The organism is Sediminispirochaeta bajacaliforniensis DSM 16054 (genome assembly GCF_000378205.1).
Classification (GTDB): domain Bacteria; phylum Spirochaetota; class Spirochaetia; order DSM-16054; family Sediminispirochaetaceae; genus Sediminispirochaeta; species Sediminispirochaeta bajacaliforniensis.
Genome location: NZ_KB899407.1, coordinates 115,344 through 172,278, shown reverse-complemented (window position 1 = coordinate 172,278; position 56,935 = coordinate 115,344). Strand labels below are relative to the sequence as shown.

Genomic DNA, 56,935 nt, shown 5'->3' with positions numbered 1-56,935 from the left:
CACATCACTCTTGTGGCCAAAGGTTCTGTGCCCATAGTGATCCTCCAAAACAACTGCACCCTTGTCATCCACATAACCAATGTACATATCGGCTCCCTTCATCTTGTTCTCCGGTTCTATGCCGACGGCTATCCAGCCGGTGGTCTTTGCGGACATGGTTATAAGGACATACTCGCCTTCCGCTTTCCAGGTCACGGTTACTCCGGCAATTTCTCTCGTGCTTTCGGTTGCTGCAGCTAAGGGGGTAAGTATCAGAAAAGCCAGGAACAAAATAAACAATACTCTTTTCATGACAAACTCCTTGCAGCAATCATAGTAAAACGGTAAACAATCGGCAAATTTTCTTTACTGAGATGGGGTACGAATTTCTGCGGCATGGAAAGTGGTTTGGATTTGGAATTTGAGGGATACTTCAGAACCTAACGTGCCGCGCTACATTGCGGCACGTTAGGTAGTCATTTATTTGTCGGCCATGTTGAACTTCATTCTGGCAATAACATCGTTCTGGAGCTCTTTATTCAAGGGAGTGAAGAAAGCGCTATAGCCGGAAATCCTTACCATGAGATCTCGATATTCTTCGGGCTTTTTCTGGGCCTCTTCCAGGGTTGCATCATCGAGCACGTTGAATTGGATATGGTATTGGTAATTCTTGAAATGGGTTTTTACCAGCGCCAGGGTTCGCTTTCGACCTTCTGCGGTGGAGAGCGTTTGCGGTGTAAGTCGCATATTGAAGATCGATCCCTTCTGAAACCAGATACTCGGAAGTTTTGCCTCGGAGTTGATGACTGCGGTAGGGCCGTTTCGTTCCGATCCGTTTGCCGGGGATACCCCGTTGTTGACCGGTTCTCCCGCTTTTCTTCCGCAGGGAAGGGCACCCACGGATTTCCCGAAGGCTACGTTACCGGTTACGGAGCTTTGGCTCAGTGCAAAGGTTGCAGGGATTGGGCCTTTACCGTAGCGGCTGCTTTTGAAGGCCTTTTGGTAGGTCGATCCCAGAAACTCGTTGATCTCCACCGTCCATTTGTCCGCATCATCATCATCGTTACCGAATTTGGGAGCCTTGTTTATCATCAGCTGCCGAATTTCCTCCCCGCTTGGGCTGGTGGTCTGATCTTCGAAATTGGTTGATAGGGCGTGTTGCAACTGCGACAGCGAAAGGATTCCTTTTTCAAAGACGGCATATTCAATTGCGGCAAGGGAATCTCCGACCGAGATATGGCCGGCAGCGGGACCGCCGTCGGCGGTATACACTGCCCCCCCCTCTATGAGCGATTTACCTCGTTCGATGCAGTCATGTACCAGTGAGGAGCGGAAAGCGTTCTGGTCGTGTAGAATATGCATTTCATCACTTATATGCTCGACAATGACCTGAAGGCGCATGTAGTAAAAAAGTTGCTTTTTACATGCCTCCATGATGGCATGAGTGTCGGAAAAAGCGGTAAGATCCCCCTCTCCTTTCATGAGGGTGATACCCGTTGCAGGATCTTTTCCGTTATTCAGTGTCATCTCAAAAATTTTCCCGACGTTCAGCCAGGACCCCTTTGCAGCAAAATCCCATTTTCCCGGTACCGTTGCCTCAATGCAGCCTACCGGAGCCCAACCATACTGATCCTCCTTTTTGACACCCATGTTATCCAGGATCCTCATGACCGCAAGATCATTGTAGAGGGCTGGCTGTCCTCCCTTGTGGGCTTCGACGACACTGAGTGCTTTATCCATGAATTCGTCGGAAGTCCCTTCGAACCATTTTAGTGAGACCGAAGGCTTCGTAAGTTTTAGATCGGCGGTTGCGTCGAGAATGGTGTAGGTAAGCTGGTTTACCGCATCCTTGCCGTCCGCTGTTTGCCCGCCGATGGCGAGATTTTCCGCAAGATGGTAGCCGGGAAAGTATTCGCTATCCGCCCACGAGCGCAACTTATTGATTTCATTTGCCTTGATGAAGAATGATTCCACCAGCTCTAGGGCCTTCTCTCGCGTCAGTACGCCACGTTCGATATCTCGCTGAAAATATGGCCACAGATATTGATCAAAGCGTCCCAGGGAGATTGCATGGCCGTTGGTTTCAATCTGAAGGATAAGCTGAATGAACCAAACCGCCTGGATTGCTTGCCAAAAGCTTTGTGCCGGCTTTGCCGGTACCTGCCGACAATTTTCCGACATGGTGAGTAACTCTTTTTTGCGGACTGGATCAGGCTCTTTTTCCGCAAGATCGAGAAGTAAATTGGCGAAACGACCGGCAAAATTGATCACTGCCTTATTTGCCGTTACGACGGCCTGAAGGAACCAGTACTGCGAAATGGTTCCCGGTTCGGTGAGATCGAGGTCTGCAAGCCCTTTCTCTGCCCGCTCGATGATCCCTTCCAATCCTTGTTCCAAAACCATCTGATGATCGGGAAGTACGTTCCCCAAACCTGCTGCCGCACACCATGTATCGTCGATGGCGTTGATCTCCCAGGCTACACGTGCCTCTTCGGGAAGCTGACTCCAGACGTTTTCGAAAAGGGTTTTTCCTTTCCAGTAATCAATGGTGGCAAGGAGTTGTTCCTTGGTCCTCTCCGAATAGGTAAACTTATCACAGGGGCGTTCGGCAAAATGGTAGGGATCGCCGTTAAACTCCTTTATGATCCAGTCGACCGAATATTCGGGAAAAGCCGGAGCCCCTCTCGTGGTGCTGGCCTGATTTCCTACAATCAGTTCGCCATCTCTGACAAAGATCGTCATCTTATCCAGAACCTCATACAGGGCCTGGGCTCTTCGTTTTACAATGGGTTGACCTTCCGATTGTTTCATCGATTCGGTAAAGAGAACGGCTCTTTCCGGACAAATTTCCGGGATCTTCTCAAAAAGCCTTTCCCGTAAAGCTGCTATTCGCTTATTCAAATGAGTCCTCCTTATGAAAACGATTTCATTCGTTTATGTAGCATAACACACAAGCGAGGACTCCGCAACGAAAAACTACTTTACGTAGTCTACTGTTATTCCTTTTTCTTTCAGGAGGCGATGATATTCATTTGGGATTGATTCATTGGTAAAGATTCTGGAAAATTGTTCAATATCGGCAAAATGGCAGGAATGCACGACATCGAATTTGGAGGAATCCATAAGGAGAAAGGCTTCGGCTGTATTGTTCATTGCGGCCTTTTTTGTTATGCACTCGCTTTGGTGGGCACAGGTAACACCCAGTCTCTGGTGATAGCCGCTTGCAGATATGAATGCTTTTCGGGTTCTGTTGTGTTGCAGTACCGGTGAGGTCTGGCTCAGCTCCAGAATAGTGGTTTTTCGGCTATAATGCCCTCCCGTTAGAAGCACCTCGATATTTTTGTGGCTGGCAACGGCAAGGAAGATATTGATGGAATAACAAACGACGGTTAATCGAATATCAGGCGGCAACATTGAGGCAAATGTTTCGGTAGTAGAGCCGGCGTCGATGAATATGATATCGTCTTCTTCGACAAAGTTAAGAGCATGGCGTGCAATTGCCTTTTTTTCTTCGATGTTGCGAGTTTCGGCAACGGCAAGCATATAATCCGACAGTCCTCCCGCCATACCGCCGGAATTGGAAACGACGACGCCGTGAAGTACCTTTACGGTTCCGTCCTGGGCGAGAATTTCGATATCGCGGCGCGTTGTCATGGGAGAAACATGCAAGCGATCGGAAATTTCCGATATCTTCATGGAACGTTCGAGTTGTATCATTTTTTTTAACGCGTCCAGACGTTTTTCTTTGTTGCCCATTGCGTCATTATATCGATTTATAAATGAAAAGTAAATTATTAGTTTGTGTTTGTTAATTGACATAATTGGGTTTTTGTGTAATATTATTACCATAAAATGGTTTAAACATACCATTCGGAGGCTATATGAAGGGTAAAGTAAAGCAGGAGTTAAAAGAGCTTATCGTTTCGACCGGTGTTGAAATGATTAAGACGGGTATTACCGTAGGAACATGGGGGAACATCAGCTATCGGGACCCCGAGACCGATTATATGTACATCAGCCCCAGCGGTATGGATTATATGAAGGTGAAAACAGACCATGTCGTTGTCATGGATCTTGATCTGAATATTATTGAGGGTGAGGCAGAGCCGTCCATTGAAAAGCATATGCACGTTGCGGTGTACAAGGCTCGTCCGGATGCCCATGCTGTTATTCATACCCATCCGACGTTTTCCACTGTTTTTGGTGTTGCGGGTTTACCCCTGCCTGCGGTAAGCGAAGATTTTGTTCAGATTGTGGGCGAAGAGATTGCTATTGCTTCTCCCTATGCCCTGCCCGGTACTCCGGAGCTGGGAGAGGTTGCCGTGAAAGGTCTTGGGAAAAATGGTGCCGTTCTGCTTCCCGGTCATGGTGCTCTCATTGCCGCTGCGAATATGCCTATGGCACTTAAGATCAGTACAGTTCTTGAGAAAAATGCACAGATATATCTCTATGCGAAGTTGTTGGGTAATGGCATCCGCCTCTTCTCCAGAGAAGAGATTGACGCAATGCAGAATTTTGCAAAAAATCATTACGGCAAAAAAAATCAAGAACTTGTATAAAGACCCCACTCTGCGTTCAGATAGTCAGATCAGAAAGCCTTGGCCCTGTTTTCGGGGCCAAGGCTTTCTGATCTGACCTTGACAGAAAAGGAGTTCATCCCTTAGAATGATTTGAAAACGTTTTCACTTCTAGAGGGTTATGATGAGCAGGTATACTATTACTGAATTTGCGAAAATCTGCGGTACCTCGCCGGCAACCGTTTCTCGTGTGCTGAATAACCCTGAATTGGTTGCGGCTCCTTTACGTAAGCATGTCGAGGAAAAAATGAAGGAATTGGGCTATAAACCCAATCCCTTTGCCTCAAAACTCAGTTCAAAATCAAGCTGGGGGCTTGCCCTTTTTGTCTTCGATATTTTAAATCCGTTTTTTGCCTTAATTGTCAGAAAGATTAGTCATCTTGCCATGGAGCGGGGGATCCCTCTTACGATTTGTGATACCGAGAATAATGCGGACAAGGAACGAATTTATCTTGACTACCTATTGGACAATAAAATTGCAGGTGTGATTTTTGCCGAAGGTATATCCCTTCCAACCATTGAGCGGGCTCAGCACTATACCGAGACGGTCCTGATTGATCGTCATTCTCAGGAAGGCTTTGTCTCCGAGGTTAGTAGCGACAACTATGCCGGAGGACGACAGGCCACGGAATATCTTTTGCAGTTGAATCATCAACGGATCGCTTTTATCAGTGGACCGGAAAACTGGCCTTCGGTGGAAGATCGCTTTCACGGATATCGCGATGCACTCGATGCATATGGAGTTCCCTTTCATCCGGAATTGGTCTATCAGGGGGATTTGCGATATGAATCGGGAATTTCCGCCATTGAGTATTTCCTGACGCTGCCCGAATGGCCCACCGCTATTTTCAGTGCGAATGATCAAATGGCCTACGGAGCCATGAGCAAGGCCCGGCACTTAAATATCTCCATTCCCGAAGATATTTCCCTTGTCGGCTTTGACGACATTCCCTTTCACAATTTTTTTCAGGCCAACTTAACAACGGTGAAACAAGATATTCCCGCATTATGCGAAAATGCTTTCGCTATTCTTATCGGCAAGGTAAATAATGGTTCCCAAGGCGGGGTTGAAAAACGGGTTGTTGTACCGACGACCTTAAAAATAGGCGATACCTGTAGAAAGCTGGTCGGGTCCGTCAAAAGGCCGGCAATTCGATAAGAGGGAAGGTTGTATCGTGGCCGAGAATCTGACGATATTCGAACTTGAGCGTTATGCCCTGGAGGATGGTCCCGGCATCAGGACGGTCGTCTTTTTTAAGGGATGCAATCTGCATTGCCTCTGGTGTCAGAACCCTGAGTCTCAGCAACGTCGGCCTCAGGTTCTTTACTACCGAAAACAGTGTGTCGGTTGTGGAAAGTGTGTTGAGGCCTGCCCTGCCGGGGCAATAGATACTGCTTCTGACCTTGGTTTTGTGACGATTCACGACCGCTGCACGCTTTGTGCCAGCTGTGTGGATGCCTGCTTTTATAATGCAAGGCGAATTGCCGGCGAAGTTCGAAGCTCCGAGGATATTATGCGGGAGATCATGAAAGACCAAAGCTTTTATGAGAATTCCGGTGGTGGAGTCACCTTTTCCGGTGGAGAGCCCTTATTGCAAATCGAAGGTCTTGTCGATCTTGCCTCCCGTTGCCGCTCCGAGGAAATCCATACGGCGTTGGAAACGGCTGGTAGCGTCCCTTGGGACCGCTTCGAGCGTATTCTTCCCTATATGAATCTGATCTATTTTGATGTGAAGCATATCGATCCTCTGGTTCATGAACGTGTTGTCGGTGCGCCGAACGGTGTTATTCTGAATAATCTGCTCCGGCTGAGTCGTGAATTTGAGCCTGTCATTGTCCGAATCCCTGTCATTCCGGGGATAAATGATTCGCCTGAGGTAATAGGAGATATCTGCTCCTTTCTTTCCACCCGAACGAGGGTGCGGAAGGTGGAACTTCTGCCTTTTCACCGATTGGGATCGGGAAAATATGCGGCCCTCGGCCGTGAGGATTCCATGGAGGGCGTTCCGAGTTTGGATAAGGCTGCCTGCCTTCCTCTTGCCGGACTTGGTAAGAGGTTTGGTCTTGATATCACCGTAGGTGCGGGGCATTGATGAAGGGGCTTGCCCTTTCAAAACTTTTTTATCACGATCGGGTTTTGCCCTCATTCCGGGAACATTTCCCCGATGATGTTTCCTCCATGGCCTTTGGATTGGTTGGGCATGGATCCGAATGTTACGGTTTTGACGACGAGTTCTCCCGCGATCACGATTGGGGTGCGCGTCTCTGCCTTTGGCTTCCCGCACGAACTCCAGAGGAGAAAATCCATGCTATGGAAAAGCTCTATCGCAGTCTTGAGGGGCCTTTCGGTGGTTTTGGGGCGGTGCAGCGTTTTGATCCCGCTGTGGGCAGGGATGGTGTCATGACTGTGCCCTTCTTTTTTGAACACCTGATAGGCAGGGTGTCCCCTCCGGAAACGATCAAGGAGTGGATGGCAATGCGGGAAGAAGGGCTCTCTCTTGCCACCAATGGTGATGTTTTCTTCGATGGTGCAGGAGAAATAGGTGCTCTTCGGGAGAGTCTGAACCATTATTATCCCAGGGATCTATGGTTGAAAAAGATCGCTTCCCGCTGTTTTGCCTTTAGCCAGTACGGGCAATACAATCTGCCAAGGGCACTCCTTCGGTCCGATATGCCATTGCTCCAATATACACGGGCCTCTGCGCTTGAGGAGGCCGCCGCCCTCTATTTTTTACTTCGTCGTCGTTACCGGCCCTACTATAAATGGCTCTTCCATGCACTTTCCCAGGAAGGGACGGAAGGGAAGCTTCTTGCACGGTATATTAACATGGCCGCCGCGCTTTCCGATCCGGGAACGCTCAAGGAGTCTATCGAGGCCATCGCCCGATTCATGGTTGCCCAATTGGAGGAGCGGGGATTTTCTTTTGCCTGCGGAGCCTTTTTACAGGAGTACGGTTTTCGCATAACCGAAATGATTGAAACCCCCTGGTTACGGAGCGGGGCGCAGATCATTGAGTAAGGAGTTGCTTATGGATCAAGCCCGAAAACGTATTATTGCAGAAATTCTTGATCGGGAAGTTGACATGTTTTTACGAGTTCCCGCACGGCAAGAGCCTTCTTGCAGGGCCCATCTTGATGACATGCAGTTGCATAGGCGGGGACAATTTTCTGTCTGGTCGCTTTCCTGTTGTGAGAGCTATCTTCAGGACCTTCGGCAGGCGGAGGAGGAGGGAAGAAATCTTATGACGATAAAGTATGCTAGAATGGAAGGCCTCATCCCTCCGGTAAGCCAGAGCAAGCGGATCCCCGAGATTGTTTCCAGATTTGTAGGTTGGCAACGCGAGATGCTCTCCCGTTATCCGAATATCATGCGAGGCAGCCGCGATATCGATGATTTTGCAAATTACCTTAGATGCGAATTGGAGACCTATTCCGATGCCACTCTTGAACTACTTTGGAAGGATGTCGACTCTTCTTCACGGGAAAAGCAAAATATGTCAAAGGCGATCTATGAATTCCTGGCCCTCCAGTCGGGCTACACAAATATCGACGAGATGGAAAAACGGCTTGGAAAATCGTAGTACTGCAATCGATTTCATATTTTTTTGTCGTTATCTTGAAAGAAAATGTAAACTTTCTACCATAAAATGATAATAAATGAGAATTTTGTCGGCAAAATTGTAGTTTTTTCTTGACATGTGTCTATGCTATGATAGACTTTTATCAGAAATGAAATCGATTTCAGTATTTTCATGCGTCGTTGACGCATCAGGAAAATGTCAAGGAGGAGTTATGTCTAAAAAACTACTGGTTCTGGTATTGACCGCCATGCTTATCCCTGCAGGTTTTCTCTTCAGTGCGGGTCAGCAGGATGGAGGCAAGGCTTCCAATTTAATGGTGATTATTACCCCCGACAAAGACAACACCTTTTTCACTGCTGAGGCCGATGCTGCAAAGGCGAAGGCCGAGTCTCTCGGTTACACAACACTTTTGGCCGTCCATGGTGATGATCCCAAGAAGGAAGGCGATATTATCGATACGGCAATTGCAAGAAAGGCCGTCGCGATCATCATTGATGTCGCAAATGCCGATGCTTCCCCGAACAATTTGAAGCGGGCTACGGATGCGGGAATTCCCGTTTTCTGCATGGACCGGGAGATTAATGCCACCGGGATTGCCAAGGCTCAATTGATTTCCAACAACTTCCAGGGAGCAAAACTTGGCGGCGAATATTTCGTCCAGGTTATGGGGGAAAAAGGAAATTATGTCGAACTGGTCGGTAAGGAATCAGACACCAATGCCGGTGTTCGTTCAAAAGGCTTTCACAATATTATTGATCAATATCCCGACATGAAAATGGTTGCCAGGCAGACAGCAAACTGGAGTCAGACCGAAGGTTATTCGGTCATAGAATCGGTTCTTCAGGCAAATCCCGAGGTTAACGGCATTATCTGTGGAAACGACACTATGGCCCTCGGCGCGCAAGCTGCCATTGATGCCGCCGGTAGAAGCGACATCATCGTTATTGGATTCGACGGAAACGATAACGTACTCGATTCCATTATGGAAGGAAAAATCGAAGGGACAGTCATGCAGCCGAATGCCAAGAATGCGGAAATGGCGGTGGAACTTGCCGACACCTACATTAAAACCGGGTCGACAGGCCTTGATGAAGAGAAAATACTGAACGACTGTTTCTTGATTACCAAGGAAAATGCCAGTCAGTGGCGCGGTTTCCGCAAAAAATAGCGAAATCGTCTTTCCGATCTTGATTTTGGGGCCCGGACCTATTCCTTTCCGGGCCCTTCCATACACAACTGTTTTACGAATCTGGAGTGGACATGATGATGAGAGAAAGGACATTGTGCTCTTTCGTAATGCTGCTTATTGGAATAGCCGTTCTGTTGAGTGGGTGTACGATAAAAAGAATCAGTGAGCTCAATGAGCAGCAAGGCGATGAATACTCGACATGGACGAAAAGTGGAAAAGCCTTTGATCCTGTTGCGTATGTTGATTCAATATGGGATACAAAGCTGATTCCCGCCTTTAAAGAAGAATCTTGTGATTTTGAAACACTGCTTGCCGCACTTAAGAAGGACCCTGATACGGCCACCCAAGAATACGGGCTCATGAGCAAGGCCGGCGGCATGGGGGTTACCTTTAAGATAAAAGGCAGTGCCAGGGTTGTTTCCTATGATGATTCGTCCCGGAACGGATTGCTGTTGCTCGATACCCCGCCTTACGAGGGAACGGTCGATGCCAAAATGCAGGTGGGCCCTGTGATTAGAAATACGGCTATTCGTGATTCTGTTTCTTTTATTCGCTTTACCGAGGTAGGGAATCAGCTTCAGTTTGCCAGTCTGGCCGACGAATTGAATGCACGAATGAAAAAAGAAGCGATAGAACCGCTTGATCTTTCTTCAATAGCGGGTAAAGAGATCAACTACTATGGCGCCTTCAAGTTGGAGGATGGTGATTCTTTGGATGATGTTGTCATAACACCGGTAATCATCGAGCCGACTGTTGCGGGTGGAGAGTAGTATGGCAGAAGAACAAAGCGAAGTGGTGTTGGAGGCTCGTAACATTACGAAGGTGTTCCCCGGGACCCGGGCCCTGCAGGGCGTTGATTTTAAGGTCTATAAGGGGAAAATCAATGTTCTTGTCGGGGAAAACGGTGCCGGGAAATCGACGCTGATGAAGATTCTTGCGGGAATCGAAGAGGCGACAAGTGGGACGATCTGTCTTTTCGACAACGAGGGAACGCCCCATGAGGTGACTCTTTCATCGGCACGGGATGCTGCGGGGAAAGGGATCGGTATTGTTCATCAGGAATTGAACCTTTTTACCAATCTCAACGTTGCCGAGAACATCTTTATGAACAAGGAACTGAGTAGGCACCGCAACCTATACATCGATCACCAGGAACAGGTCGAACGTTCCCGGACGATTCTCAAACGGCTTGGGCAGGATATCAATCCTGAAACTTTGGTAAGAGATTTGCGGCTTGGACAGCAGCAGATTGTCGAGATTGCCAAGACCATGATAGATGAGCCCAAGATCCTGATCATGGACGAACCTACTTCTTCCCTGAGCATCCAGGAGGTCCAGGTCCTTTTCAATGTCATAGCGGACCTGAAGGCTCAGGGAGTGGGTATTATCTATATCAGCCATCGATTGGAAGAAATTCGGGAAATCGGCGATTACATCACTATTCTGCGGGATTCCAGACTTGTTGATTGCGGCCTCGTTGCCGAGATGGAGATGGCCGATATCATTCGGAAGATGGTCGGCCGTGATCCGAAGAAATTTTTCAGCGGACAAGCACACGAAGCAGGAAAAGAGCTTTTGTCGGTGAAGCATATGACCCTACCCCGGTTCGGGGGAGGGTATACATTTCAAGATGTTTCCCTCTCTGTACGCGAAGGTGAAATCCTCGGCATATACGGTCTCATGGGGGCTGGGAGAACCGAGCTATTGGAAACCATGATGGGCCTTTACGATAAGGCCTCCGGTGAAATTACCTTGGAAGGACAACGGCTCGATACCATGGACACGAAGGAAAGGATTGAGCACGGGCTTGTCCTGATTCCGGAGGAGCGACAGAGGGAAGGACTCTTTTTAAATCTTTCGGTGGAGAAAAACCTCACGATGGCAAGTATTGCCCGGTATCTGAAGCTTTGGCAGATCAATGTGAAGGTGGAAATGAAACGTGTTGCCGAGATGATTAAAGAGATGGTCATCAAGGTCTCGTCTCCGTCGATTTCAATAAATGCTCTAAGCGGAGGAAACCAGCAGAAGGTGGTCATCGGAAAGGCTCTTTTGACAAAGCCGAAGGTTCTTCTGATGGATGAACCGACGCGAGGAATAGATGTCGGCGCAAAGTCCGACGTCTTCGAGATCATGAATAAAATGGCAAAGGGCAAATTCGGTATTGTATTTGTATCATCGGAACTCGAAGAAATTTTTTCCATGTCGGATCGCATTATTGTGCTTTCAAAAGGAAAGATAACCGGCGAGTTCGACCGCTCCGAAGCGACGGAAGAAAAGATTAGAAAGGCTTCGGAGATTGGTCATGGAATCACCGCGTCAGCGTAGCACAGGGAGGTTGAAAAAGCGTTTTATGACAGCTTTAGCTAATAAAAAACCGGGGACCGGTTTTTCCATTGGGATGTTGGTATTGAAACTGAGGACTTTAATCGCTTTTCTTGCGGTACTGATAGTCTTCTCTTTTATTGCTCCGAATTTTCTTTCGATTACCAATTTGATTGCCATGGCGAAACATTCCGCCATATGGGCGATCCTTGCGGTGGGAATGACCTACGTTATCATCGGCGGGGGAATCGACCTTTCGATAGGCTCCATCGTGGGGCTTTGTGGAATGATCGCCGGCGGTTTGATTGCCGAAGGTCTCCGGCTTCCGCTATTCGGGATCGTGATCTATTTCAACGTTCCCATGATTATTCTGATTGTTCTGCTTATTGGTGTATTGCTTGGCGCTATTAATGGTTTGATCATCACTAAGCTTGGAGTTGCGCCATTTATCGCTACCTTGGGAATGCTTTACATGGGAAGAGGTTTCGCCATGCTTCGCTCCGGCGGAAAGACCTTTCCCAATCTTATCGGGAATCCCGCTCTCGGTAATACAGGCTTTCCTATTCTCGGGGCGGGAACCATTTTAGGTATTCCTCTTGTCGTTTGGATCGCTGCCGTCATAGCCATCGTCGCTGCTTATGTATCCCAGAAAACCCCATTCGGGCGTCATATCTATGCTGTCGGCGGAAATGAAGATGCCGCAGTCCTGTCGGGAATTCGAGTCAAACGGCTGAAAATGGCCATTTTCATGTTTTCCGGTTTTACCGCGGCCCTTACGGGACTTGTCCTTGCATCTCAGCTTGTGGCCTCCCACCCGGCGACCGGCGAGGCTTACGAGATGACAGCTATAGCGGCAGTTGTCTTGGGCGGAGCTTCTTTAAATGGGGGGCGAGGATCCATCGGCGGTACCATTATCGGTGCCCTTATCCTCGGAGTATTGAACGACGGATTGGTCATGATCGGTGTCTCTTCCTTCTGGCAAACCGCCATCAAGGGAATGGTCTTGGTCCTTGCCGTAGTTATTGATCAGTATCAATTGAGAAAACAGAATGAGGCCGCATTACATCAACAGCAGGCGGACGAAAAGGGTCCTGAGAAAGTAAGTGCCTAGAACATCTTTCCTGTTCGGTTGATGCTGTTTGACCGAACAGGAACTTACTTGAATTCTTCTGCCAAGACTGAAAAAGAAATTAGAAGATGCCTTGGAAAGCGAATAAAAAACTCTAAAAAGGGATCCTTCGGGTGAGGTGACTTTTCATCGCCTTTCGCGTTATGTTTTGTATACGTCCGACAAGCCGAAGGAGTGCCCTACCATGCAACAGTATCTCTCGCAGCAGAAACAAAACCTTACCGAAGAAATTCGGCGTGCCTGCCGCCGGGAAGCTGCGGCTATGGAACAGAAAAATCCTCAGGCCTCCGATCTTTTTACCCTACTTGCCGATTTCTCTACCCGAGGGAAAATGATTCGGGGTTCTCTTGTCTCCTTAGGGGCAGGGCTGGTCGCCGGTGATGCCCCTCCTGCCGCACTTCCCCTCGGGGCGGCCATGGAACTTTTTCAGTCGGCGCTCCTTATCCACGACGATATCATGGACAGAGATACGATGAGACGTGGTCAATCAACCGTACATCATTATTATGCCCTTGAGGCTGCAAAATATGGAACAGATGATGCCGCCCGCCTCGGTGAGAGTCTTGGTATCTGTGCCGGAGACGTTGCGATTTTCCTAGCCTTTTCTCTTGTCAACGAAGCAGGCCGTATTGCCGGCAACCGCCATGAACTTGTGGGACTCTTCAGCCGTGAGATGAGCATCGTGGGAACGGCTCAGATGAGCGACGTTGCATGGAGCGACGGATGGGGGGATCCGAACCTTGCGGAGGTCATCAGCCTGTATCGCTATAAAACAGGTCGCTATACCTTCTCCCTTCCCCTTTCCGCAGGGGCCCTTATCGCCGGTGCCGATAGGCGTTTTCGAGATCTATTGGAGGCGTACGGGGAACTTTTGGGAATCTTGTTTCAGATTCGTGATGATGAATTGGGGCTCTTCGGCGAGAGCGAAGAGGTCGGTAAACCAATCGGATCTGATATAGCGGAAGGGAAAAAGACGTTATTTTACCTTATGCTAAAAAAGGCGGCTGAAGGAGAGGCCTTATCGGTGCTGGAACGTATCTACGGCAAGGGAACGGCCGGTATTGATGAAGTGCGGCAAATTCGAAAGATAGCCGTGAGCACCGGAGTCCTCTCTTCTGTGGAAACAATGATGGATGATTACAAGCGGAAGGCTGAAGCCGTTCTTGATCAGATACTCTCTCTCGGCATAGGCCGTGAGCCGTGGAGCGGCTATCTCCGACAGCTCCTCGACTACGTCTGCCGAAGGAACAGTTGAGTGAAAACTATTCTTCCTGCCGTTCGGCAGGGTAGGGATTGATCTTATCGTACCTTGCATCACCGCTGCGATAGCTTCCGTTTTTGTGATAGATCCGGACCTCGAAGTGGAGATGAGGACCGGTCGACCTCCCCGTATTTCCGATATGCGCGATTAATGTATCGGCTTCAACCTTGGTACCGAGGGCCATGGTTGGTTTTTCATCGAGATGGGCATAGTAGCTGCACCAGCGTTCGGCATCCGGATACAGCGCCTTTACTTCATCCGAAATCCCATGATTGATCTCAATGTACCAGCCGTAACCGTCATCCCAGCCTGTATCACATATCGCCCCGGGGGCGACGGCGACGACGTCACCGGGAGGGTTGCCTTCCCGTATGATCTCTCCTGCATGGCTGACATAAGCAATGTTGCTCACATTTATGATGTCGACGGCGAAATGAGGACTCGAACCTCCCGTTCCCAGAGGGTTTTCCCTGCGGTCCATGTAGCCGTCGGTTATTCGAAAGCCTCTGCCGTCGTTGTTTTCTCCATCCACACGAACAGGGTAAAGCATTCCGGGAATTGCCGGGGTAAAAGAGGCCAGGGGGATGACGGATTGCCGGTTTGTGGCAAGGAATATCCGCGCCTGGTACTCTTCGGTCGGCAGTCTGCTCATTTCGTACATAATTTCGCTGTAGGTAGTGCTTTGAAGAATATTGTCGGCAATGAGTCTGTATGCACGCTTTCTTGCCGGTGTGTAACGGGTAAGCTCTTCTGCCAATCTTTGAACATTAAGGTAAGCGTTCCGTTTATCGAATTCAAAATTTTTCCGGTTCTTTTCCACATCGTTGATCAAACCGAGGATTTCATCTTCGGTATCATCAAGGAAACTCTTTACCTGATCATCGATATTTGCCGTATATGCCTTTACCGATTTGTTCATTTCGCTTTCTATCGAGCCGATCTTCAGGGCATAGAGCCCCAGTATGGTACCTATACCGACGGCTATCAGGAGCACCGCCACCAGGGCGGAATGCTTTGTGAGAAAGCGGATGGACTTCGGATAGAGTCCGTTTCTCTTTAGTTCATAGTCGGAAGGAAGTTCGACTCCGAGGTTTCTGGCGGCCCGTTCGGCGGTTTCGACAAGATACATTCCCTCGCTGGCTTCCACTGCCGAAACCGTATCGTTTCGTCGTACAAGATCGGCGAGGTCCTGGCCTATGCTTCGATAGAATACCGGTTTTCCGAGTTTCTCCATGCCCGCAACATACCATTTTTCTTCTTTACGAAAGGTCCATGAGCGGAAAATGACATTTCCCCTGGTTTTTGTGGACACAAGTTCCTGGAGTAAAAGCTCCTTTGGATTGATCCTCACCATGCTGAGGGTATAGGTACCTGGTATAAGGCCGTTGACTTGGCATTTTACGGGCTTTGAGGAGGAAGCCCGGTCGGTGCCAAGCCGTGCAAGAAGAGTATGAATGATCTGTTCGGTCAAGAGTTCCAGTCGTTCTTCCATTTACCGCTTCGAATAACGCCCTTTCATAGGTTAACAGTAGTCGGATTAATATAAAGTGGCGGGTGTTTATAATCAAACCATAATACGAAAAAAGGCCTTTCTTCAAGGCGTCGATGGGGCCATACTTAGAATCATGATACAAAATGAACGCTTATTTGTTCTAAAGAAGGGCGAATGCAACGAGAAAGGAGCCTATGTCCTCTACTGGATGCAGCAGAGTCAGCGTTCCGGCTATAACCATGCCCTTGAATATGCTCTCGGAGAGGCAAACAGACGTTCTCTGCCGCTTCTTGTGCTTTTTGTCGTGAGCCGGGACTATCTTGGTGCCGGTAGGAGGCATTATCGTTTTCTCTTGGAGGGAATCGAGCAGCTTGAAGTGGATTTGGCCGATCGGGGAATCGGTTTTCTTCTTAGAATAGGGGATCCTCCGGTAATTGTTGCCGAATTCGCGGCCGATGCGGCACTCGTTGTATTCGACACTGGTTATACGCGCCTTCAACGTAGCTGGCGAAAGGCTGCTGCGGCAGCTTCCTTTTGCGCCCCGGTGATGGAGGTCGAGAGTGATCTGGTCGTTCCCGTGCGGACTGCAAGTGGCAAAGAGGAGTATTCTGCTGCCACGATACGAAGAAAGATAACACCTCTCCTTTTTCGCTTCATGCAGCCCCTTAAACGGCAGTCGGCAAAGATCGATTCGACTGCTCTTGCCGGAATGGCAGATGGTCTGGATAGTAAGGCGGTCGAAGGGCTCCTGAGGTTTTCGCAACCCGAGGTTTCGCCCGTCTCCTGGATTCACGGCGGCAGCGTTGAGGCGCATCGACGTTTGGATGCGTTTATCACTTCGGGTACGTTGGAACGCTTTCACGAAGAACGGAACGATCCCTCAAAAGAAGGGCTTTCCTGCATGAGTCCTTATCTTCATTACGGGCAGATTTCCGCCCTGGAGATCGCCCTGCGTGCCTCGGAGCATCCGGGGCCGGGATGTGAAGCATTCTTAGAAGAGCTGATTATCCGCCGGGAGCTTGCCTTTAATTTTGTCTTCTATAACCGATTCTATGATAGCTTTGAGGCCCTTCCCCGATGGGCGCGGGAGGATCTTGAGGCCCACGAAGAGGACCAGAGGGAAGTTCTCTACGACGACGCCCAGCTTGAAGTGGCAAAGACGCACGATCCCTATTGGAATGCGGCCCAACGTGAGTTGGTGCATAAAGGGAAGATGCACGGCTATATGCGGATGTATTGGGGAAAGAAGATACTTGAATGGTCTGCCTCTCCCAAAGAGGCCTTTGAGCGGGCCCTGCGTCTCAACGACCGCTATTCTCTCGATGGCCGCGACCCTAACGGCTACACCGGGATCGCATGGTGCTTCGGAAAGCATGATCGTCCCTGGGCCTCGCGGCCGATATTCGGAAAGATTCGGTACATGAATGATCGCGGCCTTGAGCGCAAATTCGATATTGCTTCCTATGTAAAACAGGTGCAAAAATCGTGTGAGTAGTTGTTGTTCATGCTCAGGCCCGGCTATAATTGCATGTAGTTTGCATTGAATGAAGGAGCGCTCTATGGTCGTTTTACCCGTCAGGGGCCGGGATGAATCCTATCAGGTTCGTCCTTCGAAGATTGTGGCCCTTGGCCTTAACTATCACGAACACGTAAAAGAAAGCGTCTTTTTGACGACGAGAAAAATTCCTTTGGACATTCCCTCTGAACCGGTGCTTTTCCCAAAGACTCCCAATGTTCTGATTGCTGACGGGGAGGCCATCGTTATTCCGGCATATCTCCAGGGGTACGATTTTGAGGAGGTTCGAGTCGATTACGAGGCAGAATTAGGTTTTTTTGTCGGAAAACGATGTAAGGATGTTCCTGAAGAGAGGGCGATGGACTACATCCTTGGATATACTTGTTTCAACGATGTAAGTCAGCGTAATTTTCAGACCGAGGATAAATCGGGATGGTTCCGGGGAAAAAGTTTGGATACCTTCGGTCCTGTCGGTCCCGTAGTGGTACCCGCCTCGGATATCCCTGATCCCCAAAACCTTCATATTGAATGCAGGCTCAACGGGAAAGTGGTTCAGAGTGGAAACACATCCCAGATGATTTTTCCGATCCCGACCATCGTTGCCTTCATCAGCAGGCACTTTACCCTCGAAGAAGGTGATCTGATTATAACCGGAACCCCAAAAGGGGTCGGCAGAATCCATCATGGCGATGTGGTCGAGGTTGAGATCGAAGGAATCGGTACCCTTCGTAATCCGGTACAGGAAGAGGGGCGCTGAAAAGGGTTCTCCCCGATCGATACATCTCTGAGCATACGTTCGAACAGATTTGAAATGAAAATTCCATTACCGCGCAGTAATAATTGGACATTTTCCTTTTTTTCTGTAAAACTGTCGAATATGGAAAATAGTAAGGATGCTCTGGAAAAACTTGGTTCCGTTGTTTCGGGGAAAAAAGAGCTCCTTATTCTGACTCATACCCATCCCGATCCCGATGCCATTGCTGCTGCGGTTGCCTTGCGTCTCCTCCTTCGGGAATTATTTCATGTCGATGCAAGCATTGCCTACAGCGGAATTATCGCCAGGGCCGAAAACCGGACCATGGTGAAAAAACTCAATCTTCCCCTCAAGCAGTATAGTCGAATCAAGGCTTCACGGTATGATGGCCTTGCTCTTGTCGATTCTCAACCCGGAGCAGGGAACAATGTTCTTGATGCCTCGTCGTTTTGCGATATCGTTATCGACCACCATCCCCGTCGGGATGATACCAAAGGTGCCTTTGTTGTGATCGAACCGGAACTTGGGGCTTCTGCCACGATTCTTATCGAATGGCTTGATGCCGCCGGAGTAGATCTGTCGGCCGATATCGCCACAGCGCTTGCCTATGCCATCAGTTCTGAGACCCAGAATATGTACCGGGAGGCCGCCCGTAGAGATATTCGGGCCTACCTATCGGTCTATGTACGGGCCAGCATCAGAAAGTTGGCCGGAATTATCAATGCCAACTTGCCCCATTACTATTTTCTTCAGCTTGGGGATGCAATCAATAACGCCCTTATGTTCGGCACCATGATTACAACGCACCTGGATGAAATTCGCCACCCCGAGATTGTTGCCGAGATGGCTGATTTCCTTCTTAAGCATGAGCGGATAGGGACGGTTCTTGTTTCGGGGCGTTTTCGGAACCATCTGATCATCTCGATTCGTACCCGTAGTGAGGGGATTAATGCCGGCAGACTGATCAAGCAATTACCGCTTGACCCTGATAATGTTGGAGGGCATGATCGAACCGCCGGAGGCTTTTTCGACCTTCACGGCAAGGATCGAAAAGAGGTTGAGGAGATTAATATCACCATACGCAACGCCTTTGCCGCTCTTCTCGGTTATGAGAACCCCTCATGGCGGAAGCTCCTTGATCAGGTTCCACGTAAAAGCTGATGAGAGGCTTATCTGTCTTCCTCTGGAACAGCCCCGCTCAACTGCTTTGCAAGATCTGCAAGGCGTTTTTCATAACCTTTCGATAAGGGGCCTTGCTGTCCCTCTACCTGCAGGAAGAGAGGCTCGGTAATTCGAACCATTTCCTTGCGTTCCAAGGACCGTTCCAGTTTCTTTGTCGCTGGAACCGGGGAGAAAAAGTGGTCGAGAGCCGCACCGTGACTTACGACCAGGGCATAACGGAGATCTTTTTCTCCGATCTTTCGGAGAAATTTCTTGCTTGGCCCGACAATCTTCCGTACCCTGACAGGCGTTACAAGGACGAGGATATCTGGTTTTTCCGGAAGGGTTTCCGATTCAAGAATGGAATAAAGGCTTGTTTTAATGCCTTCCTCGTCACAACTTGCGGCAAGGGTGGACGCCGCTTTCTTACAGTTCCCAAAATAGGAACTATATGCAATTAAAATTTTCTTCGTCATGATGATACAATAGCACGTAATACCTATAGGTCTGTGAAAAAATCTTGTGAATCTGTATAATTATCGATATGGCAGGATCAATGGTACGCTATCCGGTTTCGCTTAAGGCGATCGATAAATGGAATATGGTGCTATCTACCATCCATTTTCGGGATAGCGAAAAAGGATCATGAATGCGGGGATCATGGTTCCATGGCATTTGTGTTGTGTTTATCTTCCCTAAGCTGTTTTAGCTCTTTTTCCATCCCTCTGACCATCTTATGCATATTATTGATACGAAATTCGATCGAGTTGAGAACCCAAAACTGGAAGTGATTGAATCGATGCTGGCTGTGGATCATCCAGACAATCTTAATCGAAACCAGAAGAACACTAACTTCCAGGGATATGAAAGCCGGTAGAAAGTGTGTCGTTAGTTCGAGAATAAAGAGCAATAAAATAATGGTTAGAAAGACAATATTGATAATCATGTCGGTCTTTGAGTAACTTTTTCCACCGATCTTTCCCAACATTGCGCGAATTTGGTCTCGTTCCCGGTTGTATTCGTTAATCTCACGCATAATCTCTTCACGTTTTTCTTCAAGACCTTCCAAAACATTACTGTCATCAACTTTCTTCATGACGTAAGCCTCCTTGGTATGTAATCAAGCTATACTATAAACGGAATGATATAGGAGATCAGTAAACTGCCGGCCATAACAAGGATTGCCGGTGGAATTACTGCGCCGATACTTGGGCCGAGGTTTGTTCCGTAGTGTTCATTTGTGACAATGAGACAGACGTGGACCGGGCTCATCATGGTTCCCATGAAACCAAAGGGGTAGGCCAGGGCCAGGGTTGAGAGGGTCGAAGCAAGCGTGGGGGATGGACCGAGAAGGCTGAAAACGATGGGAAAGCATGCGCCGACAAATCCCACGGAGACCCCCGTCGTCATGCCGCTGATAAAGGGTATGAGAAGGACAAGCAGACGAAGGGGCACCCCTGCAGCGGTCAGCTCCAGCCGAAGTTGCTCCATCAGCAAGGTCCCGTTAGGCAGCGGTGCCTCGATGAATGCCCCGTAGACTCGTACCACCAATACGATGAGAACCATTTGGAAGGTTCTGTGACTTAATGCGATCTTTTTCCACTCTTTGCCCGGCAGAGGAGAGATGATCTGTAGGTAGAGTATTGAGGAGAGTAACCCGATAATCATGGGCGCATACTTCGAAACGTTTCCTACTGCCGGGATAAAAACCATTATCAGGAAATAGATTACAACTACAATGATAATGGGTGCGAGTAGAGACAAGAGCGATGGGCCGTTGCTTTTCCTGCTGCTGTCTCTTTTTTCTGCCGTGAGCTCGAGGGGGCGCAGATAGAAAAAATAACCTGCCGTGATCGATATCAGAGAGAGTGGTAAACCGACAAGGAAAATTTGCCATACCTCAACATGTGCTATATCGGAGGCTAGGATAACTCCGGGATAGAGGGGCCAGGTGAACTCCCATATATGACGAAACCAATAGTTGATCTTTGTTTTTTGCATCGGGCTCAGTTCACCCGTTTCGTCGCAGTCGTCGATAAGCGGTGCGGAAAAGAGGGCACCCCCTGGCATGGGGAGAAGGCCTATCACCGCAGGTAAAGCAGCCAAGGCACCTTTCTGGCTTACCCGGGTCTTAAGACCTCCTACCAACTGCTTCATCATTCCGGTTTGGTTCATCTGATTCGAAAGGGTGATGACCAATGCAATAAGAAGCAAAAGAGCGAAATTGTCGAAACTGAGCATTCGTTTGCTTGCAATGACTCCGGCTGTTACGATGGTCTGGCCGCTCCAGAAAGCGATGAGGAGGGCACCGGCGGCAACCGATATGGCAAGGTTCCGAACGATCTTATTGAGGACAAGAATCAAGGCAAGCGAAAGAATAATCTTAAGCATAAGTGGTATGGTCATGATCAAAGAGTATAGAGGCTTACGGGCCCGAAAGAAAAGGGAATAATTCGTATGAAAATCTTATTGACGCCGGATTCCCATTGTTGTATATTCTTAATTGATAATCATTATCAATGAGGTGGAGATGGATTATTCCAGTCGTGGATATGGAAGAGGGTTCGGCAGGGGCTGTTCCCGTGCCGAGGGGCCGTTTCAACGGAAAGGGGTACGAATGACATTGACACGTCGGGTCATCATTGATGCCCTTGATCGTGCCGATGGTTACCTTTCCGCCGAAGAGCTCTTTCTCATTGTACGCGAGGAATACCCGGGAATCGGGGTTGCCACCATCTACCGAACCCTGCAGCTCCTTGAAGAGCTTTCTCTTGTCCAGCGGGTGGAGACGGGGGAGGGGCGCGCACGATACGCCATGAGCCGTGATAAAGATGCGGGGGAGGCTGGTGTCGGCAACGAGGTGGTATTGATTTGCGACCGATGCGGAAAGGTCATCCGACAGCCGAAAGCGGCCGCTCGTTGCTCCGAACTTTTCGATTCTTTGAGTCGGGAAGCGGAAGAGAACTATCGCTTTCGCACCGAACGACAGGTTTTGCAAATCCACGGGCTTTGTGCGGGATGCGCGGGTACGCCTTCGGAGAAAGGCCGATGAGTGCTCTTTTTTTTGCCAAAATTGATAATGATTATCAAGAGATATTATATGCCGGTATTACCGGAAAGGAGAAAGACAATGCCAGGAAGGGACGGACGAGGACCTATTGGTTATGGTCCACAAACAGGACGCGGATTGGGAATGTGCGGAGGAGGCTACGGCCTAGGCAGTGGTTTTGGTCGTGGAGGCTACGGTCGAAGAGGATGCGGTTACGGTCCTCATGACCGCGGAGGATATGGCTACCCGCATCCTGTTTCGAAAGAGGAACGAGAGGCTGGCCTTGCGGCCAGGGAATTGGCCTTGGAAGAGGAACTGAAATGGATTCGCAGTATGCGAAACGAAGAAGGTGAAGGGGCGAATAAGGGGGCCGAAGCATGAAAGTTGCTGTTGCCGCTGATGGAAACATGGTCTCCGGCCATTTTGGTCACTGTGAACAATTTGTAGTGGCCGATATTGCAAACGGGAGGGTGGAATCGACCACACCGGTTGCAAATCCCGGACATACTCCCGGAGCTCTTCCTCCCTTTGTCGCTTCACTTGGAGCTTCCAAGATTGTTGCCGGCGGTATGGGACCTCGGGCCATCGAGCTTTTTGAGGCAAACGGGGTTGGTTGTATCCTCGGTATTTCGGGCCCTATTTCCGATGCACTGGAAAAACTTGCAAAGGATGAACTTGAAGGCGGAGAGAGTAGCTGTACCGGTAGCCATGATCACGATTGCGATCATGAAGAGGGGAGGAGTTGAGCCTTGATTATCTGTATCACAGCATCAGGACGGGAAGAGTCGTCGCAACAGGATCCCCGCTTCGGCCGATGCGAGGCGTTTTATCTCTTTGATGATACGAAGAAAGAGGGGCGTTTTATCGATAACCCCTTTAAGAGCGCAGTCGGGGGAGCCGGTGTACGAGCCGCCGAGCTCATCGTAAAAGAGGGGGCCAGTCGCCTTGTTTCAGGACAGATCGGGCCCAATGCCTGGGATGTCCTGAAAGAGGCCGGTATTCGTGTCTTCAGTTCCAAGGAGGCGAGTGTCCGTGCCGCTCTTGATGCCTTCCTTGCGGGAAATCTTTCTGAGGTCGAGGCTCCGGGGCCGGCGGGACATAAATGACCATAGCGGTTGCCAGCGGAAAGGGAGGAACGGGAAAAACCACGATTGCAACGGCCCTGGCCATGCTTTGGCCGGAGCCTGTTGCATTGCTTGATGCCGATGTAGAGGAACCCAATTGCCGTTTTTTTCTGGATACAATGGAGGGAAAGCAGCGGGAGGTTTTCCTCCCCGTCCCTCAAATTGATGAGGCGATCTGTACCGGCTGCGGTGCCTGCAGTAGTTTTTGCCGCTATGGCGCTTTGGTACGAATAGGCAGAAAGGTCATGGCCTTTCCGAATCTTTGCCACAGCTGCGGAGCCTGTATGATGGTCTGTCCCAAAGGGGCCATCAGCGAAAAACCCTCTTTCATCGGCACCATAGATTCGGCCCAGTTCCGAGCTTTAGACGGCGGCCTTCGGACCCATCGTTGGGGGACCTTGAAGCTGGGCGCTGCTATGGCCCCTCCACTCATCAGGGAGCTGCGCAGGGAAAAAAACAAAGAGCCTCTTCAGCTGATCGATTCGCCGCCGGGGGCCAGTTGTCCGATGGCAAATGCTGTTAAAAATGCGGATCTCGTACTTATGGTTGCGGAAAATACCCCCTTTGGTGCACATGATTTGGAGAAGGCCATTTCGACTCTCGAAGAGATGGACCTCCCGGTCCTGGCTCTTATCAACCGGGCCGATCTGGGCGGAGGAGAGGCCGAAGCGGTATGCCGGCGAAAAGGTATTGATATCATTGGCCGTGTTCCCTTTGACCGAAAGGTTGCCGAATCCTATGCCCGTGGAGTACATCCGATCCTTGAGGTGCCTGCTTTTCGTCAGGCGGTAGAACAGGTTGTCGGCCATCTTATCGCTTTTTTACAAACCCGTATCGAGCAAAAAACATGAAACATGAAAAAGCAAAACGCATAGTTGTCATCAGTGGGAAGGGAGGAACCGGAAAGACCTTCTTTACTTCGGCTATCGCTTCTCTCGTTTCCGGAAGAAGTGTTTTTGCCGACTGCGACGTGGACGCGGCGAATCTTGCTCTTGCCCTTGGAGGAGCTGTTCCAGCAGCCTCAAGGAGGCAGGAAAGCTTCTTCGGTGGAGAGCGTGCAGTGGTTGATGCCGGGCTCTGTACCGGTTGCGGCAAGTGCATTTCATCTTGCAGATTTGATGCCATACACATGGAGAATTCTGTAGCGCAGGTGGATCCCGTCGGCTGCGAAGGTTGCGGAGTGTGCACCCTCGTCTGTCCCAGTTCGGCTTTTACTCTGGAGGAGGAGATAGCCGGGCAGTGGTTTGTCACAGATACTCAGGAGGGCCCTCTTATCCACGCTGAATTACAAGCCGGTGGCGAGAATTCAGGTAAATTGGTCCATCAGGTAAGAAGTGTCGCAGAGCAGGAAGCTGAACGGATCGGCGCTTCGCTTATTCTGATCGACGGTCCTCCGGGGACCGGCTGTCCTGTACTTGCCGCCGCCTCGGATACGGATGCGATACTACTTGTTACCGAGGCGACTACCACGGCTCTTCACGACCTTCAGCGGGCAGCTGAGGTTGCAAGCACTTTCGGAACCCCCATAGGTGTTCTTGTAAACAAAAGCGACCTTAATCCCGAGATTGTAAAGAAAGCCCGGATTCTGTGTGATGAAAAAGGGTATCGCTGGATTGGTGATTTCCCCTACGACCGCATGGCAGCGGAGGCTTCGGCTCGTCTTGTCGATCCCTTTTCGCTTTTGGAGGATGCGACGGCCGATAAACTTCGTGCACTGGTTGCAAATGCGCTCAACATGGTCGGTCTTGATGTGGTATCATCAGCGGTCGGTTGATAAATAAAACAAACGAAACAACAGAGTAAAGGAGACGATATGGCATTCCCTCCGTCCGAAGAACAAAAAGCGCAAAATGAGCGCTTAAAAAAACGTATGAGCGGGATCAAACATAAGGTCCTGGTTATGAGCGGCAAGGGAGGTGTCGGCAAAAGCTCGGTTTCTGCCAACCTTGCCCTTGAAATGGCATCCAGAGGTGTGAAGGTTGGGATTCTCGACACCGATCTTCACGGTCCAAATATACCGAAGATGCTTGGTGTTGATGATGCAAAACTGATTGCCTACGACGAAGGTATCGAACCCTTTGCGGTAACGAAAAATCTTGTAGCCGTCAGTCTCGCCATGGCCGGCCATGATGTCGATGCTCCCATCATCTGGCGCGGCCCGGTAAAGATAGGAGTCATTCGGCAGTTCCTTGCCGATGTCGAATGGGGAGATCTCGATCTTCTGGTCATCGACACCCCGCCTGGAACCGGAGATGAGCCTCTTACGGTTGCCCAGATGATCCCTGAACTTGACGGTGCAATCGTTGTTACGACGCCTCAAGAGGTGGCGATTTTAGACAGCCGAAAAAGTGTGAATTTCGCCAAACAGCTTAACCTTCCTCTTATCGGCATCGTTGAAAACATGAGTGGTTTTATCTGCCCGAATTGTGGTACCGAACACCAGCTTTTCGGAAGTGGGGGAGGAGAGAGGGCAGCTAAAGAGATGGGGGTGCCTTTTCTTGGAAAAATTCCCATCGATCCTCTTTTGATGAATGCGGAAGATAGTGGCCGTTCATACCTCTCTCTTCCCGATACCGGACCTGCAGCAGCAGCTCTCCGTTCCCTCGTAGACAAGACCGCCACTTTTATCGGGCTTTAGAAAAACAATACAGCCGAATCACGTTTTTTTCCTTCCGTGATTCGGCTTTTCCTGTTTGCTATTCCCCTCTGCTTTCCTTTATACTTTACCTCAACAGTTTAGATTAAAAACGCTTTGGGGGTTATCTCGATGCTGAAAAATATCAGAATGGGAGTGAAGCTCGTAGGAGCCTTTTTCATTGTTGCGCTCCTTGTGCTGGTGGTCGGGCTAGTCGGAATGATCGGTCTGCGGCGGCTGAATGTTTTTATAAGTGATATAGGCCAGGGGCGGCTTCCTGCGGTGGAGTCGCTTCTCAGGATGGAGAATGAAGTTCGGAACATTCGAGGCTCCGTTCGTACCCTTCTCAGCTCTCGATTGACGCTCGATGATCGTCAGCGACAGTACGACAATATCGATTCGGCAAGAGCCAATTACGGAGAGTATCGTGCCGTATACGAAAAATTTCCAAAAGCCAGTGAAGAGAGCCGTAAATGGACGGAAGCTACAAGGCTGCTTGGCGAACTGACCGATCTCAATGACTCCATAGTCGATTTTTCAGGAAAGGTGGAAGAATCAGGAATCATAAATCCCGATTCCTTCAAGAGTACCGTTCTGGAATTAATAAACGATCATCATGTGCTGATGGAACAGGCGATTGCCGCCATCGGTTCCAATACGGTTTTTACCGGCGGAAATGATGCGGAAAGTTGTGATTTGGGTCAGTTCTTTTTAACCTTCAAAACCGATAATCCTGTTTTGCTGCGGGTTCTAAAGGAGGCCCCCAAATACCACGATGCCTTTCATGAGGGGATTAGCGAGGTTCAGGACGCTCTGAGCCGGGGAGATCGGGATACGGCTTTTGCCCTTTATCAGGATAAAGTGGTTCGAAATGCAACAAAGCTATTTGAGTTGCTTAATCAGATGCTCGGCGAGGCAGATCGAATTGTCCATCTTTACGATGAGATGAATCTCATCGCAATGGGGGATGCTGCAAACGTTCAACGTTCTTTTGTTGATGCCCTCGGCTGGGTCGTTTCGTATAACAGCGACCTTGCTGCGAATACGGTCGATCAAGCCATATTGAACAGCGGTCAGGCAATTCGTTTTACCATCATCGGCATGGTGGTTGCCACCCTTCTTGCTCTCATTCTCGGCCTCGGCCTTACTCAGGCGATTACCGTCCCCATGCGGCTTGGAGTAAATTTTGCCAAGGCCATCAGCCTTGGAGACCTCAGCATCGAGCTGTCGATACGCCAGAAAGATGAGGTCGGCCAGTTGGCTGAGGCCATGCGGGAGATGCAGATGGCCCTTCAGGATAAGGCGAGGGTGCTTGAACGCATTGCGGATGGGGACCTGTCGGTAGATGTTAAAAAGGCTTCGGAAAAGGATGGCTTGGGAGAATCAATGCTCCGCATGAAAAAGAGCCTGAACGATTTGCTTGGCCAGGTTCATATGGCCGTTGAGCAGGTAACTGCGGGAGCGGACCAGGTAAGTCAGGCAAGTCAAAGTCTTAGCCAGGGAGCAACCGAACAGGCCAGCAGTCTTGAAGAGGTCTCGTCAAGTGCTACCGAGATCAATAGCCAAGCTCGTCAGAATGCGGAGAATGCTACCGAAGCGAACGCTTTGGCAAAGAAAGCCGCGTCTGATGCAAAGAACGGTAACAGCCAGATGATGGACTTGAAGGAAGCGATGGCCAAGATCAACGTCTCCAGCGATCAGATCAAAAAGGTTGTGAAGGTAATAGACGATATCGCATTCCAGATCAATTTGCTTGCTCTTAATGCCAATGTCGAGGCTGCCCGTGCCGGTAAGTACGGCAAGGGGTTTGCCGTTGTTGCAGAAGAGGTTCGAAATCTTGCGGTCCGCAGTGCAAGTGCGGTTCAGGAAACTACTTCCATGGTTGAGGAATCGATACGGAATATCGAACTTGGTAATGCGGCAGTCGGGACAACAGCCGGCCAGCTTGAATCTATTGTCGACGGGGCTGGGAAGGTTGCCGATTTTCTCGAAGAGATTGCGACCGCAAGTCGTGAGCAGGCTCAGGCGATTGATCAAATTTCAGAAGGATTGGATCAGATTGATCAGGTTACCCAGAGTAATACGGCTAGTGCCGAGGAGAGTGCCTCGGCTTCCGAGGAACTTGCCGGACAGGCTCAGCAGCTGCAGGGTCTTATTCGTCAGTTCATTCTCGACGACCGGTATGTCTCGGGTTTGCGTTCTTCCGGAAGCCGTTCCCTCCCCGCTCCCGGAGGACGTCGTGTCCCTCGTCCCTTAAAGGAGCGGACTGTAAAAGAGCATCCACGGGAAGAGTTTGAAACAGGTATCGCACCGGTAAGTCCCGAGGATGTCATCAAACTGGACGATGATGATTTCGATCGGTTTTGAAGGAGAAGAGGATGAGCGATCAAGTTTCTGGATCCGGAGATGTCATGATTGATGAAGAAGACGATATTGTTGCGAATAAGTATCTTCTCTCCAAGATAGGGAACGAACTCTACGGAATAGATATTCGCTTTGTCACCGACATCATTGAGATGCAAAAAATCACCGAAGTACCTGATATGGAAGAGTATGTCCGGGGAGTGATCAACCTTCGCGGCCAGGTCATTCCTGTTATCGATCTTCGCTTGCGTTTTGGTATGACTTTCCGGGAATATGATGATCGTACCTGTGTTATTATTGTTAACGTCGGGGAGAGTTCCATCGGTTTTATCGTCGACACGGTTTCCGAGGTAATCGATATTCCCGATGGGAGCATCGATCCTCCGCCTGACTATAAGAGTGAGGGTGGTACTTCCCGCCGTTTTGTTTCCGGACTTGGGAAGGTCGGAGACTCGGTAAAACTTCTTCTTGATGTGGAGGCCATTGTTTCTCATACGACATCGACATAATCGTAGCTTTTTTACTACGGAAGAGTGTATGAAAAAGTAGACACTCTTCCGTTTTAGAATTCTGTCGAACTGTTGCGGCAAGCTTACTATTTGTGTGATAAATAGTTATATAAAAAGATATTTGACTTGTCTTTTTGGCATGAAACGTGCAAAATAAAGAAAGAAGTGAAAACTATGCGTACAACATTCCAAGGCGATACCGAAAAGATACGAACGGAAATTATCCGAAAAAGTATTCATATGATGGTTGCTTTTGTCCCGGCCTTTGCAAGGATTAATATTGGTTTAACCATGGCCCTTCTGGCTGCTTCCGTTGTCGCATATTCTGTTGCCGAAATCTTGCGAGTCAATGGAAAAAAGATATTTCTGATCTCCACCATTACCGAAGCCGCCAATCGAAATCGCAACGACAGTGCCTTTGTTTTCGGGCCGGTAACCCTTGCCTTGGGGGCAATGATGACGCTTTTGCTGTATCCCTCGCAGGTTGCCGCCATTGCTGTCTATGCCCTTGCTTTTGGGGATGGTTTTAGTAGCCTTTTTGGAAGACTTTACGGACGGGTGAGGGTTCCCTTTACCGAGGGGAAGACCTTTGCCGGTAGTTTTGCTTGCCTTCTCGCGGTTTTCTTTTCATCGCTTTCGGTAAGCGGTAATATCGAACAATCCGTCTTCATCGCCATCGCCGCCACACTCCTTGAAATGTCTATTTCCGGGGATCTCGACAATCTCATACTTCCAATCGGAACCGGCTTTATTGCCTGGCTTGTCGGTGTGGGGATATAGCGCTTCTTCTTTAAAGCCAGAGATATATGGTATGCGTTCTGCTGCCGAATAGATAAGCACCTGCGATCATGCAGAGAAGACCTATTCCCGCTATTCCCGGAGCGACGGATCGATAGACAAGTTCCTTCCCTATGATCATGAACAACACCCCGCAGGCAACCAGGTAATAGTTTCGATTCCCCTGATGTAAGGCTGCTATGAGATAGTTTGCCGTCGAGAGCACGGCGATGGCCCCGTAGCCAAGAAGCATGCTGCTGCGTGCTCCGATGGAAAAAAGCAGTTGCGGGGTGTATTCCGATATATCCACAGGCAAAACCGCTGCAAGAATAAGGGCGATGAAGAAGGCCGAGCCGAACATGATGGCCCGTCGCTGGAGTGCAAGGCCTGCCGCGAAAAGGCCGGAGATAAAGAGGGCAAGAATCGAAAGAAAGCGTCCGAAGTAAAAGGCACGTGTTATTGCGGCAGGTATCTGATATGAATAATTGAGCGAGAAAAGTGCGGCGGATAGGGGCCTGAGCGCGCCGAAGGCGGTTGCTTGTACGGCAAGAATGAAAAAAAGAACGCCGGGGCTTGGTGTATTCCTAAAAAAAAGCATCAAAAAGAGCGAGCCGATAATGGCGAAAACTCCTTCTCCCAGCAGAAGAATTTGTCGGACCAGCTCATCCCCTACTGTCGTTCCCGTGCGAAACTGAAGAAGTATTCCATATACCCCCACACCTGTGAGTAGTATCGAAATGAGCAGACCGAAAATTTGTAAACTATTTCGCCTCGAGATCATCGCTCATACCATATTGCGTCGGCGTTGATCTGTCAATTTTCAGACCGTGCAAAGAGGTAGAAAAGAGCAGAAAGAGGAGGCAGCAAGAGCTCTTTTGTCACTTGTTCATTCTTCTTTCCACTGATTTTGTATTTTTTCATCACCTTTTGGGTTCCCCAGTAAAAGACCAAATCATCTTCCACAGGAACTCCGTTTACAAGCATGCTTTTTGAAGTGAAGCCTCCATCTGCCTGCAAAAGAATTGTGTGGCCTACGGAAAAGGATGCATTGGTTGCGGTTATTTCGACATGTGCCGATGCCTTCCTGTTGAGGTTGATAAGGAGCAGAACCTCGGCAGCGCTTCCTGCGAAATAAGCCCCCGTGGTGTGACGGTAATAACGTAATTTCTTATTGGTGCCAATGGTCGTACCCGTTTCGAGAACGAGGTTTCCCATGAGCTTTTTCCAGAGAAAGGAGGCGTAATAGTCGGGCTTCGGTTTCATACTCTCCTGATCCAGGAGCCCGTATCGTGCTCCGATGAGCGATTGGCGGAAGACCTTGTCCACTCCGTTTCGCGCTAAAAGTCCCAGCTCATCAAGCCACCAAAGGGTGGAAACAAAGCTGTCTGAAAGGCCCGGTTCCCCTCCGTAGAGAGCATGGGCGGTCTCTGTCAGCCAGTTCTCCGTGTTTGTAGAGCGCTCTCTGCTTTTTGTTAGGTATTTTTGTATATTTCGGTTCCAGCGTACTATGTCGTTAAGGTTTCCGGGAGAAAGCATCCGGTAAGTTCCGGCTCTCCTGACGGCTATCGGTCCGTGGTGGGACTGTTGGGGATAATAGTGCCAGGAAACCGCATATAGGTGTCGCGCCGCAGGAGATGCACAGAGTTTTTTTATGATGGGGTTGGGTTCCCCGATGATCGGCCATATTGCCGAAGCGGGTCCGATGATCTTGGCCTGCGGATCAATATGCTTCACACTTTCCGAAAAATATTCAAAGTCACGAGAATACTGGGATGCCGAAACCCGCTTTCTCGGCCCGTAAAGAAACGGAAAGCCGTTTACCTCATTGCCGAATTCCCAAGCCGCAACGCGGAATCCTTTTCGCACCGAATAGGCCACCAGTCGCATGGCGTTATCAGACCTCCAGGCTCCACTTGCATCCCTATCGGCGGGCCCGGCACTTAACGTAAAGAGGAGATCAAAACCCGATTCCTTGATAAAACGGTTTAATCGCTTCCATACTCCCTTTTTGAGTACCAATTCATAAGCGGGCCGCTCGTTGCTATTTCCTTCCCGGCGGCTGGCCGTCTTGGTTCCCCTTAGCTTCCGAAGTGCCTTTTTTCCCATCTTATATCTGACCCAATCCGCTTCGGTTCCTCCGATCCGTAACATGGCAGGGGCGAGCTGTGCTGCGTAGGCAATAAGTTGTGAATGTTCAAGGTCAAGGGGCTCCACCTGCTCACCGGAGACTCCTTTTGCGAATGATCGGCTTTTTCCCCACCAATGGCCGCCCAGCAGAAGGGAGCTGTCGATGGTAAGAGAAAGGAAATCTGCGGGTAAACTTCGTATCGGCTTTCTGCTGCCGATACATATTGTATAATGGCGAGGTGAGCTCATAGCTACAGAATAATAATTCCCATCCACAGATACCAGTTAGATTTCGATTTGCAGAGAAAAAGCTTCAGTCGTCAAGATTCTCAGACGATACTAATAGTAATAACGGGAGGATGTGTACAATGCATAAACGAGCACTGTTGGCAGCGTTTCTGCTTACCCTTGCCTGTAGCGGGGCTTTCGCCGGAGATGTTGCAGTCTTTGAAAACCTAGGCTTTTCTGATGACTCCCGATATCTGCTTTTCGGGCAGTACGGTATTCTTTCTGATGAAACCAGGGCCTATGCGGAGCTCTATGCAGTCGATGTGGCAAAAAACAGTTATCTTTCTGGTGGTGTTCTCAAAAAGGTCTATTCTGACGAAATCTTTCCGGGCCAGGATGGTTCCGGAGCCCTTTATATGGTACTTCGGGAGTTTGCTCCCATCGTTTCCAAATACAAATTCAATCATCTGGCCACCGGACGGATGGTCTATCTTTTGCTCAATGGAGCAGAGCCGCAGGACCGACTTGAGTTTCGTGACTTTCAGCGAGGCGACAGCTTTTCTGTCGATCTTATCCAGCATCGCTATGGTGAGGGGACGAATGTATCCTCATCGTTCCATATATCGGTAATGATTACCGATGCCGCGGGGAAAAGCAGGACGTATCAGGTTGGGCATCCCGATTTCAAACGGAAGGACGTGTTGGAATACCGGATTAAAGAGGTCTTTTTCTCTCCCGACGAGAAGGGACTCGTCTTTGTCGTGGAACGGGACGAGGTCGACGGTAGTGGAAACAATATTCGTTATATGGTGGAGACCCTGCGCTGGTAGAAGGAGTGCGGTTCCTGTTATTGTGTTCATGGAGCGGGTCTTCTTGACCCGCTCTTTTTCTGTCTGTACAATATCTTTCGCAAGTCAATTTTGATCTGATCATAGGAAAAGAGGTTTCAATGGCCGAGAAAATCACCCCAAGAAGCGAAAACTATTCACAGTGGTATGTGGACATCATTCTCAATGCAAAACTTGCCGACTACTCCCCGGTAAAGGGCTCCATGGTCATCCGGCCGCATGGCTATGCCTTATGGGAAGCTATCCAGCGAAACCTTGATGATATGTTTAAGGCAACGGGGCATACGAATGCCTATTTCCCGTTGCTTATTCCCGAAAGCTTCATTAAAAAGGAAGCGGAACACGTCGAAGGTTTCAGTCCTGAGCTGGCGGTAGTGACCCATGCCGGGGGAGAGGAGCTTGAAGAGCCGCTGGTCATTCGTCCTACTTCCGAGACGATTATCTGGAGTATGTATAAAAAGTGGATCCAGTCCTACAGGGATCTTCCGCTTTTGATTAATCAATGGGCTAATGTCCTGCGATGGGAAAAGCGAACACGGCTTTTTCTCAGGACCTCCGAATTCCTCTGGCAGGAGGGGCATACTGCTCATGCTACCGAGAAGGAAGCACGGGAAGAGACGGTCAGGATGCTGAACGTCTACAAGGAGTTTGCCGAAAAGTGGATGGCCATCCCGGTCCTGACCGGTGTGAAAAGCCCCAGTGAGAAGTTTGCCGGAGCCATCGACACCTATGCCATCGAGGCGATGATGCAGGACCACAAGGCCTTGCAGGCAGGGACCAGCCACTTCCTCGGGCAGAATTTTGCAAAGGCCTTCGACGTTACCTTTCAGAACGATGCTGGTAGTCTTGAGTATGTGTGGGCAACCAGTTGGGGAGTTTCCACACGTTTGGTCGGTGCCTTGATTATGACCCATTCCGATGACAAGGGTCTTGTCGTTCCTCCTAAGTTGGCTCCCATCGAAACGGTCATAATACCGATTTTTCGCAACAAAAATAAAGAAGAGGTTGTGGGGTATGCCCGTAAGCTCTACGATCGCATGAAGGATGAGTTCCGGGTCAAGCTTGATGCCGATGATTCCAACAGTCCCGGATGGAAATTCGCCGAATGGGAGATGTTGGGTTGTCCCGTCCGGATAGAGCTTGGTCCCAGGGATATGGAAAACGGTAAAGCTGTGCTTGTTCGCCGCGATAACGGTGAGAAAGAGATCGTCGATATCGAAACCGTACCCGCGAGAGTGAAAGAATTACTTGAATCAATGCAGGTGGATCTTTTTCAGAGGGCCCTTGAAAATAGAGAGACACATACCTACGATGTCGATAGCTACGATCGCTTTAAGGAGATCTTCGACGGTGAGGGCGGTTTTATCCGAATGCCCTGGTGTGGAGATGCCGGGTGCGAAGCTGCGATCAAAGAGGAAACAAAGGCTACCATTAGACTTATCCCCTTTGAACAGCCGGAACTAAAAGGGGCGGTCTGCCCCCGCTGTGGAAAGCCTGCCGATAAAATTGCAGTCTATGCCCGCTCTTATTGATCTTATTGAGCAAATCAGAGGGCCTCGTGTTATACTTTTGATATCATGAGGTCTACGTTTCATTTTTTTGCGCTTTTTTCTATTCTTTGTACAGTTGCCGTGTCGTCGATTTCGGCTTCTCCTCATATGGAAGGGATCGAATTTTTTGGCGGAGGTATTTGGACCGGAAATAGTCGAAGCGATGCAGGAGCTCCCTCCCCGATCTATCCAAGCCTGACGATCGGAGTTCCTCTGCGACTGGGAGATGGGCCCTTCTCATTTGTCCCTGCCCTGACCCTTTACAAGGCGTGGTACCTCTACGATGAATCCGAGGAATCGGCGATCCCGGCAGAGCTTGAACAGCGTGATATCACCGCTGTCGAGATCATTATCGATTCATCGTTTCGATTCGATATGATAAAGCGCAAAAGCTTCGTGACCGGACCTGAACTTTCTCTTTCTTTTGATCTTCCCGTCCCTATTGTGGTCTGGGAGAATGAGGACGAGAGCTCTTCTCTCGTTTCCGACTTGTACGACAGCGGAAAATTCTTTCTCCCCGGAGTTGGCTGGCACTGGACTGTCATACTCCACGATACTCATCCCCTGCTTTTCAATCTGAAAAGTTACCTCCCCCTTCATCGTTTCTGGGATGGTGAGGACCTCCCTTTTTACGATCGCCTGAAAATTGCTTTTAGGGTTGGCTACCGTTTCTGATCACCGAGCCGAGATTACCGTGCTTAAATAAAATCTTTCAGCTGCACTTCTTTCGTTCCGGATTCCCCTTTGGCGACGACGACGGTTCCAAGCCCTGCCGTGACGGTATCGATAAGAGCGGAAAAGCTCATGAGTATGGGGAGTGCCGGAAGTAGGATAAGATATGCCTCTTCTATCCCCTTCCCGTAATGGGTGCACATCATGGCAATGACGGTTAATACCCCGGCCTGGGGGGCCGATGCAGCCAGAAAAGATGCCCCGAAGCTGAAGAGGATGATCCAAACGACTTCTGAAAACTTTATGCCGAGGCTCGAATAGGAGCTGAGGAGCACGATAAAGCCGACAGAGGAAACCATCGCGGTTCCGGCTTTCCCCAAAAGCGTAAAGAGGGGAAGGGTGACAGCCCCTACCGGACGGGGAATGCCCAGATTGGCCTTTACATGGTTTGCCAGATTGATATAGGAAAAACGATCGCTGCCGGATAGGAAGGCGGCCAGCATCGGTGCGGTCAATCCGTAGAGAAAGCGATAGGGATTACGTTCTCTGGTCAGCAGGAAGATTAGCAAGGGGTAAATTCCCAAAAGAACGATGATGGTGTCGACGGTCAGAAGCAGGAACAGTTGAGAGAAGAGGGCCAACTCAGGGGTTGAAACCATGGTGATGGTATACCCGGCTGCAAAGAAAAGCATACCGATGCTGAGAAGCTCAACAAAAAGCCGCGCAAGGTGAAAGAAAATACGGGAAAGGCTGTCGAATAACTGTACTGCCGGTCGTGTCAGAACCCGGTCAAAGGTAAAACCGAAGCCGAGCAGCAGACCCAATACGATGAAAGAGAGCAAATAAGGGCTTTCTCCGCCGAAAATCGAAAAAAGATTGGGAGGAAAGGCCGCTTCCAGGAGATCCATGGCGCCGGGAAGGGAGAAGGCTTTTTCGCTTTCGATGATAACCGGGATACGGTCGGGACTGAAAAGGAGTACCGTAGCCACTCCGACAAGGGTGAGCAGCAAACCGGAGGCGACAATTACCAAGAGGGTCTTCAGTAAAACAGGAAAAAACCTTCGTTCGTACTGAAGTTTGTATACAGCATAAGCCAACCCGAAAAAAAGTAGGGGTAAAAAAAGATAGATACCTATTCTTGTAATGATCCCTATGGCCTTCGGCAGAAAAGAACTCAGAACGGCGAGAAACGATTCCGGAAGAAAAAGAGCAGCCACCGTACCGAGAATGATCGCAAATAAATATTTTAACCAGATCTTCATGCGAAGAGATTACCTCAAGCGCTGCTTATAGGTCAATCATGGAACTATTTCCGTAAATTTCTGCCGAGAGCTCCCAAAACACCCTTGTCATGGAATCTATACATTTTCCCATGCTGATCTCTTGCCTTCTCGTCCAGGGTCTTTATGAAAAAATCGACAAACCCCTTTGTATCTCCTGTCGATGACTCAAAGCTATTTATGCGCACCTCTTCGTTTTGATAAAAGGTAAAAAGACTTCTTGAAAGAGCCTGGAAGCTGCCTGAGCAAACGGCATCCAAAGGCGGCAAGACCTCTGCTCCTTCGTTATGCCTGACAAGGGAAAGTTGACCACTTTTTTCCTTTTGAAAGTAGGCGAGCACCTCCTTCACCATAAAAAGCTGACTTTTAATCTGTCCGTCGACGGCGGCCTCTATTGCGGCCGATGGTAGTTCGTGGAGCGGTCTGTTTTCTCCGTCTACAGGGAAGATGATGATTGCCTCGTCTATGCCGCCGAAGTGATTGATGCCGCCAAGCAAAACATTTTTTGCGGCCAGAGGACTTCTGCGGTTCCAGGTCCTGATGAGGAGGTTCGAATCGATCTCCGTATCATTCCGCTTTTCTTCATCCTGCTTGACCGTCGCAACGACCTGCCATCCCTGTGAAAGATAGTGTTCGACGAGAAGATTTCCCAGCTTTGTTGTTTTCCCGGTGATGAGCACCCGCTTACCCATGCTTCTATAGTAGCCGTTCGATGTCGGCCGGGTCAAGTTAGTGCCGATCCCCAAGTCGGAACGTTGAAACAGAAAGAGACCTTGTGGTACCCTAAATCCATGATTGCTGAGCCACGAGAGGAGGCGCATGAGATGAAGATAGCTCTTGGACAGATGAATGCGGTGATTGGGGATTTTTCCGGTAACCGGAAAAAGATCGTGGACTACGCCGAAAAGGCGGCCGGTCAGGGGAGCGATTTGCTGATTACCCCGGAATTGAGCCTTTGCGGATATCCTCCGATGGATCTGTTGGACTATGCCAGTTTTTCTCGGGAAAATATTCACTCTCTCCGCATCCTTCAACGTGATTTGCCCAGGGGGATCGCTGTCGCTGTCGGTTATGTTTCGGTAAACAACGAGGCGGGAAAGGGCTTGCGCAATTGTGTATCGGTGATCCGCGACGGAGAGGTTATCTTTAGCCAGGCAAAGAGTCTGCTCCCGACCTACGATGTTTTTGATGAGGCCCGCTATTTTGAACCGGCCTCCACGCGAAGGGTTTTTTCCTTCATGGGGCGTAATATCGGTTTTGCTATTTGTGAGGATATCTGGTGGGAAACCGAGGAGGCCGCCGGCACCCGGTATCCTGTTGATCCCGTAGCCGAACTCCTTGATGCCGGTGCCGACATGATCATATCTCCTTCGGCAAGCCCCTACTACAATGGAAAGCTTGGAGTCCGGTATCGTCTTTTGTCCCGGATCGGGAGCATGGGAGATGTCCCTGTTGTCTATGTAAATATGGTAGGGGGAAATGATAATCTGATTTTCGACGGTGCTTCCATGCTTGTTTCACCGGACGGCAGGCTTTGCCATATTTCTCCATCCTGGGAGGAAGATCTCAGCTTTATCGATCCTGATTCCTCGGTTTCCTCTTCACTTGCTCTGCCGGAGGAGGGGATGGAAGCGGTTCGTCGTGCCCTGGTTCTCGGAATTCGGGACTACGTAGAAAAATGCGGCTTTTCCCGGGTCCATTTGGGACTTTCCGGCGGGATAGATTCGGCCCTGGTTGCAACCCTTGCGGTGGAGGCCCTAGGACGGGAGCAGGTAAGGGTTTTTGCCATGCCCAGCCGCTATTCAAGCGAGGGAAGCCTAAGCGATGCCCGGAAACTGGCCGACAACCTCGGCATCTCATTGGAGACCATTCCTATCGAGCCTATGTTTGTATCTTCTCTTGATTCCCTTACGCCCCATTTTGCCGGTCGACAGCCGGATGTCACAGAGGAGAATGTACAGGCGAGAATTCGCGGACTTTTGATGATGGCCTACTCCAACAAATGGGGCTCGCTCCTTTTGACCACCGGAAACAAATCGGAACTTGCCACCGGTTACTGCACATTGTACGGCGATATGTGCGGCGGCCTTTCGGTCATAGGCGATCTTTTCAAGGTGGAGGTCTTTGCCCTCTGTAAGCACATCAACGAGAGGTCGATAGAAAACGGTGGTGATGAAATCATTCCCCAGGCAATCATCAGCAAGCCTCCTTCTGCAGAATTGCGGGAGGATCAGAAGGACGAGGATTCTCTCCCTCCTTATGAGGTACTCGACGGAATCCTATTCCACTATTTGTTGAAGAATGAGAGCGCCGATGAGATTGCCAGGGCGGGATTCGACCGCGAACAGGTGGGGCAAATTCTTTCCCTTGTGGGAAAAAATGAGTACAAACGACGGCAGGCACCGCCTGTTTTGAAAGTAAGCCCCCGGGCCTTCGGCACGGGACGTAGGATGCCTATTGCCCGTAAAATCTACGAGGCCTGATTTTCCAGCAGCTCAAAAAGCTGATCAAGGCGGTAGTCGGCTTCTTCTTCCGCCACATGCCAGCGACGTACTATCTCATATCCCAGGGCTCTGTCGTCGGACATTGCCAGAACGGCAAGATACCAGAAGAGTTGTTGGAGGCTCTCCCCTCCGTACCAGCGGATTCCTTCGTATTCGTTAATGCCGCAGTACCGGGCCACTTCCGGTATCGAGAGTATCTGTTTGAGTCGCTCCGCAGGGGATCCTTGCAGGGTGAGGCTCGTCCAGTTTTCCAATCGCGGCAACAGGGAAATAAGGAGCCTGAGTTCTGGCAGGAACGGCTCGGCAACTCCTACCGCCAGCAGCGCTTCATCGAAGAGTTCGGGAAGAAGCAGATCCTCAATTGCCTCGGCCGCATCGCAGAGTGCAAAGGTTCCGGCCTTTTCCGCCTTGCTGTCGAAAAGGCGCCAAAGAGGGGTAAGAAGTGCCTTTGCATAGAGAACAACGGCTGCTTCCGGTGCAATGGAAAGCCCCCGCAGCAGGTATCCCTCGGCCCCTGGTGGCAGGGACTGCTCCTCTTCGGTCTTGCAGGTAAGCAGAAGATCAAGTCTGATCATCTGGTCCCGATACTCTTCCTCTGCCGCAGTGATAGCGTCCCCGTATCCGACCTGCCTGCATCCCGTCAGGAAAGCACGGTAGTCTTCGATCGTCTCGTCAAGAAGCATAAGCAGGCTGGAGTTTCCGTTTCGAAAGGAGGCTTCAACCTGTGCAATACGTTCTTTTGAAAGAAGACGCCGGAAAGGCTCTCTTGCCGGTGCCGCGCGCAGCTCTTTCTCCATTCGTTCTATATCCTCTGTTCCGCTTCCGCCCAGCTTTTCGCAAAGATAACGGTATATGCCTAACCTATCGTATACTTCCCGAAAGTTAAAGAAGAGCTGGCTCTGATATCCTGCAAGAATCAGACCGAATCCCTTACCGAAGAGATTTTCATTCTCTCTGATGAACCAGAGTCCCGATCTCTGCTCCTGAAAGATAAGAAACCAGTTGTCGCCGCTTTTATAGCCGAGATTTGCGGCAAGGGAGCCCGTTACCAGCTCTTTCCTTCCGTTTTCTCGACGACGGTTGACCGGGACCGATTCCGAAAAACTTCCGGTGGTTGATTGATAACAGTTGTTGTATGCGACAATTGCTCGTTCTTCTCCCTTTTTATTCGACCATACAAAAACATTTTCATTGACCCGCCCCTCCGTTTCGTGGAAATCGTAAAAATTGAAGTGCTCTACTTCGGCAAAGAGGCTGCGGATTCTGGTGAGAGGGAAAATCTCCCGCTCGTGGCGTTCGATAAGCATTCTGTCCGGTTCTTCACTGAGGTACGCTTTCCGAAATTCCATGCCGTATTTTTCACGAAACCCTTCGATCTGTCCGTGCCCGAACATGGGCAGGCCCGGCATAGCAGTCATCATGGTGCAGACACCGAAATACTTGTCGCCGTCGCCGAACTGAGCGTAGGCGGTATCTTCATCCGGATTGTTCATAAAATTGACAAAGCGCTTGAGAATTTCCGGATCGTACTCAAGGGTGTTTTTTATGGTTTGTCGATACTTTGCGTTTTCTTCATTCTTGAGCATGTTCATGAATGCGCTGTTATAGACTCTATGCATACCGAGGGTTCGAACGAAGTAGCCCTCCATCATCCAAAATGCCTCGGCAAGGAGAAGGGTATCGGGTACCTCGGCCGCAACCCTGTCCACTACCTCTCTCCAAAATTCCTCGGGAATCCGTTCATGAAATTCCGCCTCATCGATCCCGAATCGGCTGCGGCTTGGAATATCGCCGCCGTGCCCCGGCTGGGGATACCAAAGCCGTTGAATGTGCTTCTTTGCAAGGGTCATGGCGGCGTCAAACCTGATGATGGGAAAGTTGCGAGCCACATGCAGAATGGTCTGAATCACCACCTCCCTGACATGGGGGTTGAGATAATCGAGCTGTGCTGTATCGTTCCACGGCATGCTTGTTCCGTCGTTACCATGATAGATATAGCGACAACTTCCTGAGCGTCGATCAACATACTGGAAGGTTACGGCGGCATCGCTTCTATCCCAGTAATGATCCTCGAGATGAACCTCGATATCGGGATGATCCACGACGCTTGCTCCGCTATAGGTATAACCCGGAAAAGGAGGAGTATCGCACTGGATGAACCACTCGGGATGTTCGAAGAGCCAGTCGGAATCGAGCCCCGTATGGTTCGGAACCATGTCGCTGGCCAAGCGAATCCCTCTCTGCCGGCACCGCTCCCGCAGATTATCCAGAGCCTCCCATCCCCCCAGCTCCTCGGCAATTTCGTATCGTTTCAGGCTGTAAGCCGATGCTGCCGCTTCCTGGTTCCCACTCCGCTGTTTTATTTTCCGACTTGCATCGCTTCGTTCCCATAGCCCAATGAGCCAAAGGGCGGTGAACCCTCGCTCTGCCAGAACATCGAGTTCCTGATCGGGAATCTGGTCGAGCCTGTGAATTTCACGATGGTAGAACCGGGAGAGCTGGTTAAGCCACACAAGCGTGCTCTTTGCGATCAGAACGACTTCCGGCATCCAGTGGCTATCACTTGAAAAGCGCTCATATTCCTCGCTTCCCTTTCTGAAGATGGGGATACGGCTTGGCCCTGGTCCCGGCGGGAAAAAAGGTCGTTGTTCTTCTTTTAGATAGTCGATTCCTCGGAGGAGAAGCTCGAGAAAGGAGCCGAGAAGCGGCCCCCAATGATCCCTGATATATTCCAGCTGGGCAAGCAGGTTATCCGGGTAGTTTATGGCCGGGCTTCTGAGCATATCCATGAGATGAAGATTTCCGGGACCGAAGCCCTGTAGTTTACTAAAAAAGAGGTAACAACTGGCAATGACCTCTTGATAGGAGGTGTGGCGTTCGAGATCTCTGTCGCTGAAAAGGTCACGCATAAAACGGGCGGCTCTGTTTTGATTTGTCAGCCAGAGAAGTAGTAATTCTTCGATCTCTTCTCCTTCGGCCGTTGCCGAGTACGAAGGATCGAAGAATTCCGTTTCGAAAAAAGCGAGGGTTGATTCGGTCTCCTTTCTCCCGGGATTTTGTGCAAGATGTTTTAGCAGCCGAAGAGAAACCTTTCCTCCGTTTTTTTCCGAGTAAAGCTTTATAATAATGTACTGGAAAGTCCTGATGAGTCCCAAGGCGAAGACGGAAGCAGTGGAGACTCGATGCTCGGGATATCGATCGGCCTTATTCTTTCGGTTGAGTAGCCGAGCTATCTCCTGGGCTTCTGCATAGGTGGTTCCAGGCTCTTTTCCCCTTCTCCCTTCCTTTTCCTTTTGTTCCGGGAAAAGGTCTGCGATTCGAAATTGCTCACGGGCCTTTACCGAGATAGGCATACCTTTCCTATACTTTTCCACACTCATGGGAACTGCTCCTTCCTTCGGGCGGTTAGCTGTTCCGGTTCTGCTCGTTGTCCAGTTCTTTCAGAAGATCTCGCAGGCGGGCAGCTTCTTCATAATTTTCGCTTTCTACGGCAAGTTTCAACTCATTTTCGAGGGTCTCGCGTTCATTTTCCGTTCCTGCTGTTTCCCCGCCTTCAGCGGCCTGTTCGGTAATCGATGTAATGGGAATACCAGCCTCGTCTACAACCGCTTCGCTAATGAAGATGGGACACTTTGTCCGAACGGCGATACCCAATGCGTCGGAAGGCCTCACATCCAATGTTATTTCTTCCGCTGCTTCCTTTTTCAGAAGGAGTTGGGCAAAGAAGGTTCCTTCGTTGAGGTTGGTGATCTCAACCCGATCTATTTCAACCGAAAGACTTTTTAGAAGGGTAATGAATAAATCATGTGTCAATGGCCTCGGCATAGGGACGTTTCCCAGGCCGATGAGAATAGATTGAGTTTCCAATTGCCCTATAAAAATCGGAACGGCTACTTCACTTCCGAGGGGACGGACAAGAACCGCGTTTCCCTGATCGGTTCGTGCAACCGTCCAGATTTCCGCTTCAACAAGCATCGATGCCATCATGAACCCCTTTTATGAAGCATATCCGATTTAGTGTGTGAATACAACACGGAGGTTTCCTTTTTGAATAGCTTTATACTTTTGTCTCGTTCGTCGAGATTTTCTCGATTTCCTCGTGGGTCCGAAAGGTGAGGCTCGTGCGATCCTTTACCACTCCGGGAAACGAAAGAAGTCTGTTGTGCATAACTGCATAAATACCCGGACTCGCGACCTTAGCGGCAAAGAGGGCTTCGGTAATGTTCTGGAGGGCATCGGAATCCCGAAATTCATAGGGCCGCATGGCACCGGTCAGGATAATGGGGATGGTGGAATCCTGGATGTTTTGGTAAATGAACTCTCCGGTTTTCGACAGGGTATCTGTCCCGTGAACGATGATGATTGCATCGGAGACCGGGAGGGCGGCACGAACCTCCCGGAGGATTAATTCGCGGTCGGCATCCACCATCTCCAGAGAATCCTTACTCATGACGGCCACATGACGAATGAAAAGGTCCGGAAGTCTAAGTGATTTCAGGATGGTATCCAATACCGTCCGTTCGTTTCGCAGGCTACCGGCGTGTTCATCATAGGTTTTGTCGATGGTCCCGCCGGTAGTGAGAATAGTTATCTTCATATTATTGATATTGTTGAACTTCGCTTTCTCCTGTCAAGGCTCTCAACCCTGCATCTCTCAACGCTTCCAATTCATCTTCGCCCGGATAGATGAATATTCGTCCGAGAAAACTGATTCTTTTATGAAGTATCTCCATAAGCCATTTGTCGTTGGCAAGTCCTCCGGTGAGAACGATTCCGTCGATCCGCCCTTCCAATACCGTTGCATGAGCTCCGATCTCTTTAGCAACCTGGTAGGCAAGGGTTCGAAAAAGCAAATCCGCCTTGGCATCTCCGGCGGCCGCTCTGTTTGCTACCTCTTTCCCATTTGACGTTCCCAGGTAGGCCTGAAAACCGCCGCCGCCTTTGATCATTTTTTGAATTTCCTGTTTGGTTTTTGTTCCCGAAAAACAGAGATCCACCAGCTGTCCTACCGGAAGTCCTCCCGAGCGTTCGGTGGAGAAGGGGCCTTCACCGTTGAGAGCGTTGTTTACGTCGATGACACGACCCTCTACATGGCTGCCGACGGAAATCCCTCCTCCTATATGGGCCACAATGAGACGACACTCTTCGTATTTTTTCCCCATCTCGCCGGCGGCTCTTCTCGCTGTTGCTTTCTGGTTGAGTGCATGAAAGATGGACCGGCGGGGGAGCTCCGGGTGACCGGAAATACGTGCTTCATCACACATTTCGTCTACCACCACGGGATCGGCTATGAAAGCGGGGGCTTTCGATTTTTTCGCCATTTCGAAGGCCATGATTCCTCCGAGGTTGCATGCATGCTGGCCTGAAACCCCGATGCGTAAATCCTGCAACATAAGTTCGTTGACAGCCCAGACCCCGCCGCAGATCGGTTTGAGAAGGCCTCCCCGACCGATGACTGCATCGAACCCGGCCGGATCGATCCCTTCCTCACGAAGGACCGACAAAATCAGATTTGTACGAAATTCAAACTGATCGGTGATGGCTTCAAAAGGAGCGAGTTCTTCAGCCGTATGCTCTATAGAGCGGGAAAACAGGGTTCCCGTTCCTTCGTACACGGCGAATTTTGTTGTCGAACTACCCGGATTGATGACAAGGGTTCTTTTGTTCATTTTATTGTCCCCTATTTCATTATGGTGAACACATTATGCAGGGGAATCCTCAATGAGGCAACGATATTCTACAATAATTGTTCTTTAAAAGCCGATATACTTGCATGCCCTTCGGCAAAGAGTTTCTCCAGGAGTAAAGCCGTTCCCTGGAGGAATTTCGGCAGCAACAGCTCCTCGTCTTCGGAAAAACGGGAGAGGACCCATGATGATACAGCACCTCGTGGCGGTCGGCCGACCCCAAGCCTGAGTCTGAGAAAATCGGCGCTGCCAGTCTGCTGGTTAATCGAGCGGAGACCGTTGTGCCCCGCCGTTCCGCCGCCGCGTTTTAGTTCGACCGTTCCAAAGGGAAGCTCTATCTCATCGTGCACGACCAGAAGGTTGCTCCCCTCCTTTTTGGGGTCGATCTTAAAAAAGGAGCAGGCTGACGATACCGACTCTCCGCTTTTATTCATATAGGTCTCGGGAAAGAGGAGGACTTCCCGATATGCACCCGTTTTTATGTCGGTCCACCTTCCGTGAAATTTTTTTTGAAAGCGAAGATTTGCAATAGTAGGGATCGCTTCTGCTGCCATCCAGGCGAGATTGTGCCTTGTTTTTGCATACATTTTGCCCGGATTTCCCAAAAACACGGTGAGATTGATTGTCGACATATCATTCTCCTATGCTATATGGTGATGAGGATAAGAGAATATGGAAATGAGAGCAAGCGGGCGTCCTATACGAAACAACTTCCCCATTGTCCTTGTGTACGGCTTCATGGGTTACGTTGAGCTTCCTTTTTCCGGCTTCCACCATTGGGGTGGAACCATAGATCTGGCAGAAGAGCTCCGAAAGGCGGGATATACGGTATACGTAGCCCCCGTCGGCCCTGTATCGAGCCTCCATGATCGGGCATGTGAGTTATATTCCTTCATCAAGGGGGGAATGGTGGACTATGGTGCTGCCCATTCCGCCGCCGCCGGCCATAATCGATGGGGCCGGGACTATCCGGGTGTTTTTCCACAATGGGGTGAGATCGATCCGGATAGCGGCAGCCCCCGCAAGGTCCATCTGATCTGCCATAGCATGGGAGGACAAACCGCCCGTGTATTGGCACACCTGCTCGGCGATCGGGAGTGGATCGCTTCGATTTTTACCATATCCACCCCTCATGACGGAACAACCCTGACCTATCGTTACCACGATCCTGGGAGGATGATAAAGCTCTTTGCCTCTTTACTCGTCTTACAGAGTGATAAACAGGATGATCCTGTTTTTGATATGCAGTTGGAGCATTGGAAGGGGGCAACGGAACCGGGAGAGACCCTTTCCGCCTTTCTTGAGCGGGTAATCAAAGACAATGCATGGTTGGAAACAAAGGATTTCGGCTTTTACGATCTTACGCCAAAGGGCGCAGCAGAAATAAACAGGGAAACTCCGTCCCTACCTTGTATCTATTACTTTTCACTTGCCACCAGTCGGACCCAATATGATGAAAAGCGTGACCGATGGATACCGGCACCGGGTATGCTGCTTCCTCTTCGTAGTACGGCTCGATCCATCGGCTCTTGTATCCCGGAAAGCGGGAAGGATTCCCTATGGGAAGGAACGGATGCCGCATGGAGGGAGAACGATGGCCTGGTCAATACCATCAGCATGGATGCTCCTTCCCTTTCTTCCTGCGATCCGATTCGACGCTGGTCCCTGGACCGAATGGAAGTTCCTGATGCGGGAGTGTGGAATTTCCTCGGTACCCTTGGTTTGGATCATTGGCAGGTTCATCTTCAACTGCCTGTTGGGGGCGCCTGTCCCGAGGGCTACGATTCGCTTCTTGATTATTATATCGATATCTGTTCCTTTCTCAGGGCCCTTCCCCCGAATCCATAGGCGCTACACTGGGCCGTCGCTGTCCGTGTCTGTAATTTCAAGGGTTGATCTGCCTGCACTGATCTCTCTGACCACCTCGGCAGCGGCATCGACATCCTTGCTGGCGATCTTGCCCGTGACGATAACTTGCTCCATAAAGGCCTCTTCCGGTGGCTCCAGGAGCAACGGTCCAAGCTCTTTTTTTATTGGCTCATATTGATCGTAGGAAAGAACTATTCTGAAATTGCTGCTTTCAATCAAAGGCCGTGTCGGCAAAACCTTGATCACCGCCTGGGCCGCTTCGGTGTAGGCCTTTACTAAGCCTCCGGTTCCCAGTTTTGTGCCTCCGAAGTAACGAACGACCATGACCAGAAGGTTGTCGATGCCGCTGCCTTTGACTACCTCAAGTACGGGCCTGCCCGCAGTTCCTTTTGGTTCCCGGTCGTCACTCATACCGAAGATATCACCTCCTGAGGTGACAAAGGCATGGACGACATGGTTTGCTCCAGGATGAAGCTCCCTTGTCTCTTTGATGCGCCGACGGACCTCCTCGGCATCGGAAACACGCTGTGCCAGGGCGATAAAACGGCTTTTCTTGATCTCGATTTCTGTCTCGGCAGCTTCTTTGGGTTCAAGCATGCTTCCTCCCATGGCCGAAGATGTTGTCCTGTGCCGAAAAATCCGCAAGCTCTTCGCACGCTTTTCTAAAACGCAGAGAGATTGTCTCCAAATTTGCCTCGGTTTGCGGGGACAGCATGAAGGATCGAGCGGCTGCGGCCTTCTCTGCCTGCTTTCTGTTTCTGACACCGACGACGACGGCCTGGAGAAAGGGACGCGATAGACTCCAGGCCAGGGCGAGCCCGGCGGGTGGAACTCCTATGCTGTCGGCCTCATGTTCGAAGGATTCGAGAAAACGGCCCAGGGCCGAGGAAAGGATAGGATCCATCGGAAGCAGCCTGTTTCGCCTGTCCTCTTTGTTGCTATGAATCTTTTCAAAGGATCCTGCAAGAAGCCCCTGGGCAAGGGGGGCATAGGCTATAACCGGGATGTCGTGCTCTCTGCACCACGGAATGATGCCCCCTTCGGCGTGGCGCCAAAGAAGGGAGTGGCCTATCTGGCAGGCATCGATCTTTCCCACCGACAGGACCTTATCCGCCTGCTCCACAGTGAAATTGCTTAGACCGATTCCTGCAATACTGCCTTTGTGGCGTTCTCTTTCAAGAGCCTCCATCATCGGCCTCGGATCCTCTCCCTCTTTAGGCCAGTGGATGTAGAGCAGATCGATGCTCTCACGAAAAAGTCGTCTCCGGCTCAATGCTATCCGTTTCTCCACCGATGAAGGAGGACACTGAAAAAGCTTTGTCGCCAGAAAAAGCTCGCCGTTCCTTTTCCTGAGGCGTTGACCGATCAGTTGCTCGGCTCTGCCGTTCCCGTACACCTGCGCCGTGTCGAAATGGATGATGCCTGCCCGCAGGGCCGCATCTATTGCCTTCAAACTTTCTTTCCGCTGCTGGCCGGGCCAGTAAGGATCATCTCCGAATTGCCAGGTCCCGATTCCCAATCCCCCCGGGATCTTGCATTTTTCTCCCATTTCGCTAGTTTATCATAAAAATATGGTGTGAACAGCGCCTTTGCCCGTTGATCTTTCCCCCTTCTATCGCTATAAATGGAGCCCGAAAATCCCGAACAGCACAGATTTTCCACCGCTTTTCATCAGTTTCGGGTACATATTTTTGTTACCTTTGAAGATTGATTTAAGGAGGCCCACCATCAGAAAGTTTCCATTTTTTCTGCTGATGGTACCGATTACCCTTACCTGTGCTCATATTGTTTCCAGAAATGAGATGCCGCCGGAGCCGGCTGCCGATCTTGTTGATGTGGAAGCTGTTTCCGGTGCTGCGGATGAGACGTCTTATTCCATAGATGTGGCGGCGGATGATGATATTGTTCTTGCACTTTACGGTAATCCGATGTTTCATCAGCAAGTGAAGGATTTTTTTACCGCAGAAACCGGTTCTCAGCGCATCGCCGATATCGTCCTGCAGGAAGCTGAGAAGAACGATATCCCCCCCACCCTTGCCTTTGCCCTTGCGTGGGTGGAAAGTCGCTATCGAACCGACGCCGTAAACCGTAATTCCGGTTCCGTCGACAGGGGATTGTTTCAGCTGAACAGTCACAGTTTCCCTCATCTTTCCGAAGAGCAGTTTTTTGATCCGGTGACGAATGCCAAAGAAGGCTTGCACTATCTGCGCTACTGTCTGGATGTCGGCGAGAATCGAGTGGTCGCTCTTGCCATGTATAACGCCGGGAGAAGCAGGGTCACCGGAAGGGGGACGCCCAAGATGACCCTGGACTATATATCACGGATCCTTGATTATCAGGAAGAACTCAATGAGCGATTTGAACATCTCCATCTTCGCGGAAAGAGTGCTGCGAAAGAGGCGGGGAAGGTTCGTTATGTACTTGACAGAGGGAAGGGAAGTAAATAGCGTTTCTCTATGATTGTCGTACTGAAACAAAATATATCTCCCGAAAATAAAGAACATGCCCGGCAGTTTCTCTCCCGGAAAGGGTTTTCGGTGAGGGAGATCGTCGGTGAAGAGGAAACCATCCTCGGTGCTGTTGGAAAAGCTCGGATCGATCAACGTGAAGTCGAACTGCTGCCTGGGGTTGACCGGGTTATTCCGATAAGCAAACCATACAAGCTTGCAAGTCGTGAGTTGAAAAAGCAGGATACCATTGTTCCGGTAGGCCGGGTCAGGATCGGCGGTAACCGTGTCGTAGTTATTGCCGGACCTTGTGCCGTGGAGTCTCGTGAACAGATTATGGAAGCCGCCCAGGCGGTCCGTGAAGGCGGGGCTGTCTTGCTTCGCGGCGGGGCGTTTAAACCCCGAACCAGTCCCTACTCCTTTCAGGGCCTTGGAGAAGAGGGGTTGAAACTCCTTAAGGAAGCGGGAGAAAAGTACGACCTTCCGATTGTGACCGAGATTGTGGGAACCGACTACGCCGACCTGATGAACGATTATGTCGATGTTTTTCAGGTCGGAGCCAGAAATATGCAGAATTTTGAGCTTCTGAAACGGGTCGGGTCTCTGGGCAAGCCTGTTATCCTGAAACGGGGGCTTTCCGCCACCATTGAAGAGTGGCTGATGGCGGCGGAATACCTTATGGCTCACGGCAGCGATAATGTGATTCTATGTGAACGGGGAATCAGGACCTTTGAGACTTATACCAGAAACACCCTTGACCTCTCTGCTATTCCCGTCGTTAAGAAATTGAGCCATCTGCCGGTGCTGGTCGATCCCAGTCATGGCACGGGGCTCAGGGAAAAGGTCCATCCTATGGCTCTGGCCGCTGTTGCCGCAGGGGCGGACGGCCTTATGGTGGAGGTCCATCCCCATCCTGAACAGGCCCTCTCCGACGGCCCTCAGTCCCTTCTTCCCGATCAATTTGAAAAGCTGATGCGTGACCTCCAGGCACTGAGCCCTGTCATAGAACGAGAAATAGAACGGGTTCCGGTCTCAATTGCATCGCCGACTGTTTCCGTAAACGGAAAATCTTCCGGAAAGATTGCTTTTCAGGGAATGCATGGGGCCTACAGCGAACGGGCCATTGTGCGTTATTTTGGGGAAGAGGCATCCACGCTTCCCTGCCCTTCCTTCAGATCGGTTTTCGAAACGGTTTTAAGCGGACAGGTTCGTTTCGGTGTGGTACCGATTGAGAATAGCCTGGCCGGCACCATCTACGAAAATATCGATCTTCTGCAGCAGTATCCCGATATCACCATTGTTGGGGAACAGAAGGTCAGGATCATCCACAACCTTATCGGACAAAAAGGAGCGGATATCGCCGACGTTCGTAAGGTTTTTAGTCATCCCCAGGGGCTTGCCCAGTGCTCGGCATTTTTTGACAGGCATCCTGAAATGGAGCGGGTTCCTTTCTATGATACCGCCGGGGCTGTGGCCAAGGTTTCTCAGATGAATGATCCGCAGTGTGCGGCTATTGCAGGAGAAGAGGCGGCAAAAACCTACAACATGGAGATCCTCCAGAAGGGGATCGAGACGAATCCGAGAAACTACACCCGCTTTTTCGTTATTACAAGAAGCGATGATCCCGTTACCGCTCTCCGGGAGAGGGTGAGTATGGCTGCTGTTTCTTTTGCAACCCCGGATCAACCAGGAGCCCTCTTTGCTTGTCTCAAGGTCTTTGCCGATAATGGTCTGAACATGAAAAAACTTGAGAGCCGCCCCATCGAGGGAAAACCGTGGCAGTATCGTTTTTTTGTTGCGCTTGAGGTCACAGATGAAGAGGTTCTGAAAAAGAGCCTTACGGCGTTGGAGCCGGTAAGCGATGACCTGCGATTTCTCGGAGTATACGAATCGAGATAGGACCTTATTCGAGATCGGGCTGGACGCCCAAGTTCTTGAGCTGTTCTATCTCTTCTTTTTGGCTGACATATTCGTGGCGTTTTTGATTAGCCTTCACCACGCTGTTTTTGATGGCGGTGATCTCGAGTTTGATGCCGCGAATCATTTGCCGCTGGAGTCGGGGGGCCTCACTTTTGAAGTAGGTATCCAGAGCCGGTAGCTTGTTGTTCAGTTTGATGATCTCATCGATCTTGCTGCTTAAAAACTCGAAGACCTTTTCTTCGGAAAAGCCTTCGAGGCGTTTATAGGTCGGCCCCATCTTATTTCCCATAACCGCAAGCATCCGCGCGAGTTTCTGTGTCTCTTCCACAAAAAGGTCGAAATCGAGTTTGACGGTTCGCGAAGTCCCCGTGTTTTGGTCGAACAGCTCTATCTCATAGATTCGTTTCTCGTCCTCTTTCATTACCAGACTGCGGACCCATCGTTTGAATCGTTCTCCCATGGTAACTGGCTGCTCTGCCAGAATCATGGCGTTATGGTTGAGTTTACGGACGGCCTGTTCCACAGGCGTCGAAGCGGCCGAAAGGATGCGGCAGCCGTCGAGAAGGTGGGGTTTGAAGGATTGCTGTGCCTTGTTGTGCTGTTTTTCCCGGCGGATCTGGAGCCTGTCGATCAGCTCCTTTCTTCTTTTTTCAAAATCATAGGCAGCATCTTCGTCGAGAATTTCTTCCACCAACTCTGGGAAATAAGGGGTATCACCTAAGACCTGGGGGAATTTGCGTTTAATTGCTTTGATGACCTCTTCCCGGCGTTCCCGAATGGCCTCGGTCTGGAGTTCCATGGTGGCAAGCAGATTCCTGCGGAGTTCAAGCTTGTAGCGCTCCCTCTGATATATCGTTGTCTTTTTTAGAGCGGTGAGAATTTGCTTTGTCGCTTTCGCCATCTGCAGCACCGAATCGTTGATCACACCGCTGCTTATGGGGTCGCTTCCCTGCCGCATCCTGCCCAAAAGTTCGGCGATAATTCGTGTGGTCATATTCGATGAGCTTTCGGCAAGGCTTTCCCAATGGATGTAGGTGATCAACTCTTTAATTCGTTTGATGCGTGGCATGGTCAGAAAGTCGGCACTAAACTGATAGTAGTGATTGAGAAAATCAAGCTGGCTGTCGAACATGGAAAGGCGCTGGCTCATGCGGTCGGCTTTTTCGCTTTCGATGATGGGGCCGCTCTCCGGGGCCTCGACCTCGGAAATTTTCATGTCGTGCTTGTAAGGGTCCTCATGTACAAGGCTCTTACGCAGCATGACATTATAGAAAGCTTGAAAGGAGGCGTAATAGCTACGTGACGCATCTTTCAGCTTCGGAAGCTCATTTCCTTCAAGATGGTTGCGGTAAGAGAGAATTGCCTCTTCCAGCTGTTCTGTAAAACCGTCTGTCCCTTCCATAGGGTTACTATTATCACGTAAAATAGAAAAATCAGCAACAAGCTGTTTGGGGGCTATCGTGGGAACTATTACAGATTTTATGCCCGAGAAGCTTATTATCGGGGTGCTCTCTTCGCTTCCCGACCGTTTTGTTCGGGTTGAGCCGCAATTGAGAGAGGAGTTCGGTGCTATCGACTACAGCAGTGAGGAGCTTGCTTTTACCTATACCACCTACTATGACGACGAGATGGGCACACCGATCTTCCGCAAGTTTTATGCCTTTCGTGAGCCGATCGATCCGCAACGTCTTGCTTCTGTAAAGAGGAGATCCAACAAGCTTGAAGGGGTGTGGGGCGAAGCGGGCCACCGTCGTATAAACCTTGATCCCGGACTTCTTGGTTTGGGGCGGCTCATTCTTGCTTCTACAAAAGGTCCTGGGCACAGGATTCCCCTTTCCGAAGGCATCTATGCGGAAGTAACCCTTTTTTTCCGGGCAGGATCATATCAGGCCCTTCCCTGGACCTATCCCGATTTTAGGAGTGAGGCATACCAAAAGATACTGAAAGATATTCGTGCTATGTATCATAAGCAGTTAAAGGAGCTTGGCTTTTCTGTTTCTTAGCATGTTTCTGAAGTGCCTGGGCTTTTTCTGCCGTGTAGAAGGTACATGAGATGTCTTCGTTTTTTGGTTTTCGCTTTTCTTGTTCTTGGGTTTTCTTCTTGTACGTTTTTCTCAGGGGATGTTTCCCTGCTTGTCCGATTACCCGATGCAGAGGGCTGGGAGGTGCACTTCCCCGATTGCAACGAAATCGTTCGTTCGGTAGCAGTGCCTGTTGGGACCTCCTCTATTCGTCTGGCAATCTGTAGGGGCGTTTTGCAGCCAGTGTGGGCGCGCTCACCCAACAGGCCATGGCTTGAGGCTGGAGGAATCCTTTGGAGGGGAGGATGTGGCCCTTTGGGAGAGCCTCCGTTCTGGCGCTTCTCAGGGGATGATAATCCCGATGCATCCCGTGAGCTTTCTTTATGCCGGGAGGGGGCTGTGGTGGCGGATATCATGCTTACCCTGTGGAAACGGCGGCAGGATTTCGAAGATCTAAACATCGAACGCCTCTATGTGCGGATGGTCGCGGTATCGGGCGGAGAGATGCGGGCCATAGATTGCAGACGGATTCAATGTGATCTTCTCTTTCGTTGTTTTTCCGCATATTCCGTTCGCCTTCTGCCCCGTTTCGACACGACTTTTTATCTTCCTGCTTTCCTATGTCCTAATATTGATTCTGCTCTTGATCCCTTGGATGCTTCTTCTTGCGTTGCTGCAACCCTTCTTGTCGACGGAACGCTGATTCTGAAGGATATCTACAAGGGGCGTCATTACTTTTGTCTGCCCGAATGCATACTTATTATCGATTGCGACGGATCGGAATGTGTATGGGGGATAATGCGATAACCGCTTTCTATTGGCATCGAAGTGTATAACGGCGACCTATAGCCGCTAAGTTCGGCCGCCTGTCTCGTGTTTTCAAAATCGGGCTGACCCATGCCATAGCATGAAACAGCCCTTGTGTTATAAGAATCTTGCTATTCTTTCCCTAAGAATATAGCAGCATCTTTTGCTGCGAAACGACCGGAATTCACTGCCCAACCCTGCTGTGATCCGGCACAGTACACGACATCATAGGAATCGCCGTAGAGGCCGCCTGCATCGCTTCCTGCGGCATACAATCCGGGAATAATATTGCCATCCAGATCGAGAACCTGAGCATTCTTGTTGACAGTCAGTCCTCCGACTGTAGTGAAATATCCCACCTCCAAGGCAAAGGCATAATATGGTCCCTCGGACATTGATACCAAAAACTTTGATGCCTTATCGAATTCTTCGTCATTTCCTGCTTCACAATAGGAGTTGTAATTATTCATGGTCGTAAGCAGAGACTCCTTATCTACGCGAATCAGCGTAGCCAGTTTTTCAAGAGAATCGGCAATAAAGATGCCAGAATCCGGTTTGCTCAACTGTTCATTCATCTCTTTATACAGATCAGTCAGTTTTGTCCCTGTCACGGTATATTCGCCCGTTCCTAAAATACACCCTTTTTCCACGAGATAGTCCAGATTTGCCTTATTCATGATGCTGTATACTTTGTCCTGCCCCTTAATGGCATTGCCGGAGTACGAAAAATTACGGCCGGCAATACTTTCATCGGCAAAGCGGACACCATCCTGATTTACCCACACCATGGTAGGCTGGAAGGCCGATGCCGTATACAGATGAGTACCATAGGGAACCCCTTTCAGATTTCCTCCGTAGTACATAACAGTCCCGAGATTGGAAGTATCCGCACCGACGTCGATACCCATATTGATTCCGTCCCCGGTACGTCCGGGCATTCCGATTTGAACGGCATTTTCCGGGTTAATGCCAGCGTATTTTCTCATCATTTCAGGATTATCTGAATATCCGCCGGTAGCAAGGATTACAACTGGAGCCTCGATGTTCAGCTTTGTACCATCCTTCTTTTCCGCAATAATCCCCTTGACCTTTCCCTCTTCCATGACAAGCTCTTTTCCGGGGGTTTCGAGCATCAGGTTTACTCCCGCTTTAGTAGCTGCCTTATGCAGTGAATTTATATACTCTTCTCCCTTTCCCTTGAAAAGATGCCAGGTTTGTACAGAATCACCCATGAAAGAGACCCCTGTAAACGTAACGCCGAGACTTTCCAGCCAGTCGATGGTTTCTGCGGAGCTGGCGAAAAATTTCTCTAAAAGCGTACTATCGGGTATCCAGTGGTGATACTCTTCGACAGATAACAGAATATCTCTCGAGCTTGTCTTTACACCAGCTTCTTTCTGAAAGTGAGAACCCACGGCAAACATCCCTTCTGTCATGATCGTACTTCCTCCTGGATACCCGTTTTTTTCCAGGAGAATTACATTCAACCCCAGTTGTCGAGCCTGGATTGCTGCCGACAATCCCGCTCCGCCGGCTCCTACAACGACAACATCGGCATGTAAATCCGGATTATTCAGGGTTGCGACGTTCTCCGCCTTCGAACAGGAGAACAGTGACAACAGGATAAGAAGCGAGACCATGATTTTTCCTGAACTACTTTTCATACGATACGTTACTCCTCCAATTTTCTCAGCATTTTATTATCAATAAAAATTTAACTAATATGGTATATATACAACACTTTCTGAAAGATAAGAAATTAATTATCTTGCTGACACTATCGGAATTACCGATTATTTACGTCGGCGTTCCTTTCCATTCCTCTTGACCTGAGAGCAGGCTTGGTATAAGAATTTACTGTTCTATTTAATCTGGAAGAAAAAATCATGGATATACATCGTATACGCTGTTTTTTAAGCCTGGCGGAACTTATGAATTTTACCCGTGCAGCGGAAAAACAGTGCATTACCCAATCTTCCATGAGCCAGCAGATTCAAGGGCTTGAAAATGAAATCGGCGTTCAGCTGTTCGTAAGGAATAAACGGAATGTTATGCTGACTCCCGCCGGAGAATTTCTGAAGCAGGAATTTCTTGAGTTAATTGAGAAATACGAAGCGGTGCTGGCTCAAACCAGGAGAATTGCAAATAGAGAAAATAACCACCTTTCCATTTGCTATCATGGTCCTCCAAACTGGACCTTTCTCCTGCCGATGATTCAGAAATTTCAGAAAGAAAATAGGGATTTCCAACTTGAACTGGCCGTTGAGAACTGGGGAGAGATGCCCAACGGCTTGGTCACAAGGCAGTTTGATGTGGCCTTTGTCGAAGGGGCCGAGATCACGCATAACAACCAGATCGAGAGTTTTTACCTATACCGGGATTATACCTGTTTTGCCATGCATAAATCCCACCGTCTGGCAAGAAAGGCAAAACTGACGGAAGATGATATCAAAGGGGAGCAGATCGTTATGGTTGACCAGCATGTGGGTGCCAAAAGTATGCACGGAGTCCATGAACGGTTGGTCCAAAGCGGCGTTGATATGAGCAGTGTCACATTAGTAAAAAGATTTGAAAACTGTATGGCTATGGTTTCGTCGGGCATGGCCATAGTTCCTATGCCGCGGTCGTTCAGGCAACCTAATCAATCGGAAATCGTTTATATCGACTATGACAGAAAAGAAACCTATACGGATAACTATATTGCTTGGTTGAAATGCAATACCGCTCCTTCCCTATTTGTATTCATTGAGTTCATCAAAGACAGCATTCGAGGATTGCTCCCAAGTCTGTCGTTTTAACATGCTAAAGCCGAAAAGAGATGATCCTGCCGAGGAGATGTGATCCGTCGGTGCTCCAATATGAAGCCGATTCTTAACTTGTATAGGGAAAACTCTTCGCTTACAATAATATCATGATGAAATCCTACGTTTTTGGTGAGCTGGTCCGTGCTGGTTCCCGTCTTTCGGACGAGACCCGCTATACCAGTCAGATCTCTATTTTAGTCGAGCAGGCGATCGATGTCTCCCGCTCATCCGTTGCGGCCCTTTTTGCCTATTCCGATCCGGAGAATCCTTCTGCATTGTTGCGCAATGTGTATCAGCGGGGGGATTATGAAATTCCGAATAGTATCGATCGTAATAGTGAAAGTGTTGCCTTCGTTGAAGAATGCGGCGAAAGTCTGATTCTTCATGATAGAGATCGACCCTTCTTTTCAGATGCCTTTCTTCACCCGGATATGCGCAGCGGTATTATTTTGCCGCTCTTTACCCCAAGATCGAAGCTTGCGCTTCTCTATCTTAATTCCATTCATCCCCGGCATTACATGCAGGATCGTTTTTTGTTTCTTGATTCTCTTTCGACTCTTGCGGGTGGAATGCTTCGCAGTTCCTTGCTCTATCGGGAGCTTGATCGACAGCTGAAGTATACCGAAGCCCTTGAGCGATATCAGGAAAGCATCTTTTCCTCGATGACCGATCTTTTAATCACTACCGATGAAAGCGGTGCCATTCACTATTTCAACCGGGCTGCTGTCGAACGATTCGGCCTGGATGAGAGT

Annotated in this window: 54 protein-coding genes (2 of these 54 only partly in view); 34 read left to right on the top strand and 20 right to left on the bottom strand. The window is 49.8% G+C overall.

The annotated features are described in order from the left end of the window. From F459_RS0102570 to F459_RS0102560, 3 genes are all read right to left on the bottom strand, one after another. Window positions 1-291: the 5' portion of a DOMON domain-containing protein gene (locus F459_RS0102570; RefSeq protein ID WP_020611172.1), read on the bottom strand. 213 nt of this gene lie to the left of the window's left edge; the window shows 291 of its 504 coding nt (coding positions 1-291); it begins with the start codon at window positions 289-291; its stop codon lies off the left edge, out of view. Window positions 292-459: 168 nt separating this feature from the next. Further along, window positions 460-2,880 carry a glycyl radical protein gene (locus F459_RS0102565; protein WP_020611171.1) on the bottom strand — a complete coding sequence of 807 codons (2,421 nt, stop codon included), beginning with the start codon at window positions 2,878-2,880 and terminating at the stop codon, window positions 460-462. 75 nt (window positions 2,881-2,955) lie between these two features. Next, window positions 2,956-3,735, bottom strand: coding sequence for a DeoR/GlpR family DNA-binding transcription regulator (locus F459_RS0102560; protein WP_020611170.1), 780 nt, complete (start codon window positions 3,733-3,735; stop codon window positions 2,956-2,958). A gap of 125 nt (window positions 3,736-3,860) precedes the next feature. Here F459_RS0102560 and F459_RS0102555 point away from each other — a divergent pair, with 125 nt between their 5' ends. The 10 genes from F459_RS0102555 to F459_RS0102510 all read left to right on the top strand — a co-directional run bounded on the left by F459_RS0102555 (window position 3,861) and on the right by F459_RS0102510 (window position 14,032). Further along, window positions 3,861-4,538 carry a class II aldolase/adducin family protein gene (locus F459_RS0102555; RefSeq protein ID WP_020611169.1) on the top strand — a complete coding sequence of 226 codons (678 nt, stop codon included), beginning with the start codon at window positions 3,861-3,863 and terminating at the stop codon, window positions 4,536-4,538. A gap of 139 nt (window positions 4,539-4,677) precedes the next feature. Continuing rightward, window positions 4,678-5,715, top strand: a complete 1,038-nt coding sequence (locus F459_RS0102550; protein ID WP_245540058.1) for a LacI family DNA-binding transcriptional regulator — start codon at window positions 4,678-4,680, stop codon at window positions 5,713-5,715. 16 nt (window positions 5,716-5,731) lie between these two features. After that, entirely contained in the window at window positions 5,732-6,649 is a 918-nt protein-coding gene (locus F459_RS0102545) for a glycyl-radical enzyme activating protein (protein WP_020611167.1), read from the top strand. Continuing rightward, a complete protein-coding gene (locus F459_RS0102540) occupies window positions 6,649-7,575 on the top strand; it encodes a DUF4037 domain-containing protein (protein WP_020611166.1) in 927 nt (308 codons plus the stop codon). Before F459_RS0102545 ends, F459_RS0102540 begins: the two co-directional genes overlap by 1 nt. A 10-nt stretch (window positions 7,576-7,585) precedes the next feature. Next, window positions 7,586-8,137, top strand: a complete 552-nt coding sequence (locus F459_RS0102535; protein WP_020611165.1) for a DUF4125 family protein — start codon at window positions 7,586-7,588, stop codon at window positions 8,135-8,137. Between the two features lie 211 nt (window positions 8,138-8,348). Next, window positions 8,349-9,305, top strand: coding sequence for a D-ribose ABC transporter substrate-binding protein (locus F459_RS0102530; RefSeq protein ID WP_020611164.1), 957 nt, complete (start codon window positions 8,349-8,351; stop codon window positions 9,303-9,305). Window positions 9,306-9,397: 92 nt separating this feature from the next. Further along, window positions 9,398-10,096, top strand: coding sequence for a DUF2291 domain-containing protein (locus F459_RS0102525; protein WP_020611163.1), 699 nt, complete (start codon window positions 9,398-9,400; stop codon window positions 10,094-10,096). Window position 10,097: 1 nt separating this feature from the next. Further along, on the top strand, window positions 10,098-11,651 hold the full coding sequence (locus tag F459_RS0102520) for a sugar ABC transporter ATP-binding protein (RefSeq protein WP_020611162.1): 1,554 nt from the start codon (window positions 10,098-10,100) through the stop codon (window positions 11,649-11,651). Continuing rightward, complete coding sequence (locus F459_RS0102515; RefSeq protein WP_154651602.1) at window positions 11,629-12,759, top strand: ABC transporter permease; 1,131 nt, start codon at window positions 11,629-11,631, stop codon at window positions 12,757-12,759. The genes F459_RS0102520 and F459_RS0102515 overlap by 23 nt, the downstream gene beginning before the upstream one ends. Before the next feature lie 202 nt (window positions 12,760-12,961). Further along, on the top strand, window positions 12,962-14,032 hold the full coding sequence (locus F459_RS0102510) for a polyprenyl synthetase family protein (RefSeq protein WP_020611160.1): 1,071 nt from the start codon (window positions 12,962-12,964) through the stop codon (window positions 14,030-14,032). A gap of 7 nt (window positions 14,033-14,039) precedes the next feature. Here the strand turns inward: F459_RS0102510 and F459_RS23140 are convergent, their stop codons facing one another. Further along, the gene (locus F459_RS23140; protein ID WP_020611159.1) at window positions 14,040-15,530 is read right to left on the bottom strand and encodes a M23 family metallopeptidase; all 1,491 of its coding nucleotides are present in this window, start codon (window positions 15,528-15,530) and stop codon (window positions 14,040-14,042) included. Between the two features lie 133 nt (window positions 15,531-15,663). Between F459_RS23140 and F459_RS0102500 the strand changes: the two genes are divergently transcribed. From F459_RS0102500 to F459_RS0102490, 3 genes are all read left to right on the top strand, one after another. Beyond that, window positions 15,664-17,025: a deoxyribodipyrimidine photo-lyase gene (locus tag F459_RS0102500; protein WP_026294852.1), complete on the top strand. Its 1,362-nt coding sequence runs from the start codon at window positions 15,664-15,666 to the stop codon at window positions 17,023-17,025. Between the two features lie 64 nt (window positions 17,026-17,089). Beyond that, complete coding sequence (locus F459_RS0102495; protein ID WP_020611157.1) at window positions 17,090-17,803, top strand: fumarylacetoacetate hydrolase family protein; 714 nt, start codon at window positions 17,090-17,092, stop codon at window positions 17,801-17,803. A 120-nt stretch (window positions 17,804-17,923) separates the two neighbouring features. Continuing rightward, on the top strand, window positions 17,924-18,961 hold the full coding sequence (locus F459_RS0102490) for a DHH family phosphoesterase (RefSeq protein ID WP_020611156.1): 1,038 nt from the start codon (window positions 17,924-17,926) through the stop codon (window positions 18,959-18,961). A gap of 8 nt (window positions 18,962-18,969) precedes the next feature. Here F459_RS0102490 and F459_RS0102485 read toward each other — a convergent pair whose 3' ends face one another. The 3 genes from F459_RS0102485 to F459_RS0102475 form a co-directional block, all read right to left on the bottom strand. Continuing rightward, window positions 18,970-19,437: a flavodoxin family protein gene (locus F459_RS0102485; RefSeq protein WP_020611155.1), complete on the bottom strand. Its 468-nt coding sequence runs from the start codon at window positions 19,435-19,437 to the stop codon at window positions 18,970-18,972. Window positions 19,438-19,619: 182 nt separating this feature from the next. Further along, the gene (locus F459_RS0102480; protein ID WP_020611154.1) at window positions 19,620-20,057 is read right to left on the bottom strand and encodes a hypothetical protein; all 438 of its coding nucleotides are present in this window, start codon (window positions 20,055-20,057) and stop codon (window positions 19,620-19,622) included. A gap of 29 nt (window positions 20,058-20,086) precedes the next feature. Beyond that, window positions 20,087-21,367 carry a DUF401 family protein gene (locus F459_RS0102475; RefSeq protein WP_033301109.1) on the bottom strand — a complete coding sequence of 427 codons (1,281 nt, stop codon included), beginning with the start codon at window positions 21,365-21,367 and terminating at the stop codon, window positions 20,087-20,089. A 124-nt stretch (window positions 21,368-21,491) separates the two neighbouring features. On the opposite strand from F459_RS0102475, the gene F459_RS0102470 reads away from it, so the two are divergent. From F459_RS0102470 to F459_RS0102425, 10 genes are all read left to right on the top strand, one after another. Further along, window positions 21,492-22,013: a Fur family transcriptional regulator gene (locus F459_RS0102470; RefSeq protein WP_020611152.1), complete on the top strand. Its 522-nt coding sequence runs from the start codon at window positions 21,492-21,494 to the stop codon at window positions 22,011-22,013. A 78-nt stretch (window positions 22,014-22,091) separates the two neighbouring features. Beyond that, window positions 22,092-22,391 carry a DUF5320 domain-containing protein gene (locus F459_RS0102465; RefSeq protein WP_020611151.1) on the top strand — a complete coding sequence of 100 codons (300 nt, stop codon included), beginning with the start codon at window positions 22,092-22,094 and terminating at the stop codon, window positions 22,389-22,391. After that, window positions 22,388-22,756, top strand: coding sequence for a NifB/NifX family molybdenum-iron cluster-binding protein (locus F459_RS0102460; RefSeq protein WP_020611150.1), 369 nt, complete (start codon window positions 22,388-22,390; stop codon window positions 22,754-22,756). The genes F459_RS0102465 and F459_RS0102460 overlap by 4 nt, the downstream gene beginning before the upstream one ends. Before the next feature lie 3 nt (window positions 22,757-22,759). Continuing rightward, the gene (locus F459_RS0102455) at window positions 22,760-23,116 is read left to right on the top strand and encodes a NifB/NifX family molybdenum-iron cluster-binding protein (RefSeq protein WP_020611149.1); all 357 of its coding nucleotides are present in this window, start codon (window positions 22,760-22,762) and stop codon (window positions 23,114-23,116) included. Next, the gene (locus F459_RS0102450) at window positions 23,113-23,985 is read left to right on the top strand and encodes a P-loop NTPase (protein ID WP_020611148.1); all 873 of its coding nucleotides are present in this window, start codon (window positions 23,113-23,115) and stop codon (window positions 23,983-23,985) included. The genes F459_RS0102455 and F459_RS0102450 overlap by 4 nt, the downstream gene beginning before the upstream one ends. Next, the gene (locus tag F459_RS0102445; RefSeq protein ID WP_020611147.1) at window positions 23,982-24,908 is read left to right on the top strand and encodes an ATP-binding protein; all 927 of its coding nucleotides are present in this window, start codon (window positions 23,982-23,984) and stop codon (window positions 24,906-24,908) included. The genes F459_RS0102450 and F459_RS0102445 overlap by 4 nt, the downstream gene beginning before the upstream one ends. 39 nt (window positions 24,909-24,947) lie before the next feature. Beyond that, the gene (locus F459_RS0102440) at window positions 24,948-25,772 is read left to right on the top strand and encodes an Mrp/NBP35 family ATP-binding protein (RefSeq protein WP_020611146.1); all 825 of its coding nucleotides are present in this window, start codon (window positions 24,948-24,950) and stop codon (window positions 25,770-25,772) included. 129 nt (window positions 25,773-25,901) lie between these two features. Then, window positions 25,902-28,136, top strand: coding sequence for a HAMP domain-containing methyl-accepting chemotaxis protein (locus F459_RS0102435; RefSeq protein ID WP_020611145.1), 2,235 nt, complete (start codon window positions 25,902-25,904; stop codon window positions 28,134-28,136). Between the two features lie 11 nt (window positions 28,137-28,147). Beyond that, window positions 28,148-28,642, top strand: coding sequence for a chemotaxis protein CheW (locus F459_RS0102430; RefSeq protein ID WP_020611144.1), 495 nt, complete (start codon window positions 28,148-28,150; stop codon window positions 28,640-28,642). A gap of 174 nt (window positions 28,643-28,816) precedes the next feature. Then, window positions 28,817-29,422, top strand: a complete 606-nt coding sequence (locus F459_RS0102425) for a diacylglycerol/polyprenol kinase family protein (RefSeq protein WP_020611143.1) — start codon at window positions 28,817-28,819, stop codon at window positions 29,420-29,422. A gap of 10 nt (window positions 29,423-29,432) precedes the next feature. Here the strand turns inward: F459_RS0102425 and F459_RS0102420 are convergent, their stop codons facing one another. Together F459_RS0102420 and F459_RS0102415 are read right to left on the bottom strand one after the other, a co-directional pair. Next, window positions 29,433-30,200, bottom strand: a complete 768-nt coding sequence (locus tag F459_RS0102420) for a hypothetical protein (RefSeq protein ID WP_020611142.1) — start codon at window positions 30,198-30,200, stop codon at window positions 29,433-29,435. Between the two features lie 32 nt (window positions 30,201-30,232). Next, entirely contained in the window at window positions 30,233-31,795 is a 1,563-nt protein-coding gene (locus F459_RS0102415; protein ID WP_020611141.1) for a glycosyl hydrolase family 79 N-terminal domain-containing protein, read from the bottom strand. Window positions 31,796-31,914: 119 nt separating this feature from the next. Here F459_RS0102415 and F459_RS0102410 point away from each other — a divergent pair, with 119 nt between their 5' ends. From F459_RS0102410 to F459_RS0102400, 3 genes are all read left to right on the top strand, one after another. Next, complete coding sequence (locus tag F459_RS0102410) at window positions 31,915-32,604, top strand: DUF2259 domain-containing protein (protein ID WP_020611140.1); 690 nt, start codon at window positions 31,915-31,917, stop codon at window positions 32,602-32,604. 119 nt (window positions 32,605-32,723) lie between these two features. Continuing rightward, complete coding sequence (gene proS, locus F459_RS0102405) at window positions 32,724-34,154, top strand: proline--tRNA ligase (protein ID WP_020611139.1); 1,431 nt, start codon at window positions 32,724-32,726, stop codon at window positions 34,152-34,154. A 45-nt stretch (window positions 34,155-34,199) separates the two neighbouring features. Continuing rightward, entirely contained in the window at window positions 34,200-34,847 is a 648-nt protein-coding gene (locus F459_RS0102400) for a hypothetical protein (protein ID WP_020611138.1), read from the top strand. Between the two features lie 23 nt (window positions 34,848-34,870). Here F459_RS0102400 and F459_RS0102395 read toward each other — a convergent pair whose 3' ends face one another. Continuing rightward, entirely contained in the window at window positions 34,871-36,106 is a 1,236-nt protein-coding gene (locus tag F459_RS0102395; protein ID WP_020611137.1) for a cation:dicarboxylate symporter family transporter, read from the bottom strand. 44 nt (window positions 36,107-36,150) lie between these two features. Continuing rightward, window positions 36,151-36,816, bottom strand: a complete 666-nt coding sequence (locus F459_RS0102390) for an SDR family NAD(P)-dependent oxidoreductase (protein ID WP_020611136.1) — start codon at window positions 36,814-36,816, stop codon at window positions 36,151-36,153. A 132-nt stretch (window positions 36,817-36,948) separates the two neighbouring features. Here F459_RS0102390 and F459_RS0102385 point away from each other — a divergent pair, with 132 nt between their 5' ends. After that, window positions 36,949-38,607, top strand: a complete 1,659-nt coding sequence (locus F459_RS0102385) for an NAD+ synthase (protein ID WP_020611135.1) — start codon at window positions 36,949-36,951, stop codon at window positions 38,605-38,607. On the opposite strand, the gene F459_RS0102380 is transcribed toward F459_RS0102385, so the two are convergent. The 5 genes from F459_RS0102380 to pth all read right to left on the bottom strand — a co-directional run bounded on the left by F459_RS0102380 (window position 38,595) and on the right by pth (window position 44,947). Continuing rightward, a complete protein-coding gene (locus tag F459_RS0102380; RefSeq protein ID WP_020611134.1) occupies window positions 38,595-42,008 on the bottom strand; it encodes an alpha-amylase family glycosyl hydrolase in 3,414 nt (1,137 codons plus the stop codon). The genes F459_RS0102385 and F459_RS0102380 overlap by 13 nt on opposite strands. A 25-nt stretch (window positions 42,009-42,033) precedes the next feature. Then, window positions 42,034-42,612, bottom strand: a complete 579-nt coding sequence (locus tag F459_RS0102375; RefSeq protein ID WP_020611133.1) for a bifunctional nuclease domain-containing protein — start codon at window positions 42,610-42,612, stop codon at window positions 42,034-42,036. 73 nt (window positions 42,613-42,685) lie between these two features. Continuing rightward, window positions 42,686-43,225 carry an asparaginase domain-containing protein gene (locus F459_RS22035; RefSeq protein WP_020611132.1) on the bottom strand — a complete coding sequence of 180 codons (540 nt, stop codon included), beginning with the start codon at window positions 43,223-43,225 and terminating at the stop codon, window positions 42,686-42,688. A gap of 1 nt (window position 43,226) precedes the next feature. After that, on the bottom strand, window positions 43,227-44,297 hold the full coding sequence (buk, locus tag F459_RS0102365; protein WP_020611131.1) for a butyrate kinase: 1,071 nt from the start codon (window positions 44,295-44,297) through the stop codon (window positions 43,227-43,229). A gap of 68 nt (window positions 44,298-44,365) precedes the next feature. Continuing rightward, window positions 44,366-44,947, bottom strand: coding sequence for an aminoacyl-tRNA hydrolase (pth, locus tag F459_RS0102360; protein ID WP_020611130.1), 582 nt, complete (start codon window positions 44,945-44,947; stop codon window positions 44,366-44,368). Between the two features lie 40 nt (window positions 44,948-44,987). On the opposite strand from pth, the gene F459_RS0102355 reads away from it, so the two are divergent. Then, window positions 44,988-46,163 (top strand): esterase/lipase family protein, encoded by a 1,176-nt coding sequence (locus F459_RS0102355; RefSeq protein WP_020611129.1) that lies wholly within the window; start codon window positions 44,988-44,990, stop codon window positions 46,161-46,163. A gap of 3 nt (window positions 46,164-46,166) precedes the next feature. Here F459_RS0102355 and F459_RS0102350 read toward each other — a convergent pair whose 3' ends face one another. Then, window positions 46,167-46,781 carry an IMPACT family protein gene (locus F459_RS0102350; RefSeq protein ID WP_020611128.1) on the bottom strand — a complete coding sequence of 205 codons (615 nt, stop codon included), beginning with the start codon at window positions 46,779-46,781 and terminating at the stop codon, window positions 46,167-46,169. After that, window positions 46,774-47,733, bottom strand: a complete 960-nt coding sequence (locus F459_RS0102345) for an aldo/keto reductase (RefSeq protein WP_020611127.1) — start codon at window positions 47,731-47,733, stop codon at window positions 46,774-46,776. Before F459_RS0102345 ends, F459_RS0102350 begins: the two co-directional genes overlap by 8 nt. 151 nt (window positions 47,734-47,884) lie before the next feature. On the opposite strand from F459_RS0102345, the gene F459_RS0102335 reads away from it, so the two are divergent. Together F459_RS0102335 and aroF are read left to right on the top strand one after the other, a co-directional pair. Further along, entirely contained in the window at window positions 47,885-48,631 is a 747-nt protein-coding gene (locus tag F459_RS0102335; protein WP_245540057.1) for a transglycosylase SLT domain-containing protein, read from the top strand. Between the two features lie 9 nt (window positions 48,632-48,640). Next, window positions 48,641-50,530, top strand: a complete 1,890-nt coding sequence (gene aroF, locus F459_RS0102330) for a 3-deoxy-7-phosphoheptulonate synthase (protein WP_020611124.1) — start codon at window positions 48,641-48,643, stop codon at window positions 50,528-50,530. Window positions 50,531-50,534: 4 nt separating this feature from the next. Here aroF and F459_RS0102325 read toward each other — a convergent pair whose 3' ends face one another. Beyond that, window positions 50,535-51,953 (bottom strand): hypothetical protein, encoded by a 1,419-nt coding sequence (locus tag F459_RS0102325; protein WP_020611123.1) that lies wholly within the window; start codon window positions 51,951-51,953, stop codon window positions 50,535-50,537. A 58-nt stretch (window positions 51,954-52,011) separates the two neighbouring features. Here F459_RS0102325 and F459_RS0102320 point away from each other — a divergent pair, with 58 nt between their 5' ends. Continuing rightward, window positions 52,012-52,554, top strand: a complete 543-nt coding sequence (locus tag F459_RS0102320) for a DUF4416 family protein (RefSeq protein ID WP_020611122.1) — start codon at window positions 52,012-52,014, stop codon at window positions 52,552-52,554. A 45-nt stretch (window positions 52,555-52,599) separates the two neighbouring features. Next, on the top strand, window positions 52,600-53,379 hold the full coding sequence (locus tag F459_RS0102315; RefSeq protein ID WP_020611121.1) for a hypothetical protein: 780 nt from the start codon (window positions 52,600-52,602) through the stop codon (window positions 53,377-53,379). 131 nt (window positions 53,380-53,510) lie between these two features. On the opposite strand, the gene F459_RS0102310 is transcribed toward F459_RS0102315, so the two are convergent. Next, on the bottom strand, window positions 53,511-55,043 hold the full coding sequence (locus F459_RS0102310; RefSeq protein WP_020611120.1) for an FAD-dependent oxidoreductase: 1,533 nt from the start codon (window positions 55,041-55,043) through the stop codon (window positions 53,511-53,513). A gap of 222 nt (window positions 55,044-55,265) precedes the next feature. Between F459_RS0102310 and F459_RS0102305 the strand changes: the two genes are divergently transcribed. After that, the gene (locus tag F459_RS0102305) at window positions 55,266-56,177 is read left to right on the top strand and encodes a LysR family transcriptional regulator (RefSeq protein ID WP_020611119.1); all 912 of its coding nucleotides are present in this window, start codon (window positions 55,266-55,268) and stop codon (window positions 56,175-56,177) included. 113 nt (window positions 56,178-56,290) lie between these two features. Next, window positions 56,291-56,935: the start of an adenylate/guanylate cyclase domain-containing protein gene (locus tag F459_RS0102300; RefSeq protein ID WP_020611118.1), read on the top strand. It continues 942 nt past the right edge of the window; only the first 645 of its 1,587 coding nucleotides appear in the window; its start codon is at window positions 56,291-56,293; its stop codon lies off the right edge, out of view.

Excerpts from the sequence above, each read along its gene's own strand:
- F459_RS0102560 (WP_020611170.1), bottom strand. The coding sequence starts at position 3,735 with ATGGGCAACAAAGAAAAACGTCTGGACGCGTTAAAAAAAATGATACAA.
- F459_RS0102555 (WP_020611169.1), top strand. The coding sequence starts at position 3,861 with ATGAAGGGTAAAGTAAAGCAGGAGTTAAAAGAGCTTATCGTTTCGACC.
- F459_RS0102550 (WP_245540058.1), top strand. The coding sequence starts at position 4,678 with ATGATGAGCAGGTATACTATTACTGAATTTGCGAAAATCTGCGGTACC.
- F459_RS0102540 (WP_020611166.1), top strand. The coding sequence starts at position 6,649 with ATGAAGGGGCTTGCCCTTTCAAAACTTTTTTATCACGATCGGGTTTTG.
- F459_RS0102535 (WP_020611165.1), top strand. The coding sequence starts at position 7,586 with ATGGATCAAGCCCGAAAACGTATTATTGCAGAAATTCTTGATCGGGAA.
- F459_RS0102530 (WP_020611164.1), top strand. The coding sequence starts at position 8,349 with ATGTCTAAAAAACTACTGGTTCTGGTATTGACCGCCATGCTTATCCCT.
- F459_RS0102525 (WP_020611163.1), top strand. The coding sequence starts at position 9,398 with ATGATGATGAGAGAAAGGACATTGTGCTCTTTCGTAATGCTGCTTATT.
- F459_RS0102520 (WP_020611162.1), top strand. The coding sequence starts at position 10,098 with ATGGCAGAAGAACAAAGCGAAGTGGTGTTGGAGGCTCGTAACATTACG.
- F459_RS0102515 (WP_154651602.1), top strand. The coding sequence starts at position 11,629 with ATGGAATCACCGCGTCAGCGTAGCACAGGGAGGTTGAAAAAGCGTTTT.
- F459_RS0102510 (WP_020611160.1), top strand. The coding sequence starts at position 12,962 with ATGCAACAGTATCTCTCGCAGCAGAAACAAAACCTTACCGAAGAAATT.
- F459_RS23140 (WP_020611159.1), bottom strand. The coding sequence starts at position 15,530 with ATGGAAGAACGACTGGAACTCTTGACCGAACAGATCATTCATACTCTT.
- F459_RS0102500 (WP_026294852.1), top strand. The coding sequence starts at position 15,664 with ATGATACAAAATGAACGCTTATTTGTTCTAAAGAAGGGCGAATGCAAC.
- F459_RS0102495 (WP_020611157.1), top strand. The coding sequence starts at position 17,090 with ATGGTCGTTTTACCCGTCAGGGGCCGGGATGAATCCTATCAGGTTCGT.
- F459_RS0102490 (WP_020611156.1), top strand. The coding sequence starts at position 17,924 with ATGGAAAATAGTAAGGATGCTCTGGAAAAACTTGGTTCCGTTGTTTCG.
- F459_RS0102485 (WP_020611155.1), bottom strand. The coding sequence starts at position 19,437 with ATGACGAAGAAAATTTTAATTGCATATAGTTCCTATTTTGGGAACTGT.
- F459_RS0102480 (WP_020611154.1), bottom strand. The coding sequence starts at position 20,057 with ATGAAGAAAGTTGATGACAGTAATGTTTTGGAAGGTCTTGAAGAAAAA.
- F459_RS0102475 (WP_033301109.1), bottom strand. The coding sequence starts at position 21,367 with ATGACCATACCACTTATGCTTAAGATTATTCTTTCGCTTGCCTTGATT.
- F459_RS0102470 (WP_020611152.1), top strand. The coding sequence starts at position 21,492 with ATGGATTATTCCAGTCGTGGATATGGAAGAGGGTTCGGCAGGGGCTGT.
- F459_RS0102465 (WP_020611151.1), top strand. The coding sequence starts at position 22,092 with ATGCCAGGAAGGGACGGACGAGGACCTATTGGTTATGGTCCACAAACA.
- F459_RS0102460 (WP_020611150.1), top strand. The coding sequence starts at position 22,388 with ATGAAAGTTGCTGTTGCCGCTGATGGAAACATGGTCTCCGGCCATTTT.
- F459_RS0102450 (WP_020611148.1), top strand. The coding sequence starts at position 23,113 with ATGACCATAGCGGTTGCCAGCGGAAAGGGAGGAACGGGAAAAACCACG.
- F459_RS0102445 (WP_020611147.1), top strand. The coding sequence starts at position 23,982 with ATGAAACATGAAAAAGCAAAACGCATAGTTGTCATCAGTGGGAAGGGA.
- F459_RS0102440 (WP_020611146.1), top strand. The coding sequence starts at position 24,948 with ATGGCATTCCCTCCGTCCGAAGAACAAAAAGCGCAAAATGAGCGCTTA.
- F459_RS0102435 (WP_020611145.1), top strand. The coding sequence starts at position 25,902 with ATGCTGAAAAATATCAGAATGGGAGTGAAGCTCGTAGGAGCCTTTTTC.
- F459_RS0102430 (WP_020611144.1), top strand. The coding sequence starts at position 28,148 with ATGAGCGATCAAGTTTCTGGATCCGGAGATGTCATGATTGATGAAGAA.
- F459_RS0102425 (WP_020611143.1), top strand. The coding sequence starts at position 28,817 with ATGCGTACAACATTCCAAGGCGATACCGAAAAGATACGAACGGAAATT.
- F459_RS0102420 (WP_020611142.1), bottom strand. The coding sequence starts at position 30,200 with ATGATCTCGAGGCGAAATAGTTTACAAATTTTCGGTCTGCTCATTTCG.
- F459_RS0102415 (WP_020611141.1), bottom strand. The coding sequence starts at position 31,795 with ATGAGCTCACCTCGCCATTATACAATATGTATCGGCAGCAGAAAGCCG.
- F459_RS0102410 (WP_020611140.1), top strand. The coding sequence starts at position 31,915 with ATGCATAAACGAGCACTGTTGGCAGCGTTTCTGCTTACCCTTGCCTGT.
- proS (WP_020611139.1), top strand. The coding sequence starts at position 32,724 with ATGGCCGAGAAAATCACCCCAAGAAGCGAAAACTATTCACAGTGGTAT.
- F459_RS0102400 (WP_020611138.1), top strand. The coding sequence starts at position 34,200 with ATGAGGTCTACGTTTCATTTTTTTGCGCTTTTTTCTATTCTTTGTACA.
- F459_RS0102395 (WP_020611137.1), bottom strand. The coding sequence starts at position 36,106 with ATGAAGATCTGGTTAAAATATTTATTTGCGATCATTCTCGGTACGGTG.
- F459_RS0102390 (WP_020611136.1), bottom strand. The coding sequence starts at position 36,816 with ATGGGTAAGCGGGTGCTCATCACCGGGAAAACAACAAAGCTGGGAAAT.
- F459_RS0102385 (WP_020611135.1), top strand. The coding sequence starts at position 36,949 with ATGAAGATAGCTCTTGGACAGATGAATGCGGTGATTGGGGATTTTTCC.
- F459_RS0102380 (WP_020611134.1), bottom strand. The coding sequence starts at position 42,008 with ATGAGTGTGGAAAAGTATAGGAAAGGTATGCCTATCTCGGTAAAGGCC.
- F459_RS0102375 (WP_020611133.1), bottom strand. The coding sequence starts at position 42,612 with ATGGCATCGATGCTTGTTGAAGCGGAAATCTGGACGGTTGCACGAACC.
- F459_RS22035 (WP_020611132.1), bottom strand. The coding sequence starts at position 43,225 with ATGAAGATAACTATTCTCACTACCGGCGGGACCATCGACAAAACCTAT.
- buk (WP_020611131.1), bottom strand. The coding sequence starts at position 44,297 with ATGAACAAAAGAACCCTTGTCATCAATCCGGGTAGTTCGACAACAAAA.
- pth (WP_020611130.1), bottom strand. The coding sequence starts at position 44,947 with ATGTCGACAATCAATCTCACCGTGTTTTTGGGAAATCCGGGCAAAATG.
- F459_RS0102355 (WP_020611129.1), top strand. The coding sequence starts at position 44,988 with ATGGAAATGAGAGCAAGCGGGCGTCCTATACGAAACAACTTCCCCATT.
- F459_RS0102350 (WP_020611128.1), bottom strand. The coding sequence starts at position 46,781 with ATGCTTGAACCCAAAGAAGCTGCCGAGACAGAAATCGAGATCAAGAAA.
- F459_RS0102345 (WP_020611127.1), bottom strand. The coding sequence starts at position 47,733 with ATGGGAGAAAAATGCAAGATCCCGGGGGGATTGGGAATCGGGACCTGG.
- aroF (WP_020611124.1), top strand. The coding sequence starts at position 48,641 with ATGATTGTCGTACTGAAACAAAATATATCTCCCGAAAATAAAGAACAT.
- F459_RS0102325 (WP_020611123.1), bottom strand. The coding sequence starts at position 51,953 with ATGGAAGGGACAGACGGTTTTACAGAACAGCTGGAAGAGGCAATTCTC.
- F459_RS0102315 (WP_020611121.1), top strand. The coding sequence starts at position 52,600 with ATGAGATGTCTTCGTTTTTTGGTTTTCGCTTTTCTTGTTCTTGGGTTT.
- F459_RS0102310 (WP_020611120.1), bottom strand. The coding sequence starts at position 55,043 with ATGAAAAGTAGTTCAGGAAAAATCATGGTCTCGCTTCTTATCCTGTTG.
- F459_RS0102305 (WP_020611119.1), top strand. The coding sequence starts at position 55,266 with ATGGATATACATCGTATACGCTGTTTTTTAAGCCTGGCGGAACTTATG.